The sequence below is a fragment of the Runella defluvii genome (genome assembly GCF_014195535.1).
In the GTDB taxonomy this organism is placed as follows: domain Bacteria; phylum Bacteroidota; class Bacteroidia; order Cytophagales; family Spirosomataceae; genus Runella; species Runella defluvii.
This window is the reverse complement of the sequence record NZ_JACIBY010000024.1, coordinates 1-57,671: the sequence shown is the minus strand read 5'-3', so window position 1 is coordinate 57,671 and position 57,671 is coordinate 1. Positions and strand designations below refer to the sequence as shown.

Here is a 57,671-nt window from a genome sequence, read left to right as displayed (position 1 = left end):
AGACTTCGGCTATTTTTGTAAAACCAAACGATTCACAGAGGCTTTCAAAAATAGTTACGGGTATCTTTCGTTCGGCCAACTTTATTTTGGGTTTATCCAAACTGAAAATCTCCGTTACATTGGTATCTACTTTTTGCTCTATGTCATAGCCGATAATCTTCTCAAACTCATACCAAATGAAGGGCAAATTTTCTTCGGGTATGAGTTGTATCGTTCCATAATCGTCTTCGTGGTAGAAAATCGAACTCATGTTGTTTTACTGCTTTTTGAGAAGTTATCCACTTCCTGCCCACTTAGAATGTGCCAGCCAAGGGCGGTAAGTTTTTCTACGGACAGGTTTTCTTGTCTAAACTCAGTCAGGTGAACATTCCCATACTTACAAACAAAAAACTGAACTTTTTCGTCGGTATCAAAGAACAAGAGATACTCAGCGGCACTGGGGTCGCAACGCGTAATCCAAAAAACAATTTCAATCATATCGGGCAAACTATCTAAATCAAAAACAATGGCCTCGTTATAGCTCTTATTATTGATGATTTTTTCGAATTTTTTATACGACTTGCCCAAGCGGCCTTTCCTTGTTTGCCTGTTTTTCAACAAATCAAGCTTTAAATGGGTGATTAGTAGAAGGTGCTGGACGTGAATATTTTCTAATAAATCTCGCAGTTTTTTTGCTAAAATGGGGATAAATGTCTCAATTTCATAGTGATTTAATGATAGCACTTTGTCAAATACAGGATACCCCAAAACCTCATTGTGGATACAATCAAACTGGTCTAAATAGAGTTGCTCTTCATTGTCGGCTTTGTAGCAGTCTAACATATCATTGTCAAAAAAAGCCTTTTGCAATTTGGCCAATTCCGAACCAATGATTCGTTTGGAACTCACTATTTCTTTTCTTGTTACTAATTTTATCATAGAGGTGTTACTTCTTTATCGGTATTTCAGGCAAAGTTACATCCAAACAAGCATCAGGACAGCGGCGAATGGGCTTGATGAATTGCAGGCAGTTGTATTTGCTGTCTTGATAAACGGATTTTAGAATAATGATATACTCCACCGTGCTTGTTCTGAACTTGCTTGCGGCAATTTCAAAAATACCTGCGGTGGCTATCGTTGTTATCAATTCTTGTTCTGTCAGCTTGTTGAAAGGAGCAATAGATACTTCATACCTCAGCGGACGGGGTGCGTTTCGCTCTCTAAAACGTTGATTGATTTGGCAGCGGAGTTTATCCCCTCCAAAACACCCATTTTCTATTTTTGTTAATAGTTTTACATCAAAACACTCTCCCTGTTTCTGCTCTTCTTCTTTCTTTTCCTCTTTGGGCGGGCGGGGCGTAGTGGGGACGGTTGCTACAACGGGTTTGGGCTTTTTGCCTCCCAACTGAATGGTAATGCCTACCGTAGGAACAAAACTGATGGGATTTGCCGTAGTTTGGGTGATTTGGGTGGTATTACAAAACTCCTCAAAGGTCATGGTTTTGCCTCCTGTACTGACATAACTTGCCCGATACATATTGGGAGCATATTGGGCTTTTAATGCCAATCGGATTCCGATATTTTTGGTGATGAAAAAGGTATTTTGTAACGAAAATTGCCCCATTACGGCATTCGACCTGCCACTATGACTATACAAGGTATCGGTTTGCCCCAAACGCAAGGGATTGCTGAACGTAAGGCTACTTTGGCTCATGGCTAAGGCCTGCAAACCACCGCCTACTCCGACTTCAAAAAGATTTTTACCATTTTTGCTGTATTTGTACCAATTGATACTCATGATACCGTTGAGTATCTGTGAAGGTTTGAACCGAAACAAAGCGGCTGGATCAACCTGCGTAATGCCTTGATAATGAGAAGTGATAAGCGAACGTACATCGAACTCTCGGTAGTGTCCTTCCAAACCCAAAGCAAGGTTTTTGCTCAACGGAAATTTTAAGCCTAAACCCGCTTCTTTGCCTTTGTTGAGTGCTTGCGAGCCATACATTTTTGAGTTGAGTGGCGTAAGCGGTAGCCCCCCTTCCAAATTGATTTGAAAGGGCATTTTTTGCTGGGCGTAAGTGCTTGTTGTCCAGACCAATAGTAGTAGTATAAAGCTATATTTTTTCATGCGGTTAGTCGTTTATCCATACCAAACCTTGGTAATTGATGGTGCTATTGACGGTTTCAACCGTGCCGTTGTCTAAATTCACGTTATAGAATCGGTTTCTGTCAAACAAAATATACTTGTTTTCGCAGCAATGAATGGTAGCTGACATCGTAAAAATATCAGCATCAGCCAGCGTGAGGGTGTTTGGTAGGGTAGCTACGGTGGTCATGGTGTTGTTGGTGTCATTCACCCTTTCTATGGTAAATGTCCGTTGGTCGTTTGCACCTACATCTAATTTCAAGAGGTAAACGTTATCATCATGGGCATTGTAACGAGCTAAAAAATAGATTTTACCAGTGCCCGTAATGCGGGTGAGTGTTCCTGTTTCTAAATTTAATTTTTGTACTTGACTCACTCTTGTCAAGTATAAAAAGGGTTGTTTACCATGAGCGGTACTGCTTGTTAGATGAAACAACGTAGGCTCTACAATAGTAAAATATCTTCTGCCTTTGATAATGCGTTTGGGCGAGGTATTTTCATTGACTGTATAAGTATAGACACTATCAAACTGCACGCCGTATGTTTGCTTGGTAACGGGACTATACGCCAAGCCTACCAATAGCTTTTGGGTATTCGTCGTGATAACATCTACCTGATTGGTAGCCAGGTTGACACGCCTTATTTCTGGAATTTTGACCTCTACATTGAAAACATTGTAGGGCGTAGGCACGGAATATGAGCCTTCGGGGTGGTACATGCCCTGATTGGCGAAGTTGTTCCAGTTAGTCAATACCGCCGAAGTAGTACTCACGGCTGTTTGGTGATTGACCACGCCAAAGTTTACCGAAGCACGGCGAGGATACGCCGCCACGCCATAGCCCAAAATCTTCCCCGTACGGGTTTGGGTACTGATGATTTCTTCTTGTACGCAACCACTCAGCACCAGTAAGCCGAAGAAAGCACACAGCTTTATATTTTTGAATTTTTTCATAGATTTTACGTTTATTTTACTAAATTGCCCAAAACAGATTTTTTATATGGATAATACCTTGCTTATCGAAATTACAAACCCAAAAGCGTTGGGGCTTTTACACGAATTGGAAGAGCTACATTTGATAAAGGTTTTGAAAAATAAACCTACCCAACCAAAACTCTCTGATAAGTACCGAGGCGTTTTTACCAAAGAAGATGCCCAAAGTTTTAATGACCATACGCAAGTAATGAGAAATGAATGGAAAAATATTTAATTGACAACAACACTATTTCCAGTTTTTTCTCAGCTTTGCTTAGTGAAACAGCTATGGCGTTTATAGCATCTGTTATTGACGAAACACCTATCTTATCTGTCATTACTGAAATTGAGGCTTTGTCGTGGATAAGCCACGATAAAACCAAAGAACAGACGATTAAAGAATTTGTGGCAGATGCTACTATCTTAGCTCTAAGCCCCGAAATAGTGGCTGAATGTGTACGCCTCAGACGAAGCCGCAAAATAAAAACACCCGATGCCATTATTGCGGCAACTGCCTTGGTACATGACTTAACCCTCATCAGCAACGACAAAGGATTTGAGAACATACCACGTTTAAAACTTATTGACCCATTTACTTTATAACTTTTTATTTGCTTCATTCATTTACTTCAATAATGCACCACCTCTGCTTCATCTCGGCGGCGTTGCCATTTGGGATTTTGGATGAGTTGGTTGAATACCTCTTCTGATTGCTCTCGTATGACTGGTACGGCGGTTGGGAAAGCGGCTTTGGTATCAAACTCTACGTATTTGGTTTCATTGGGTGCAATAGTAAACGCCCACGGTATGGGCTTAGAAAGTTTATCTGACATATCTAAGTAGGTACTAAACTGATGCTGACCAGCCGCTACCCGCAGTACCACCACTTTGTTTGACCGCACCCACATAAACAGGCTATCTGCCGAAGACCCTACCGCTATGGCAGATACGCCCGCACTAAATTTCAATTGACGATACACCACTACCGTAGCCGAATCTGTTTGGGCTTGGAGCTTACCAAATAGCATCATTACACTTAAAAATGTCAATATCCACTTTAATTTGCTTTTATTCATTTTTTATAAACTGCTTTAATCATCTTAATTTTCACTGCGGTCAAAGACCGCTTTTCACACGTACGAAGGTGGAACCTTCGCACAGCGAGGTGTTTACCTGTTTTGTTACTTACTACTCCAAGTAAATGACGTTCTTGTGTTACCTGCTGTTGGATTGGATCTACCAACTCTAATCCTTCCACGATTAATGCTATTATTTCCACTTGTTAAAAGGTTTATAATTTTCGTTTCTCTTTCTCTCAATAATTTTTGAGCATTAGGAGAGTTTGTCTCAAAATTTGCATTGACATTAATGATAATATCTGCATTACTTCCAGATTCATTATATAGATTTTTTATATTATTTATTTGATTATTAGCATCATTTTTATTGGTAAAATGTGAAGTATTTGGATCAAAAGCAACATTGACAGATGCTGTTTGAGGTGATGGGGAAACACCAGGTGGAGGTGAACTTATTGTTAAATCCATATCTATTTGATTTGTTTCTTCGGGTATTGTTGTTTTTATAACATTCAATGTAGGCAAAGGTGTTCTTTTGTAAAAATAAGTCCCTGTAAAGGCCTCTGAATGTATCCCCTTATCTTTCGATTCTTTGTAATTATAATCCTCATCGAATTTTCCAAAGAAATTTCCCGTTTTTTTTGAGGATCTTTTTGCTCTTTCAGCAAAGACATCCAAATCATCCACGCCTTCATATGAAAGTGCTTGAGTTTCATAAACTTTTGTAATTAGTAATACCTTTTTATCAGTTATTCTCTTTCCTTTCAACTTACCTTTATAATAAAGAATATTCATATCTTCTTCATTTTCGTGATAGTGAATAGTCGTTTTGTTTTCTCCATTTTTGTAAGTGACCCTTGTCACAATATAAGCCTCTAACCCATCCAAATCAATACTATTTATGGGCATATTACTTGCAAACTGATAAGGCGTTAATTCAGGATAATCTTTGGTTATTGGATCCTCACTTAAAAACCTCGCCACTGCTGGGTTATACAATCTAAATCCATAGTCTTGTATCAAGCCTGTTCCCCAATCGGTATCGTTTTCTTTGCCGTTGTAGCCGTACCTAAACAGCCCCAGCCCCCCTGGCCCCCCAGTAGGGGGTAAATTATAACTACGTTCTTTTATTTCCATACCAAAGGCGTAGTAGTCGGAGGTGGTGAGAACAGAAGCCCCAAGCCCCCCTTGCCCCCCAGTAGGGGGTAAAAGTCGGCTGTCGCTAATGGTTGCCAGCACATTACCTAAGTGGTTGGTGAGTTCGTATTGGGTGGTATTTCTGGTGTGGGTGTAGGGCAATACTACGCCACGGGTATCGTCACGGCTTAGTAAACCACTTGGCAAAGAGGCTATGGCAGGTATGGGCGGTATTTCCTTTTGTGGGCGGTACATTCCCAATCGTCCGCTACCGTAGAGGTGTTGCTCTGCCCAAATCAGTTTGTTATCGGCGGTTTTTTCATATACGGCAAGGGTGTTGCCTTGGGCATCACGTATGTAAACCCCCACCTGTCCTCCCCCAGTAGGGGAGGTAATATTTTTCTCTACTCTATTTCCTAAGGCATCGTAGGCGTAGGTTATGCGGGTGCCGTTGGTTTTGCGTACTTGGGTTACTTTGTTTTGGAGGTTCCAGTCTATTTGCTGTATGCCTTCGCTGGCATCGGCTATGAGGTTGCCAATAGCATCGTAGGTATAATTGTTAGTGGGCTGGTTGTCCAAATCGTGGGTATAGTTGGCGGTGGGTACGCCGTCTTTTACCTGTGCCAAGCGGTTGGTGGCTAAGGCAGAGCTTGGGTTGCCTGTATAAGTGCTGCCGTCGGTGTTGTAATACACGTATTTCAAATCGTCCATTTGAGGCACGGTAGTATTGCCATTGCGTAACAGGCTCTGTATGTTGCCGTTGGCATCGTAGGTCAGTGCCATGCGGTAGGCACCGTTGGGGCTTGGGGTGGCGGTAGTGCCAGCAAAATCCCAAGCGTTTTGGGTTTTTATACGGTTCAGTTGGTCATAGCGGTAGTGCATTCCCATGCCTCCTTTGGGTTTGAGGTAGGTGTACATTGAGCGTATGTTACCGTTGTATAATTCCGCAGGCGTACTGTGGTAGTTGCCCGAGGTCAAAGGCTGTAAAGGTTGCCCAATGGTTGGGGCAGTGCCAATGGCTTGGTAGTCGTTTTGGTAATAACTCAACCAATAGCTATACACATCGGGAGCGGTAGGGCGGTTGGCGTTTTGGTAGCCCTGCTCATCGCCACTTATGGGTCCTTGCTGGCTTGGGGCTATGCCGTCTCGTCCTGCATCTTGGGCAGGGGTGGCGGCAAAACCGTTTACGCCTTTTATCCAACCTTGCAGGTTATACACGTGGTCAATGCCCTGCACACGGTCGGTGCCTAATTCGGTGCGTGCCAAGGGTCCGTGGCGGTAGTATTTATAGCGGGCATCGTTTTCCCACACAATGCCTTCGGTGCTGGTATGTACTGCCGTGAGGCGGTTGTCGGCATCGTAGGTATTGCGGTGTATAAACTGGTCGGGGTAGCCGCTTTGATAGTGTACTTCGTTTACTTTGCCACTTACCAAGTCAAAACGGTAGGCAATGTGCTTGCTTTGGTTGCGTATGTTGCCCGCACCAAAAGGCGAGTTTTTGCCAAAATCCTGTAAAATATCACTTACATTGCCGCCAATATCATAGCGGTAGTGGGTGGCGTGGTCATAATCAAAGGCATTTTGGGTAACATTTGTGGCAAAATAGGCCACAGTACCAATGCGGTTGCGTAGGTTGGGTTGTCCGCCCAAAGCTGCCGCAATGGCTTGGCTGGCAGGGCGGTCGTAAAAGGTATGCGTTATTTCGCTGCGTACATGGGTAGGCAGGGTAATGAAAGTCTCAAAGTTTTGGTAATTGAACGCCATACGTTTGAGGTCTTCACCTGGTCTAAGAGCTGTTTTCCCTACTTCAATGTTCCGTCCTAAGCGGTCGTAAAGAGTGTATGCTGCTGAGCGTTCGGGGCGTTGTTTGGCATTTTGGCTTACTACAATGCGTCCGAGGCGGTCATAAAAAAACTCACTTACCCCTGCATCGGGCGTGGTTTGCCACACCACGCCATTGAGGGCATTATGGCGATACGTGGTGGTCAGTATATGGCTGGGAACTAAGCGGTTACGGTTGTTTCGGGCAGTTTGTACGGCTGCCAATTGGGTATTGGGCAAGGGCATAACCCCCGCAGGCGGTACGGTACGCACCAAATTGCCGCTTTGGTCGTAGTAATACAGCGTAAAGTGGTATTCAGCAATTTTGTAGTTCATCGTAAACGTTTCGGCAGCTTGCAGGCAGTGGGCGGTATAACCATTGAGCAAGGCATGAAACACCGAGTCACGGTATTGTTCGTAGCGGCGAGCGGCACGGTCACGGGCAATAGCCGCCATCAGGCTGTCGCAAGGCGTGTAGGCAAGGCTTGGCGAGGGCAACGGCATATCACACAGAGCATTACAACCACATACATTGGCAGGAATGTAGCGTACCACGGTTGAGTCTTTGCCCGATGTGGGTTTACGGCCGTTGCCGTCCTGTTTGCCACAAATCATTTGGAGGTTATCCAACGAAAATAGACGACGAACACTGTTGTCGGTTTTTACGAGTGTAACCACCGCTTGGGTAGCGTTGCCACTGTTCCAGTCGAAATAACGGTGCTGAATAATGCGGAGCTGTGCCACCGTAGGCGTTACAGTTCCCAGCACTTGTCCATTTACCAACACCTGAAACGTCATGGTGCCATTGGTAGATTGGGCGGCGGTATTCCAAACACCATAATCAAACGACAAGGTGTAGTTTGTATTGGGCTGAACGGTAGCGGTTTTACTGATAATGGTTTGAGTATTGGCAAGGGCATCGGCAATAAATCCACGAGAAGGCAACACAAAACCTTGTGCCACACCCGCAGGCGACCATTGATTGGCTACCACATGGTTTACGGTGCTTACATACCCGCCTGCTGTTTCAAAATTGAGGTTAAACGGATTCTGGCAAACGTTAGTTTGTTCACAAAGGGGTGTCCAGAACTCTTTGAAATCAGGGTATTTGCCAATGGGTACAAATTCAGCTCCTGTAAATTGGGCAATGTAACAAACGCCTTTGTAGTTTACGATGTCGCCCAATTGATAGCGTTGGGTATAGCTGTATTCCTTATCGCAGGTACAGGCATTCACCAAGGAATCTTGGGCGGGGCGACCTTCACAGTAAAACAGTTCACAAGAGGCATTGATATTCAAAATGGTTTTGTACGCACCATTAACGATGATATGCAGTTTGGCAGTTTTGTAATCAATAATTTCTAAACAAGTCGGAAAAATAGGTTTGCTCCAATCTACCGTTGTGTCGGGTTTCATGGTGAGGTTACAGTTTGCGGTTTTTATTTCAATACCGCTATTGGCAAATGGCGAAATCCGCACCTCTTTATTATCGCCCGAACCCCACATACGGGTACGCATCACGCTGTCCATTCCTGCAATATTATCGGCTCTTACGGTGGTGTTTTGCGTAGTCCAGCCTTTGTAATTGAGGTAATAAACCATGACTTTAAAGGCTTCCATTTCGGGGCAAGTGGGGCAGATGAGTCCGTTTTGTGGGTCATCTACATTCATAAAATCCCGTTGCTGCTCAGGCGTAAGGTCATAAATAGACGTTGTGAGCGAATCGGTATTCGGGAACTGCACGTCATTGATAGTCGGGAAACGCACGGCAGCATTAAGGTATAGTTCTCTTAGCGTTAAATTGCTCAAAGTGCCTCCTCCCGAAAGTATATCAATGGTACAATTTCGAGTAGCACAGCCTATGTAATTGTTCGTTACACACCCAGGTTTATTTCTCACATACGCCTCACGGGCTTTCTGGATAAATTCCTGTTTCAACGAAAAATACAGTCCTCTGAACATCTCCCATTCTTCGTTGTCGTTGATGCCATCGCCCCATGCTCCATTACAAACATTGATGTCTGTTCCAGATGGGCAATTACTCATAAATACGGCAATGTATTGAATGGATTTACCGTTTGAAAATTGGCTAAATTTGGCGGCAAATTGCTGTTTTAGAGTCCCTTGCAAGACCGTAGTATAAAAGGCATCTTGGTTCAAAAACAAATTTATATCGTTCAATAAGCCCGCCTGTTGAGCCTCCTGAAAAGTGAGCGTGCTTACTAATTTAGTGTCAAACTCGTTAGATTGCGTCATGGTATTGCAAAACTCCAAATAGCAATACTCTGGGTGCAAGGGTAGTAGTTTTTCTGCCAAACCATCGGGCCAATTGGCTATCAATTTTTTAAGACTATCGGCATTAGCAGTATAATAAGACAGCGGATGAGTTTGCCCTAAAACAGTAACCTGAATATTTTGTAAACCGCTATAATTAATGCGTTTGATGGCCGTGTTTACATCATTTGTATTAAATATTGAAATCGGAGACGCCGTCAAACTTACGTCTCCGTCGTTATTCAAATACTGAGCATATTGCCCCCCTGGATAAAGGTCGTTGATCATTGAAATACGAGCCACATCGCACAGCGTCGGCAATTGTGGCTTGCACCACAAGCTATCGCAGACTTGGCGAGCCTGTGCCAAAGCAGCGGCTTGTGTGATTTGAGCCGCTTCGGCTTCACAAGCCTCGCAGGCAGTCATACAGCGGGTACTATCGAGATTGGCTATTTCATCGTTTAGAAAATCCTGATAGGTTTCTAAGCATACATTGTTGGGGTCGTTCAGAATAGCATTGGCGTAGGTGATAGCGGCTTGTTGATTCACTACCAATTTACGACTTACGGTATAGCTTCCACGATTGAGATTGAGCGAAAAATTAAAAGCCGAAGAGGCATTGGCATCATTACAAAGTGTATTGAGGTTGGTCAATGTACCTACGGTGAAGGCAGTATCTTTCAGAGCAATGCCACATTCGTCGTTTACTACTTTTATCTTAATATCGTAGATACAATCCAAACAATAATTAGCACCGTTGCACGAAAGAGCGTCATACGTGCGTGGGTTTAATTCGTACCTAAATTGATGCACGGTATTGTCGTCTGGCACTAAAAAAGATTCGGAAGCCAACAACATTCCTTCACCAAAAGCAGGGGGGACAGAATTATCCAATAAATTGGTCGTTACCACATCCGAGCGATAAGAATCCAATCTATCCAGACTTTCGGGGTTTTTACCTGCCAAAGCAGAGGCGACGGTTTTTCCGTCTAAGTCCACGTAGCTTACGGCTGCTTGTCCGTTGGCATCTACCACCATGTTCATTTGGTAATGTTCCCGATAGCCTACGTCAGTTCCAAACAATCGGTCTAAACGTTCTTGGGTAGGCTTGCCGTAGTAGAACTTGGTATCGTGATTTTGAATGCCATTGGTGGTTTTCCCAGGCTGGAAAATTTCACCCACACCACCCTGACGAACTACACGAGTAGTATTATCGGGCGTATATTTGACAGTCGAGAAAGGATAACCGTAGGCTTCAGGAATGTAGGCGTTGAAGCCATTCCTAATGTCATTATTCTTTGAATAATAATTTCCTGACCCTTGATTATTAGGCTGTTTGAGCGGATTGATGATAGAAGGAGAACAAACATCTGCCCCTTTTATGTCAAAATCAAGATAGGAATAAGGTTGCCCCGCTTGGTTTTGGTTGAAATTGGCGTAGTATTTTATGGCGGAATAGGTAACAGGGGCGGGCAAAATATTGACTGCAGGCCGACCGTGTCTATCATAAATCGTTTCGGCAACTATGGCATTATGGTCAGTACTGATGCTTGTTACGATTTGACGTTCCCTCATCGTGCCATCCCTATACTTGGCTACGGTTTTACTTTTGCCCTCCTCGGCAAACGTAGTTACCGATTGCCAATTAATTTTGTCAGTAGTATGTGTTTGGGCATCTATTTTATATTTATGAGGGAAACTACCGACCGTAAAAATATGATTAGCGGGGAATCCACCTCCTGCGTCTAAATCAAAGTTACCAAAATACATTCGGTCAAAATTGCTTCCTGCCATTCCGTAGCCACGCACCCGAAATACCAAATAGCCATGTTCTTGCACCAAAGGCATGGTGTATTCGTTTTTTTCGAGTAAAATTCGGGTACTGTTATTTTTGAAGGAAAATCTTAGTTGGCTGGCTGGTAGATAATTGGTAATATCATCCGAATAGTCATCAACAAACGTGTATTCCAACTCATAACCTTCGGCATAGGGCAAGGCTTCCCAATTTAGGATTAATTCGTTGTTGTTGTTTTGATAATTTATCTGGACATTTTCAACCAACTGATTTACATTGCCTACCCCTGTTTGATAGATATTATTGAAATTATAGTACCGTTCAATCTCCGTAAATGCCTGTAATTCAATAAAATTACGGTGGTCGTTGGTGATAGAAATTGAGGTACTTGTACCGTTAAGTGTCTCAAGCGTAATGCTGTTTGCGGAGTATTCAACCTGCACTTTATAGGCATTCGGAATCAGTAATAAATCCAGATTTTTGTATTTTGCTCCTTCCGTTGGGTCAAATTCTATCGTTAGGATTTTGTTTTCTACAACAGGAGTCGAAAACGAATTATTGTTTAGAAAATACGTAATCCTCACAGGAACTTTTGCTCGAAACGCCGTAAGATTGGGTATATTTTCAGTTTTTAAGCGAAGCTGAATATAGCTTTTTACCTCTTTTGTTTTGTAAGCATCATTGTTAAAGGTAAAGTCTGCCACCTCGGCGGTTAGGGTTTTGTTTATTCCCCAATGAGAAAAAACTGCATTATTAAGCGAATACCCGGTAATGGTACTACTCTCAAATTTTTCTTTTTTGGCAAAAGCACTATTTGCTATCGCCATGATAGTAAGAATGAAAAGGGTTATTTTTTTCATGACGATTGATTATTTTTTAGCTGCTCCAAAATTTACTTCCTGCAAAGTGACCACCGATTTTTCGGTTTCTTTTTTCACTCGTTTGAGGTTTTTCTTGTTGTTGTACTCATAGAAAGTGGCAAAGTTGTTTTCATCGAGCGTTGCCATCAGCGAGTAGTCCCGTTCGTCGTACACATACGATTTCATGTTGGCATCGGCAGGATGAATCCTGACATCGTCGAAATAGGTATTGGGCGAGAAAATCAGTTTTATCTGAGTATTTGTTGCAGGTGTTGTAAAACGCTTTTCAATCCGCTGCCAACCATCCAGTATTTGTCCTTCGGGGCGAGCGGTAATGGAAATGGCAGGATTCCCCGAACCCATCGTTATTTTTACGTTGGCATTTTGATAATCTATGGTATTGCTCGAAGCATTGGCTTCCCGTACCCAAAGCGATAGGATGTATTCTTTGTTGGGTTGAAGTTGAAATTCAGGTTCACAGTCACACTTTTCACTTAGAGACGGAAAATCAAATTTTGAATAATCATCTTCTCTATTGTAAATGCGGTCAATTACTTCTACTACTTTTTCACATTCGTAGGCTACATTCGCATTTTTAATAATTTTGGTAAATTCAGTTGCCCCAGTTTTCATGGAATAATTACCTGTATGAGCCTGCTCATTGCTTCGGAAAGTAGGATACTGAGTCGAAAGGAGCGTATAATGATTATCGTCAGGGCAAGGCATATAATCTTCAAAGCCATCAAAGAGCATTTCGTGGTAGCGGGCATTGGCCGTGGTGGCATTGACCATGCCGTCAAAATTACTAAACGACACGCTTGAATAAATACCAATGGCGTTTTTGCTCTCCAAAGGCTGCGATTCGGCATCTACCATGGTTACTTTTTCGGGTGCTATCCAAAGGTTGTAATTACTTGCTCCCTGATTGGTAAAGCCCAGCCACCGACCACTATTGACACGGTTCCAGAACGGTACGAAGTTTTGGATAGCACCATCTGTACGCAATACGGGGTTGGTAGCGGTTTGTGTTCTATCATCCACAAATTTATAGGTAGCCACAGGTTGCCAAGCTCCTAAATTTTTGACGGTGCTTAAGACTTGCCTAAATGCAGGTTTGGGACCATAAGAACACGTATCACAAACAATATCCTTGGTTTTATTATCAAATACCACAGCATTGGCATCAATGATTTGTTTTTGAGCATTTATTTCCAAGCGATTATTTACGATAGGATTTTTCAGTAACACAAGGCTTCCAATAGCCGAGGTAGCTACATTTCGTTTTCCTGATTGAATGATTTTGAGTTTGCCATTAGCATATGCCCCGTTTATTGAAAAATTACTTCTATAAAGTGTGTGGAAGTTTAACTTTGTAGTATTATTCTGTAAACTGACACTTTCTATGACTAATTTAATGCCACCAGTACCACCTAGTTTTTCCATAAAAACTATATCTCCAACTTCAAAATAGCTATGGTCGCCTTGCAGTTGAATTTCATTAGACGTTATTTGTATTGGAGGATTTAACCAAACTTCCGTACCAACATTCTCACAAGCCATTCCCATTCCTTCATACGCCCAGTGAGCGGGGTAAGTGAAATTGTAGATAGGGTCTTTGAACTCATTGGTGGTTTGTGTCAATAAAACGGCTCCTGTTTTGGCATCCCAAAGCAGATTTTTGGTGGCAATGGTCGAGCCTTTATCGGTAACTACTACGCTATCCAAAATCCCCTGCTGACGGATGTGTTTGGTTAGGGTGAAGGAGGAGAAAGATTTTTTTTCAAACGAAAAATCAGGGACAAACGAAGGTACTACAACAAGTGTACTCCAATTTATGTCAAGATTACCTTTAAGGCTTCCAGAATAAGATTCCGTATCAAATCGGCGGGCATCTCCTGTCAGTAGGGTTTCAACACCCATTGTTTGATTAATAGATATATTTCTATTTTCATCAATAGATGGCACCTCATTTATTAGTACCCCATTGTTATTTGACTTGTAATAATATTTTTTTTGCGAAACAAGGTTATTACCCTCACCATAGATTGATTCTGACTTAGGTTTTCCATGCATATCATTGGAGACAATACTGTACCCCATGACTGTTGCCATATAGTCATTGGAAATTCCGAACATTGGAGTGAGTTTTAGCTTTGGTACTCTTTTCGTCTCTTTTTTTGTTTCTAATTCTTGAATAGGGAAATCACGAGCTGTATAAAATTCATAGATGGTATTCCCTGTTCCTTCTTCCGTCTGCTGATTTACAACAGGATTTTGAGTAACTTTTACATTACTATATACTATGCTGGCAGAAGGAAACAGAGATTTTCCAATCGGGCCAGTTAAAAATTTATTGTCATCGGGTTGTAGTACATTTTTTTCTTTAAAATGAATCGGCTGATACCAGGGGTTTTCATCTTCGCCTATCTCGGGTTCATAAGAAGCTACTCCCGAACTAATAATCTTGCCGTTTTCTGTTTTGGAGTAATCATAGACGATTGAATAAGCCGATTCAGTTGCAGGTGTGCCAGCCATTTCATTCCAATGGTCCGAAACTGTTATTTTCTGCACTCTTGCTCCGCTACCCCCTATTTTTCGATAAGATGGTTCATACAAACGAATGAATGATTTGGATAAATCAATTTTACTTGCAATTTTATCATTTCTAAGTTTGCGATAAGGTCCAAATTTAATAATCCCTTTGATTAAGTCAGACGTAGGCCCTGTATCAAATAATCCTGGCATATTTTCAAGATCTGTATTTTCACTTATCCCAACAGGATTATCAACACCAAACAAAACATGAGGATATGTATGCTTCACAAACTCCCATCCTATTTTTGATATTTGATTTGCATTATCATTATTCCCATCCGCAATTGGTGCCCCTTTTAGTTCTATCCAACCATAACTATATTGATTCCCATCTTTAATCACACCACACTCTTTAATATTGAGAAAAGCAGGAATTTCCTCGTACTTAGAAAAGCTTCTATCAACATTTAGGTAAAACTTCCCATAAAAGTTGGCATGAGGGTTATCTAAAATTGACCCATATTTGCTATCAGTAGGGTCTGTTAGGTATTCTACTTTTAGTTTTTCTTTTGCTTCAATTTCCGACAGCGTACCCACAAAAGGTGTTTTCAGTTTGAATATCAAATAATTATGCGGGCTGTTGTCAGTATATAATGTATTTTCTGTGATTTTGCTGGTTGGTTTTTCTTTTACTACACCTACGATTGGTGTCATGTACATTGCTCGTTTATTCTGTACATAGGCATAATCATGTGCTTCATAATTTATCGTTATTTCCCCCCCAAAAGGTAGTTTGATGGAATTTAACAACCAAGCTGCCGCTGATTGATTTGTTACAGTAGGGTTATCTTGTGGAACATAAGGGAATTTCTTATTATCTAATGAAATTGGAAAATTAGAGTTGGTTTTATAATTTCCCCATCTATCTACTGATAGTTCATCATACGGTTTGTTGAAGCCATAGCCAAATTCATAGGCACTATGTTTTCCTTTGTGGCTGCTACCCTCTTTAAAATAAACCTTATTCAAGGTTAGCTTTCCCAACGAGTTGTTATTGAAAATGCCTTTGCAAAGCGGATTTGTATCATCATATTGAAAATACACTTTTTTCAGTGGCATTGGAATAGGTTTATTCAATTCAGCCATTGAATAAATTAATACAGAATCCAGTTTTTGTAATTTTTTATTTGGGTCTTTTAAGTCATATGCATCCGCTCGGTTAGAATAGTAAAATCTGGCCACCTCATTTTTTGATTCGATGGAATGTATTAGCCATATTTCCTTTGTTCCCTCTGAGTAAAATGCTTTGGCATCCCTATCATCGGCTACATTTCCTTTGTCGGCTCCCACTTTTTCAAGACTGTTGTTACTCCGCCAATAAAAATTTGAGTCTAATAAACTGTAATTGAATTTTACATAATCCCCCAAATCGTTCACACTTGGGCCGTTGGCATCAACATCTATATAATTGGGCGATAGAACCGAACCAAGTAAAAAAGCATGAGCATAAGCTGGTGTGTGGGTCACTGAAAGATACCCATCTTTACCACCGTCGAAAGTAGCTGAAAACTGATTTACAACTCGATTTGTTTCATAGCTGTTATCAACCTCATTATCATTAATAGAATAGGAAAACTCTCGTTTTTCATTATTTATAGCAGGGATATTAAACACGTATTTTTGACCATCTGGTTTCAGGCAGATCATTTCAGAGAGCTGATTTTCTGACCTATTTTGAGCAATACGAGGTAGATAAGTAACTTGGCCATTTGAAAATTCGTTAAGTTTATAAGAAGAAATAAATTGTTGAAAGCCCTTTTCTTGGGTTTCTTTGGCATTTAAATAGTATATTACATCAAGTCTTTTATCACGGTTGGAATTAAGAAAGTTATCTCTTGTAATGCTAAGTTCATTATCCTCAACATTAATTTTGAACTCCTTGGTTTGGCCACCCCAATAGGGAATATGGCTTAGGATAGGGGCAATTGGTTTTATTCCTGAAAGTTGATATATCGGATTGGCATTAAACATCACATCCGATGGGTTTTTAAAATACACCTTCTCTGATAAGCTTCTAGTCAGATTATTAAAATCAACATTTGGAAGAAGTCTATTTGAGTTTCCATCCCATTTAGAAGAAGCATTTCTGGTATAGCCCCCACGTATTTCGGCTCCTATATGGCCATCGGTTGGGCCAAAACCTAAGTCAATTTCAGCACCTAAGGCATTATTGTTTGTCTTAACAAAAGGATCAAAAGCTACAAATACATTATTACGTTTCAATTCAAAAATCCCGCCTATGCCTTGCCCAGCCACCGAATAAATATCAGGGGTGTTAAAAGTAAATGGCAAATTAGGTTTATCTTCCAACATGACCCCATCTTGTTCTCGCACAAAATCCATCAATGCCGCTTCATTGTTTTTTCCAAAATCAGCATAAAGAGATCCAAAAGCTGGACTAACTACTTCATTTATAGAAAGTGTTTGAACTACTTTATTGAAATTTAGCTCTCCCCCGACATTTGCTAATGGGAAGGCATAGCCTGCTTTAACCTTATAATCATAATTCTTGGTTTCAAAAGGCAAGTCAACCTTTGGGGTGTAGGTCGAGGTCGAAAAATCGTATCCAGCACCTGAAGTTAAACTTTTAGTTTTAATTTTAGAAGGCCTAATACGCAACTTTTCGTTCACTATCTTACTCTGTCCGACTTCTACGCCTTTATTCTTAGTCCAGTCATAACTAAAGCCTACATAGGGATTAATATTTGTTCCATGCTGTGAATTGGAGGAAACTCCAATTCCTGCATTTGCTGCCCATCCTCCTATATGTCCACTAAACCCTGGTCTAATTTTGGCATCTATGCCCCATCCGCTTGTATTGTTGAAAAATACTCCAACACTGGCATTAAGACTTGCAGAATATTGTCTGTCTAATGAGTCACTATCTTTGCGGTTGATACCTAAAATTTCTAATGAAAATCCAATATCCTTACCAATCGTAATATTAGGCTTCATACTGACCTGCCGTTTCACCAAGTCACCCTTAAAATCATCGGGCAATCCTCTTACTTGTCGGGTAATGGCTCCTACGTTCAAATTCCAGCCGAGTCCTACCATAGAGGCTTCTTGCTCCATGGTAACTTGGCTGTTGTAATTGATATTGACAGGGTAGCCTCCAATAGAAAATAATTGGATTTGATGCCTAAATTCTCCCGTTGGAGGATCCACCATATCGGTCATGGTAACAGGTTGAAAACTTTGAACTTCAGGCTGGGATGGGCCAGAAGTTTGGGCAAAGGAAGTGAGTTGGATGAAGTAGATAAGAATAAAAATCAGTTTATTCTTCATTTGTATATTATTTTGGGATGTTTTCATTGGATTGGGCATGCCGTCTGCCATTAGCACTCTACTGGTAGAAATGTTGTTCATTGATAGAAAATGAAAGGGATTCTTGAGCCAGATTTCAAAACGTACTTTGTATCAATAAAATTAGGATTAGATAGAACTCTTGGAGCAATTCTCTTAATCAGCAATTCAAAATTTGATACTAACATAATTCTATATGTTTTCGTTTTTTACCTACTCTACAAGCTTTTCGGTATCCGCTCCCATGGTCTTTATGCCGCTAATAGGGGCCTTCTTGAACAAAGCCGTAGCTAGCCCCCATGATTTTTGAGGGAGAACACAACTTTGGATAATACTCTTTTATTAAAATTCTATGACCCTATTGAGCCACGAGACATTTCCACTCTGTTCCGTTATACAGCCTTAGACAATTATTGGTTGTATCGAAAATCAAGGCTCCTTTTGGAGGAGAGCTCAATGAAGAAATGGCACTTGAGGAGAGCTGAGGAATGACCATAAAATTGGAGGTGATCGTTGTGGCCTGTGTTGGTTGTGACGATTGGCCTATACACGTCCCCGTCAAAAGAAGCCCATTGCTCCAGTCGCAGGGTGGTGTCAAGTCCGTCCCTGCTTTTGTATAAAGAGGGGTAATAGTTGGTCCATTTGCCCCAATAAAAACCTTATCAAGTTTCCAAGTGCTATTGACTCGGTAGATTCGATGCTGAGTAAATGGGACAGGTGAAGACAATGACCAAGGGACATCAATATAAATAGTACTCCCCGCATCACTATTAAAAACTTGGGAGTTTGAGGGGGTTCCTACATTGTAAGAGGTGTTAGCACTTGAAATAGTCGCTCCTACCACCGAGATTTGAGCATAGACAGGAGCAAGAGCGAAACAGAAAACAATAAATGCAGCGTATTTTTTCATAGAATAACAGGTAAATTAAATAATTAAAACATTGATTAACTTCCAAACGGGTAAATCTTACCATCTCGAGGGATTATACCTGATGTTCATTGATTTGTAACCTATCCTTCATTTTTTTTTATTTTTATGTCTCATTAAGCTTTTAACCGTAACTTGTGTAGTTCAAGGCTCCCCTGTACAAAGGGCACTGTTTCGTATATGGCCAAGTTCGTGAGGTATTGTAGTCGGAATCTTATCAACGGTTGGAAGACCTCCCCACAAAAATTGGGCAAATCCGTTCAGTCGAATAAGCGGCGCGTTACTCTTTGCGTAAAATGTACCGTAGGGATTAAAATTCACAATCGGTAACTCAAAAAACTCTTTTGGCACTAACACTTAACCAGATGCATCCAATCCTCCGCCACCAGCAGCACCTGCGTAGGAATCAGTCTCTCCCAGCCAAAATAACGTGTAGGCAGATGATAATACTTTTTTTGATGTTCATTTTAACAAGGTATCAATTATCGTTCTATGGTATAAATACTCTGTACTTCCGCGTCAGTAAGGGCACGGTTGTAGATACGGATGTCATCTAATTTGCCTTTGAAATAACTCCCCCAAGCCTCGTGCCGACCTATGGCAACCGTACCCGAACCCGTATTGGGAATAGTTGCACTGTTGCCATTGATAGCAACTGCCGACAATAATACGCCGTTGACATATACTTTAAACTGATTCGCATTGAATGTGCTCGCGCCTCCCGACGACCAAACACCTACCACGTGTATCCACTCGGTAGTATTGGTTGATGGAGCTTGTACACCCGTGTATAGCGCATCGCCATCAATGGCAAAGCCCCACCGATTGGTACTGTATTGGTAATGTAACGTTAAGCTCCGCCCGCTGCCTGGCGTTGTGCCTCGATTTTGAAGAATAACGTACTCTTGACTGTTGGTAAAATTGGGCTTTACCCAAGCAGAAATGGTATAGCCTGATAGGTTGGACTGAACCAAAGGCGTATTGAGCCAAGCATTGCTGCCGTTGAAATCATAGGCCGCATTTGCGGTGCCCTTTCTATCGGTGGTAAGGGTTGCCCCGTTGTTAGTCGCATTCCTATTATTACCACTCGCATCGTTGGTATTGCCTGTAAATGGGTAGTAGGCTATTAAACCGTTTGTAGGGAGGGTAGATGTTGCACAGCCTCCAATCTGAGCCATAAAGGTTTTTCCTTTTGTTTCAAATCCAGGTGTAAGTTCAATGCTTTTTCCTGCGCGGAATAAAACGTCTTTATTTTGTGGAGTTTTAGAGTTTGCTTGAATTGTTGCCAGTGCTTTCTTCAAAATTGGATTGTCTGGGTCTAACTCTAATCCAGAAATGACCATTTGATAATCACATGGATATACATTTTGATAGGTCTTGGGATTACCAGCCAAATCAATAGCTAAAATGTAGAAATTGAAAATTCCGTTGGCATTTGTCGGTAAGTCACTGATATTAACCCTAAACGTATTTGTAAGTCCTTGACGTGTGTAGGGTACGGGTAAATCATTAGCTGCAAAAGTTACTTTTGCCCAATCAATCCCAGATTGAGTGTCGTTTAAAGTAACATCAATGTAATTGGGTGCAGTAAATGTACTTGGAAATGTGACATTAATGGTAGGTGGTGTATCGTCATTAGTAATCTTTACTGCCAACGCATAAGTGCCTAAGCGGTTAAAAGAAAAAGTTGTATTCAGAGTACCTATTTTCTCCCAAACGGTAGAGCCGTGTGGTAAAAATACCACTATAGGCACTAAATTGGTTGGTAATGATGCCAATTCTAAATCTGTTTGGCTAAAAACCGTTTGAATGTTAAAGTTTGCTCTTGGGGCATTGAGCAATTTCGTATTATTGAGGGTTGCCGAAATTGTAAAGACATCACTTATGATTCTCAATGTATCTGTTGTAGTGATGGCTTCAATCTCGTTGGCTGGATAATAGTAGTCGAAATCTAACTTGGTATTTGCATAAAATGCAGTTTTTGGAATAGTGAACGTAAATACACTGGGAGTATTAGCTGCGATTCTTGCTGATTGTGTAGAAAGGCTCTGTTTTGGGTCATAAATGGTTACACCCGCCGAATTTTTACGAGGCTTCCATAAATTGGTCCATAAGATATCTACCAGTTCATCTACAAAGGCAGACGTTCTTTCCATAAAATCATCTGATTCTGCAATTGTATTATCATCAATTCCTCCTAAAACCGAATTAATCGCATTTTCTATCATCAGTAATGGATGAGTGGTGGGTATTTCCAAATTATTTGTGATGTTGGGATAGTCAAGCGTAAGTAATGCCCGATTTAGTGATTTGACATACACCGCTTTTGATAAATTATGCTTATGGGTACTCCATGAACTTAAATTTACTCCTGCTAAATCGAGTTTAATCTTAAAAATATTGATTTTGTATTTTGACAAATCAGTTGAGGCTTCTTGCTTTTCAATCAATGAAATGTCTCTTGTGCTGGTTAAGTCAATTTCATTAAAGGGTGTATTATTTGGAGAAGTGGTGGTAACCCAATCATGTAAATCCAATGCTTGTTTGTAAACGCTCCTTGTATTATCGGCTGCTGTAAATGCACTCCAAACCAAACTATTCGTATTCATCGTAATAAATTTTGCCAGTGCATTATTTTGCAATACAGGTGTACTATAATAGTTGGCAAATATTCTTGAAGTTACTTGTGGGCCATATTTGTACTGGTTATTGATAATAACGTTGTATTTCTTGGTGGAATTTGTGGGGTCTAAGGTTAGTTCCGTAGAGCGAGTACCCAATGAAAAAAATGAACTCTTTGGCAATTCATCGAAGCCAACAGTACGACCCACTGTTAGGTTGTTATCAATCGAAGTATTGTACAGTTCAAAAGGCTGCGATTTGGCGGAAGGATTGTTTTTCCGGTTGCCTTTGGTAATGTTCACCATACTTTGAATAGATGAAACAGCACTAAAATCAACATCAATAGAGTTGATGGTATGATTTCCTACTCCCTTTTCTGATTCTAAAATATAGGTATCTAAAAAGCCACCTTTTGATTCAACCTTGTATTGAGGCTCTATCTCTGGAATATTACCATAGCCTGGTAAGTTAAAGCCCTTGGCTCGCACTTTGAATTTTAGTTCTGTATCTAAATCGAAATTATAGTTTGCACCATACGAAAACTCCCGTCTTGTGGTAAGGCTGTTATTGGTGAGTGGGGTTGTTGAATATTTGTTATAAAGATTCTCAAATATGAGAGAAATAGCTTTGGCAGTAGGACTTGCTACATGTAATGAGTAAACCAAATAACCCAATTTTAGTACGTCTGTACGGTTATTTAGGTCTATTCGATAGCCTTTTTCAAAACGAGTTCCACCTTCCAACTCCGTATCAAGAGAAGTGTTTGCTCCTGCTTTGATATTTTTATCACCAAAAGTAAATCCTGCTTCACCAGCTAAGTCTAACCCTACACCAAGGTTACCACTAAAATAAATATCCCAGGCTGAACCAGAAACGGGTTTGATTCTAATTTGCCGCCCTGTGCTCATACCAAGTTTTCCAGATATACTCGAACCAAAACTTAGTGTATAACTCCCTATTTTCTTTTTATAATCGTAGGGTAATTCAAACAATGGAGCACCTACTCGAAAACCAACACCTATGCCCATTTCTTTATCAAGCGGCGAAGCTTTATCTATCACATTGATTGTGAACGGATTGGTAGCAAAGTCATTTTGCCCAGATAAAGTAGCATTTGTAAGTCCAACGTACTGAATGGTACCGCTTCCCACACCCAGCCAATCATCTGCTGAACTTGTTGAGTCTGTTCCACCCACTTTCACGTTGAGGTCTATTAAACCATCGGCATCGCTGGGCAGAGAATTCCTAATAGTCGTTTGAGTGCCTATTTTATAATTTACGATCACATTCTGTACAGGCAAATTGGTACTACTATTTTTTGCCAAAAAGTAATGATGCACCGTAGCCTCCCGTGGCACTGTGTAGGTAGCTTGATTGATGGCTTCGGGCAGATTGGTGATAATTATTTTGGCTACTCCTCCCGCCTGCGTAACCACCAATTTAGCCGTAGTAGTACCCGATGTAAAGGTAATTGTACCCGTACGGGCAGTAGTGGTAGTGTTAGCATCACCCCCATAGCGTATCTGACTGAAAAACCCAAGCGTACCGCTTGTAGGTGAGATAGTTAGCCACGAAGCATCGGATTGGGCTGTCCAAGCGGCTGATGCTTCAAGCCCTAAGTTTTGAAAAAAAGCATCAGCCGTAGCAGAATAGGAAGTAGCTGAAAGTTTAAGCGTAGCTGGGGATGAAGTGAACGTAAACGTAGTAGAAGCCCAATCCGAAAATGTTTGATTAACAATATTCTCTACCCTTGCCCGAATGTAATAAGTGACATTATTTTGAAAGGGTTTGTTGAAAGAATCGCCATTCTGAAATATTACTGCTAAATCGCCCGTTGAGTTATACCCCCAGGTAGTGGCATCATCAAAAGTAGGCGTTGTAGAAATCAAAAACTTTTGCCGCCGCCCATCGCTTGGAACAGTAGTTGTTAAGTTCAATTGTAAGCAAAAATCTTTGCTGGGGCATTTTGTAACGGCTAAAGTGGGGGTTGGGAAGGTATAACTGTTGCCTCCTAATTTCACTATCCAATAATCTTCATAACCTTTATTAGCTTCTGTTTTATCACCTGATATTCCTGAGCCAGATTCTCCCGAAATAACAAAGCCACCATCGGATGTAGCTACAACTGAACATGCAAAATCATAATTACTTGTACCAATGGTTTTATCCCATGCTTTTTGTCCATTGCTGTTTAGTTTTATTATCCAATCGTCATTACCACCTTTACCTGCATCTGATTTATCACCTGATATGCCTGATGATGATGTTCCTGCAATAACAAAACCCCCATCACTTGTAGCTGTTATGGTGGGGGCCATATCATAATTAAGTATCTAAGCAAAATTAAGCGAGTATAAAGCTAATTCTATTTTAACCCCAGGCCTTTAGGCTGGGGATACAATGAGAGAGCTTCACGTGGGCTTTAGCCCTGATTTTTTGACAAAAAGGCGTAAAAATCAGGGCTAAAGCCCTACATTGTGCTCTTTCCCCCCCCCAGCCTAAAGGCGTGGGGTTAAAGGAGTTACATATCGTTGATAATATCCATTTTAATTTTGCACAATTACTTACTTCCCCCAATGGTTTTATCCCAGACTTTTTGTCCGTTACTATTAAGTTTAACAATCCAATAATCTTGATATCCCTTGCTTGCTTCTGTTTTATCACCCGATATGCTTGATGACGATGTTCCAACAACTACAAACCCTCCATCAGTTGTAGTAATGATTGAGGTAACATCATCTGCTCCACTTCCCCCAATAGTTTTATCCCAGACTTTTTGTCCATTACTATTTAGTTTTATTACCCAATAATCATCAGAACCCTTTCTTGCCTCTGATTTATCACCTGATATGTCTGATGATGATGTCCCAGCAATTACAAACCCTCCATCAGAAGTTGTAATTATGCTTTTGGCTACATCCACATTATGAATATCATATCTACTTCCCGCAAATGTTTTATCCCACAACTTTTGCCCACTTCCATTAAATCTTACAATCCAATAAGCATACTCATTCGCAGGACTACTTTCACTTTTGTCATACCCCATGCTGGAGTTTGAACTTCCCGCAACAGCAAACCCTCCATCATTTGTAGCAATGATTGCACTTACTATGTCGCTATAATTTCCTCCAATAGTTTTATCCCAAACTTTTTGTCCGTTGCTGTTGAGCTTAACCACCCAATAATCCCTCATACCTTTGTTCGCTTCCGATTTATCTCCTGATATGTTTGATGATGATGTTCCTGCAATAAAAAGCCCTCCATCACTTGTAGCGGTTATAGTGGGTGTCTCCTCCAAACCATTTCCACCAATGGTTTTATCCCAAACTTTTTGTCCGTTGCTGTTGAGCTTAACCACCCAATAATCATTTCCACCTTTGTTCGCTTCCGATTTATCTCCTGAAATATCTGAAGGTGATTGCCCTACAATTACAAAACCTCCATCACTTGTTGTTATCATGGTTGGTCTTAAATCTTGCCCATTCCCCCCAATAGTTTTATCCCAAATAATACTTGGGGCTTGTGCAAGAAGAAAGTGAGAGTAAAAAAAAGAGAAAAGCAGAAACAGGTATTTTTTCATAGGGTTCATGTTCATTAGTGGTTTTGTTGTTCAATTAGTTAACAGTAGGTACTTGCCAATTTGGTTTTGATTCTATTTTCTCTAAGGAATCGTCACCGCAGTAGAAACATAGTGCAGATTTAAGAATCTATCATATATATCCACATACACTGATGTGGGGGCGGGTATCCCAGTAACTCTTGAAAAAGCGAGACCGGTCATAGAGGCCGCGTTTGAAAGCGTACAGAAATAGCTCAACAGCTGCCCCGTAGTCGCATCATAGACATACACCCAAGTGCGGGCTGTATTGGTAGCCGTTCCGCAAAGCGGCAAAGTCGGTGCAGCGGCAAACAACGAATTAGGAAAAACGGAAAAATTGGAAACACTCAGGCCATAGGAGGTATAGTTTTGGCCATTGGCGGTAAAAGTCGATGTCCCAGTAAACTGCAACGCGGGGGCTTGGGTAGGGCAACCTTCTATATTGACCGTAAAAGGCTGCGTGCTGTTTACTTTAAACCCAGGTTGCAGCAATACTGACTGGCCTGCAAAATATTTCGTATTATTTACCACATTGGCTTGACTTGCAATAGTTTGCGATGCCTGATAGACTCCTGCGGAAAGTGTAGCAGTGCTGTGGGTAAGGGTAGAGGTACAAGGAGGGCTCGCGGTATCAATGGTTGAAAGTGTAGAAACCGAATAAGCACTTTCATTACCGATACTGCATATTGCCTTCACTTGCCATTCGTAGGTACGGCCTGTAGCAAGGTTGAGAAGTGTTGTTGATACCCCTCCTGTCAAGGTGCAGGGAATGATGGCTGTTTCTGTCCAAGCTGCACTCCCCTGAATTCGGTAACGTACTACATAATTATACCCTGCTATACCCTGCCAACGAGGTCGGAAGGATTGCGTGGTTCTATCGCTCCATTGCATACCCGTTGGCACGGCACAAGCCCCCGTCGAAACTGTTACGGTTCCACTGCCTCTGGTAGTGCTTTCACAGTTGTTTACGGTACAGCTTGCGTAGTAAGTAACGTTGGCAGTGAGGGCATTGGTGGTATAGGGGTTACCAGTAAAGAGCAATGTGCCGCCCGTTTGTTGGTCGTACCATTTTACACTACCCGTACAGTTACTTGCCGTCAGCGTAGCGGTTAGTCCGCTGTTGATGCTTACTGAGTTGACGGTGGGGGCAGCAGGTGGGGTGCAGTTGACCGTTACAGTACCGCTGCCTCTTGAAGTACTTTCGCAGTTGTTTACGATACAGCTTGCGTAGTAAGTAACGTTGGCAATGAGGGCATTGGTGGTGTAGGGGTTTCCTGTGTAGAGCAGCGTACCGCCCGTTTGTTGGTCGTACCATTTGACACTTCCCGTACAATTGCTTGCCGTCAGGGTAGCGGTTAGTCCGCTGTTGATGCTGACTGAATTGACGGTGGGCGCGGCAGGTGGGGTGCAGGTGGACGGGGTGATGGTCACCGCAAAATCTTCTGCTCTCCCAGATCCATATTGAGACAAACCGGGTAAAGAACAGGAAGTCATATTGAAAGGGTCAATCATTACCCTCATACGCAATCCCGTATTGACAGTTGTATTCGTTGGCACAACGATAGTTCCAGTGTGCGTAGCCAAATAATTACCATTGCTGTTATACACTAATTCGCCAATGTCATCGAAATTACCATTACTGTTATAGTCAATAAATATTTTAGCTATTACAGTATTTCCAAAAAGTGAGCTGATAGTAAAAGGGTAGGTATTTCCTGCTTGTACGGTGGTACTGACACTGCAACTTAAGTCGCTATAATTACTGCCAATAGCCAACGAAGACTGTCCGCCCGTACGAGCGATGGTACTAAACGAAAAGGAAGATATTCCAAAATAAGTGCTAAGGCCATTGGTGGCCGTTGGAATACAACTACTTGGCTGCGCAATAGCAGCAGGTTTTATGGTGATGGCAACGGGCGTTCGTCCGCTTTCGGGGCAACTGCTCCCCGTACAGGAAACATAATAAGTCGTATTCGCTGTCAGGTTTGGAGTGGTGTAAGTGGCAGAAGTACCTAACGAACTTCCTCCGCTTGCGGATGAATACCAATTGTAAGTCCCAGAACAAGCAGAAGCGGTAAGGGTTACTGTCCCAGACCCACAACGCTCCACGGCACTGGCTACGGGGGGCGAGGTGAGTCCCGTTAAAGCCTTGGAGGCAAGCCATTGGGAGCGAAAGCTCACCAATGAGTTGCGCATCCTTTCTATCTGCTTAGGGGTGAATCGGTCCCAGCAAGGGCCGTTGTACGACATAAAATTTCGTAATAATTTGCCAAACGCAACACCCGAACATTCGTTGATGCTCGTTTCTGATTTGGCAGCATCCAAACAAAAATCTCCCGTTTTGTGGGGGTCTGTATCGCTAATCAAATCCCCTTGATTTTCGGGGTCAGTATTGGGGGGGCATTGGCTTCCACCATTGTCTCCCTCAAACGTGTGGCGTAAGTTGAGGCAGTGCCCCATTTCGTGGGCAGTTAGTCCATACCAATAAGCTTGAGCATCTATTACTAAGTACCCACTTAAATACCCAGCGTATCCTGCTGCGCCGTTGAGTTTATGGACCAGTTCAATGGTAATGTATTCATCACGGTTGTTCCATGAGTGAAGCGCCCGTAAAGCTTGGAGCGTTGTGTTGTCACTGTTATTCAAGCCATTGGCCGCATATCCAGCTACACCACTTGCATTAACACGTACGATTCCCGAAGCAGAAGCACAATTTGCATCGTATTTGGCGAGTTCAAACTGGATTTTGGTGTCGTTCAGCCCTGCGAATGCCCCTCTAGCGCGAAACGCATCGTTGAGTTTGGCCAATTCGTCGTTGAGTTTGGCATCCGAAAGGTTAGAACCCGTACCTACGGATTCACCTAAATGATAGACCACAAATACCACAGGCAAGGTAAATACCGTGTTGGGGTCGGCGGCGGTAAGTTGAGTAGAAGCCATTTTTCTGGCATTTACCTCCAGTTTGGTCAATTCGTTTACTCCACAAATAGGAGAGTTTTGGGCTATAGCATTTAGACTCCCGATAAAGAGTGCTAGTACAAAGAATAAAATTCGGGTATTCATAGGTTGAATGTTTTATAAGCTTTGAATGATTTCTGGTTGGAGACCCGTTGCTTCAAATATGTGCAAAAATCCAATTCCCTGGGCTTTCATGGTACGGGCTAACATAGCTAGTTTTAGCTCTTTTTCTTGTTGTTCTAAAAATTGTCGTAAAAAGATATATTTATCCTTATTTTTTGCAATAGGAGTTGTTTCTTTTATCATCAGGCTATTTTTGTTTGTAGTACTGTATAAAAATCACTTTTTCGATTACGCTTTCGCCTCGAAATTCCCACGCACTCGTGGGTACACATAATAATTTCAGAGGCAGTATATTCCAAAACATAGTTAGTGTTAAGCAGGTAAGACTTATTAGGGCGTACAAAACCATGACGAGCCAGTAACTGTTCGTAGTATTTGAGCGTTTTGCTTAAAAGCAGTATTTGACCATCAGTAAGATGGCAAAAAGTATAATTTTTGCAGCCCCGTAAAAAAACGATTTGATGAATAGCTATGTGAAGGCGCCCTAACTGTAAGTGAATATCAGATGAAAGTGGTCGAGTGTCTGGCTGGGTAGTCATTTTGTATTGGTCAAATAGGAACAATGCCCTAAACATAAAACCAAAAAAGTGGCTATGTCAGTTTTGCTGGACAATTGGCAGATATTTCGGATAAACTGCATTTTTTAGGCGATTTTTTGTTTTGGGGTAAGTACTTTGAATAAGCTATTTTCTGCCAACCATGCGAAAAAAGAACCAAAATAAAGGGCATATTTTAGGATTGAATAAAAAATGTGTACTCTTGCCAAACAGAGATAAAGAAAAGATGAAATTTATCATTAATTTATTGTGTATGTTTTGGTTAGGTCTTACTTGGGTGGAGCAATGCCTTGCCCAAGATTTTCCTATCGTTAAGTACACTACTCAAGAAGGGTTATTGCAGAATCAAGTGTTGTGCCTATACAAGGACAGTAGAGGTTACGTATGGTGTGGTACCTGGTTTGGGCTGAGTAAGTTTAATGGCGAAACTTTTGAAAACTATACCGAAAAAGATGGTCTTTGGAATGGCCCCGTTTTTGATATAGATGAAGATGACAAAGGATACCTCTGGATAAGTGCGGGGAGCCACTTAGCTCGTTTTGACGGAAAAACGTTTAAAAAATGGCTTTTGCCTCCTTCGGCTGGGTTAGGAACGATTATTAAAGGCCCCAAAGGAGCGATACAGATGGTTGTTAACAACCAACTAATTCAAGTAGAAGGCGATACGTTACTCCCCGTTAAACTACCTAATTTACCAAAAGGACAATTACTAGGAGCTCTTTACCATTCTAAAAGTCAGCGTTATTTGCTTGATGTTGATAACGTTGTATATCAATATAGTAAAGGGAAATCTAATCCACTCATTCCTAGACTTGAAGTTTCTTCAGGCTTTGAATTATTACATAACCAAGCCTTCTTTATTAATGAATCCGCTGGTCAACAAACTCATAGTTACTGGGACAGTCAGCAAATTATTCCCTTTTTACAAATCGATTCCAGAGGAATTAACGTCCAAAACACGCTCCAATTCCCTTATTTTTTTACTCATCATGAAATCCTGTATTATATTCCAGCAAAGAGTAAGCAAGTACTTAGTATTGGCAAAAACCCACCGTTAGCCCATAATTTATCATTTCTTAATCAGAACAATACGTCTCCCTATTATTTGCCTACCGAGAAAGGATTGTGGAAATTAGTATCAATTAATGGCTTTAAGAGTTTTACAAATCAGCAGGTACCCAATGCTTGGAGTGTAGTGGAGGATGGTCAGAAAAACATGTTTTTTTTAAATTATGAATTAGGCATTCAAAAATATGATGGAAAAACACTGGTCAATCTTCCTTCTACTCCTTTGGTGAGTCTTATAGAACGACATCGGAAAACCCTTCCTAAACCTTACCAATATCTTTTCCATTTCAAAAATCAATGGTATTATCGGGCAATCAGGGATTCAAAGGGAGCTTTGTGGCTACCCGAAGGTAGTGGCGTATTTCGGTACGATGGAACGAAATGGTTATTTTTTCGTCCAAGCAGGCTCAATAGTCTTGCTTTTTGCCTTAGTGAGGATACAAAACGAGGAAAAATAATCGCAGCAAGTAACCAACATGTATATACGATAGAGACAACTCCCCCTTTTCGCACGGATTCGCTTAGAGGACAATCGCCCTTGTTTGACGACCTTGTGATGAGTTCAACGGTTTCTAACGATGGTGACTATTGGTTTTCTGGGCTAGGTGTCGAGCGTTATAACCCTGAAAAAAAACAGTGGAAAGCCTACACCAAAGACAACGAAAAACTCCCTGTAAAGGGCGGTGGGGTGTTGTACACGGATTGGCAAGGGACAGTTTGGTTAGGGGGGCGAGGTAAAGTTTGCCGTTATAATCCTCAAACCGATGCTTTTGAATTGGCGCTAGAAGGATATTTTTCCAAACTTATACAATGTATTGAACAAATTGATAATGACCACTTGATGATAGCCGATGCGTATAATTTATATGTATTGGATTTAAAACGATTTAACCAAGACGGAAAAGCCTTGATAAAATGCTTCAATCATCATAATGGATTTATGGGCTTAGAACCAGGTCAATTGGGCAGTTATCGCGATTCGGAAGGCCGTATTTGGATGACCTCAAGCTCGGTGTTATCGGTATTTGACCCAACAAAACTTGACTTTACTGTAAAACCCTTACGAACATTTATTACACATGTTAACAACGAAAGAGTCTCTTTTAATCAAAATAATGACCCCATCAAACTTGCCTTTGGTGAGAACGATGTAAAGGTAAAAGTAGAATCTATTGGGGAAGATAAACCCTTTCGCTCTCGATTTAGCTATCGTTTATTGGGGGAAAACGATATATGGTCACCTTGGACAGAAAATCACGAAATTAATTTAACAAACCTAGCTAATGGTACTCATACCTTACAAGTTCGTTCGTGTACAGGTACTTTAGAGTCAACTCAATCGAGCATCAGTAGCGTTCAGTTCACAACTTTGGTTTATTTTTGGAAATCCCCCAATTTTTATTGGTACGCTAGTTTGGCTGGACTTTGCCTGACGGCATTACTCGGAGTACTATGGTGGAAAGACACTCGAAAATCGAATCAACTTTTTATTAAACAAAAACAAATGGAAGAGCGAGAACGACAAATGCGATTGCTTCAAGCTCAGACGATTCAATCGCAGATGAATCCACACTTTACTTCAAATACGCTTGCAGCCATTCAAAAGTTGATTTTAAGCCATGATGCAGAAAAAGCGAGCGATAATTTGATAAAAATGGGGAGGCTTACACGTGCTTACCTCGAAGATTCTCTTTTCAAAGATGAAACAACTCCGTTTGCAAAAGAAATTTCGCTTTCACGCGAAATTGAATTGCTGAAAATGTATGTTGAACTAATGCAATTGCAGTACGAAGGACGTTTTGAAACTCGATTTGAAATAGAGGGTTCAGTCAATACAGATAATTATCGTTTGCCACCTTTTCTAATCCAGCCATATGTCGAAAATGCCATTGTGCATGGACTTTTGAACAGTTCAAAGTTGGGAATGTTAAAAGTTAATTTCTTTACTCTTCCTGATGAAACTATCGTTTGTAAAGTAGAAGATAATGGCATAGGCCGTCAAGCGGCGGCTGAACTTCAGAAGATTAAACCCCAACAAAAAAACTCTGTTTCTACTACACTGACTATGCAGCGGGCACATTTGTTGAATCTTTTGGGCTATCAGATTGAAATACATACCGAAGATGCAGTAAAAAATTCAGGAACAATTGTGACTATTCGTATAAATCATGTCTAAACAGCATCCACCCATGAATATAGAGTTACTATTAAATGAGTCACCTAATTCAGAAGAACTTCGTATGTTACGAACTGTCATTATTGAAGATAATTCTGCTGAACGAGAAAATGTTTTGTCGTTTTTAGCACAGTTATGTCCAAATGTAGAGGTTGTTGGAGTAGCTTCTGAGGTGAATGAAGCTGTTAGGGTAGTCGTTGAGACAAATCCAGATTTATTGCTGACAGATGTACAGATTACGGGAGGTTCATGTTATCAATTGTTGGAACAATTGCGTCATAAAAACCAACTAGATTCGCTTAGTATCATTTTTATGACTGGACATTATGACTTCAATAATGCCACTCAAGCCTTTAAATATGCTGCGGTTGATTTTTTAGTAAAACCCTTTAGCGCAAAAGAATTACAAGCAGCAGTGGTAAAAGTGGCAAAGCAGAAAGAGCCCATCCAAAGCTATGAACAGTTAAGTCTTTTAATAGATTTCCTCAACTCCCCCCAAAAAAACTCAGAGCGAATCGCAATTACGCTCATTGGGGGTAAGATTCAGATGATAGAGCTTTCAGATATACTTTATTTGGAAGCGAAAGCGAGTATGACCAACTTTTGGTTAGCATCAACTACTCATGCTGTAGTGGCAAACAGAAATCTAGGGCAGTACGTCGATATTCTTCACAACGATGCACGCTTTTTTTCAATCAGTAATAGCTTGTGTATCAATCTTGATTATTTACAAACGTATGACCATGGGGAGCAAACGGTAAAACTTAAAGAATGCACTCAAGCACTCTACGCCTCACGTCAAGGTGGACAGCGTTTAAGACAGTATTTGAATACACAAAATACTATTTCGAAAAGTAAATTCGATACATTGAAAGGTCTTTTAAGTAGATTTTGGGGAGTGTAAAAGGTTATTCCTTATTGTTTAGAAAAAACAACGACTTCACTATATTGAATCCCACAAGCATTGGAGGCATAGCCACGCAAGTAGTAGCGTGTTCCTGATTTTAATTCCCAAAGTGAGATGAGAAGCGATTTGCTGTCACTTCCATAGGCATTTCGTCCTTCTGTATTATCTATCGTAGGTGTAGGATTAGTACTCGACCAACAAACGCCGAGATTCGAGATAGGTGGAATATTGTCGAAATTGGTGATATTTATTTCGATGGTATGTGTTTTGTTGGCAGGGGCGAGGGTAGGAGGTCCTGCCTTAACGGCAGGTAGGCCACTTTCAGGGTAGAGTTGTTTCAATTCCTGTACATCTTCTTGACTCCACTGAACCGTATGCGTTGTTGGATTGAGCCATGGATACATGATGGATTTTTCGTTCGTACTTATTGGAAGTCCCATGATTTCACCCAACTGATTCATCACCACCGCTTTGAGTTGGGTGGTTGTCCAAGTATGTGCTTGATTGAGGTAAATTGTATAGCCTCTACTTACATTGCCTTCAATAGATGCTAAGGCGGGTTTGCGATAAGTCAGTACACCCTCCGTATTGTTTTTGCCTACTTGTTCGGGGGAGGCAAAGGCTACTTTGATATGAGGAGTATTGTTTTTGGTCAATGTGAAATACACCTTTATTTTATTGATTTCGCTCATGGCAGCTTCTATCGTTTGGGTTTGTTCGGGCGTGAAAGTACCTGCTGTGTTCCAGCCAACCGTACACGATGCCCAACGTTTTTTACCCACAATTAGCCCCGACCCGGCTGATATTTTGAGGCTTGCCCCAACCTGTTCTACATCCAGTTGAGTGCAGGAAACGGGTAATCTAAGCCAGCTGATAGTCAACAAAAAAAGCCAATAAACACGGTATTTATTTTTCACTGCTTCACTATTTTGGTGGTAAATGGATAAGAAGGGGTAACTATAAAGAGTATATACTGACCAACAGGCCAATTTTTGGTATCAATCTCCATTTGTGAGGTGCCGATTTGCGCGGCTTCGGTTATTTTTTTGCCAGTTAGATCTACCACTACCCATTTTAATTCCCCTACTATGCCCGCAGGAGGCAACACACTTAGTTTATCGCTGGTGGGATTGGGCCAAACGCGCCAGCGATTGGTTGGAAAACTTACTACTGAGGTAGGTACTTCTACTTTGACCACCACTGCTGCCGAAGTGCGGCTACATTCACCTCGAGACACTACTACCTCATAACTTCCCGACTGGTCGGCGGTATATGCCCCTCCGTTCGCTCCTACAATGTTGGTGTTGTCGCGCTTCCATTGGTACTGGTATTCTTTACCCAAAGTAGCCACCAGCAACACTTTTTCTGGGGCATAAACCGATAGTGGGCCTTGTGGCGTAATTTGGGCTATCAACTCGCCCCCTTTTTCTACCAAAGCAAACATGGGTGCTTCGGCAGTACAACCTTTAGCATCGTTAAGGAATAGCTTATAACTGCCCTCGGTAGCGGTGGTGAGTGTGGGGCTGTCTGTACCTGTACTCGTACCATTGAGTTGCCACTGGTGTTTGAAGGGCGGTGTGCCGCTGTTAATTTTGGCCAACAGAGTAGTATTGCTACTATAACAGTAAAAACTACTGCCTGTAATGCTTACGGCTGGCGTAGGATTTTCAGCAATAGCCAAGATATTGGAAGTCTTGCGGCAGCCTTTGTTGTCTTCAACAAAAACCGTGTAACTGCCTTTTTGATTGGTAGTCCACTCATTACTATCACGCTTGACTTCTTGGCTGTCGTTGTACCACACCAATTGTTTGAGAGGTAAATTGGCTTTCTCGATGGTGGCTTTGAGTGGGACACTTTTGCCCGAACAAAACTCGCTGGCTCCCGTCAGTGTTACGTTCAAATCGGGTGAAATGTAGCTGACAGTGCTTTGGGCAGTACCCACACAGCCTTTGGCATCGGTAACGCGTACCGTAACGGTGGTGTTTTCTACAAACGGCCCCAAGGTAGGCTGGGCTGTGGTAGCCTCTTGGATGACGACTGCAGGGTTGCTGCTCCATGCATACTGGTAACCGCCTGCGCCTCCAGTGGCCGTATTCACGCCCGTAAGTGCGTAAGTTTCGGCACAAGTAACGCTCTTGCCCATGCCGGCACTGGCCACGGGTAAGGGGTTTTGTACAACCGTAACCGCCGATGAAGTAGCTGAACAGCCGTTGGCATCGGTAATTTCGACGGTATAACTCCCTGCTGTACTTATCCGTAAACTATCGGCATTACTCCCACCTTGCCATTTATAACTGATGGGGGCTTTAGCGTTTTGGGTAGTAGTTTTGAGTAAAGTACTTCCTCCTGCACAAAATTCTAATTTACCCACGATTTGGACACTGGGGTTGCCTTTGGTGACCGTAACTGTACCTGATGTAGAGAGGCAGCCTTTTTTGTCCGTAATAATGACCGAATATCGCCCGCCCTCGATGACATCCAATATGGATGTATTTCCACCTACGGGACTATTGTCTTTGCGCCATTGGTAGGTGTAGCCATCGTTGCCATTTTGAACAGTAGCTGCCAAGGGTAGGCTACCTTTGCAAAAAAAGAAAGATTGTGACTGTATACCTGCGCTCAAAGTACAGGGTATATAAGTGAGAGGTGTGCGAACTTCTTCTGATTGGCAGCCTTTGCTATCTGCAACGCGCAGCTTGATAGTAGTGTTTTGGGTAAATGGGCCAAAGGTAGCATTCTCACCATTGCTATTGAAGTTGATGTTTGGATCTGCAGACCATGCGTAGCTGTACGGGGCTGTACCGCTTGATACCATCGCTTTAATTGCTTGGGTTTCGGTGCCTGTAAGATTCGCTAAAGTGGGTAAAATAGCGATAGGGCGCGGGTTTTCTTTGACAGTCACCTCAGTCGGGAACTGGGCGGTGCAGCCAATGCCGTCAGTAACGCGGGTGCGGAAGTTGCCTGATGTATTTACAGTGTAGCTGCTGCCCTCAGCTACTTTTTCGCCGTTGCGAAGCCACTCATATTTATACACTCCTACACCGCCCGTAGCTTCGGTAGTGAGCGTAAGACTACTACCTGCGCAAAACTCGGTACCGCCTTTGATATTACCGATTGTAGGTTGGGATTTTTGGACTTGAAAACTTGCCGAAGTGGCTGAACAACCGTTGACCGATACCTCTACTGTGTAATTACCTTCCTCACGCACATCAAGGTTACTCTGGTTTACATTCGTGTTTTGGTTATTACGTAGCCAACGAAACTGCTGATAACTGCCAGCGTTATTTACGGTAAGTTTCGTCGTTCCATTCTCACAAAAGGCATTATTGCCTGCAATGATGGGTTGAGGAGGCGTTGGTAGTACCGTGATAGTAACTGGATTACTTAGATACAAACCATCCGGGTTGCAAATATTTATACAAGTAGCTGTATAGGTGGTAGTGGTAGTAGGTTTTACAGTTATGCTATTGCCCATTTGTCCGTCTGACCATTTAACAATTTCACGACACTTATTGGCCAATAGTTCAACTGAATTGCCTGGGCAGATACCAGATGTGTTGGCGGTTGAAATGGTCATGCCCGTACAGATAGGTAGTGAAATTAAATTATTATTTCGACCGTAGATTTTTAATCCTGTTGGATTGCTTGGTAAACAAATGATCCTATCTTCGTCAACTCTTAAATATTGTAAGCCATTTGGTAGATTTAACAAACAATAGATTTGATTTTGATAGCAACTCAATTCTTGTAACCCATTCGGTAGTGTTGGCAGAGAGCTTAGTTGGTTATTGTGGCAATAAAGTTTTTGTAAACTATTGGGTAAGGTTGGCAGGGAAGTGAGTAGGTTTGTCCAACACCAAAATTCTTGTAAACTATTAGGTAAGTCAGGTAAAGATATGAGTTTATTGTTATAGAGTCTAAGCGTTCGTAATGTATTGGGAAGAGTAGGCAATGAGGTGAGTAAACTATTATTGCAGTCAATTATATCCAAACTATTAGGAAGGGAGGGCAAAGATGTGAGTGGATTGGCAGAGCAAGATAGCGATTGTAACCTATTGGGTAAAGTGGGTAATGAGGTTAGTTCGTTGGTAGAGCAGTCAAGAGTCTGTAAATTCATAAATCCCCCAATACCCGTTAAGTTAGTGATCTTTCTATCAACGACGCTGAGCGAAGTAAGTGTAGTAGCAGGTGCAAGTAGCCTGTTGTTTACATCAATGCAAGTAGGGCATGCAGCACGTATAGCAGCAGCAAAATTAGGATCAGGTATGATGGTTTGAGCTTTGAGTACTGGGGATGAAAATAACCATATTCCTAACATCCAAACTATACCTTGGATATTTACTATGTATTTGTATAATTGCTTCATTGTTACATGTGTATTTTTTTAAAATACTCTAAAAATTAGTTGAACACTGAGCCCCTGCAACAGCATTGAAGCGCGGGAACGATTGGTGGCGTTGTCTTTATAGTCAAGGTTGAGGAGGTTATCAGTCCGTTGGTATTGGAGCATGAGGCTTACCGAGCGGCGTTTGCTGAGGTATTTACTCATGCCAATGCCTCCGTAAAAGCCCAATGTTTGATTGTTGAGCATATTGAGGTCGGTATTGTTTATTTCCACGGCATAGTTGGTGTAGTTCAATTTTCGAGGGAGGTTGAAAGTAGCCCCCGCTTCAAAGTGTATGCTCAAATCTTGGTTGCTCATAGGGTATTTATACCGCAAGCCTACGGGAATTTGGAGGAGGTCAAAGGCAAAGCGTTCGAGGGGGATGGTTTTGGCGGCGGCGGCAGTTTGAAACCTCACGGGGGCATAATGAACGCCTACAATGGGCGAGAACTTGCCATCGGGTAAGACAATTAAATGCCCACCGCCATACCACTGCAAAGAAATGGGTGTTTTGATATTGCTACTCCCATTGTTGAGTATGGGAAAAGCTGCTGAAGCGCCTGCTGTTATGGCTACTCCCACCAACGTAGGCATTTCACGGCGAGGTTTTGGCTCTTTGGCAGGCTGAAGGTTTGGTTGTTTCTTGCCTTTTTGCTTGGCCACTTCTACCTGCTTCTTGGCGTTTTCCTGTCTTTTTGCCTTGATTTTGTTTTCTGTATCGGCTATTTTTTCATTCATTCCATTAGCCCCATACCTTGCCGCTTCTTGGTAATATCTCTTGGCATCGGCAAACAATTCTTTACTCAGCATTTCGTCGCCTACCTGCACGGCAGCTTTGGCGGCTTTAGGGCGTAGTGTGGCATCATCTGGACTCAATGAAAGAGCATCGCGGGCGTAGATGAGTTGTCCGCGTGGGTCGTTTTGGGTTTCCTCGAGGCGTTTGTTTATCTGCTGTAATCGAGTAATTCGCAAGCGTTGTTCGTCGGCATAGTGATCGTTTTCGTGGCCAGGAACTTGAGTAGCGGCACTATATTTACGACGAGCCAAGTCATAATTGCCGTTTTTAAGGGCTTCATCTGCAGACTTGATAATTTGGGCGTATTCGTCTAATTCTAATAATGAATTTGTATTATTCTGCGGGGTATTTTTTTTCTGTTTATAATTGGTATATGGCAAAGAGTTTCGTTGGTATTTTTCAACATATTTCATGTCGGCTTGCTCCAATTTGAAAGCTAATCCAACTACTGGTGTCATTTCGTAGGCATAGCCAAAGAGTTTCGTGGCTTGTTCTACATTGCCTTCTTTGAGGTATTTATCGGCTGTTTGTTCAATTTGTTGGGTAATTCGAGTTTTGAAAAACTTATCTTGAGGACTTATCGGTTGTAATTTTAAGAGATCTCGAAATGCAGGCATAATATCCTCTTCACCATTAAGGGCTTTTTGGTAATGCTGTTGGGCTGCGATAATTTTAGTGCAGTCATCGGCTTTTTGTTGCGCTTTGGTATCATTTTCATACTTGGGTAGTGTGAGGCATATCCGCCACAGTTTACGGGCTTTTTCGTAATCGCCTTCGGTCATACTGTATTCGGCCATTGTTTTATATTGCTGATACTCTTGGGCATCGGTCGTAACTTGCCCTTTCATGGGAAACCATCTTCCCAGTGCTACGAGCCAAAAGAGATATAACCACACTTTATGCATCAGTTTTTAAGCAGTTTTTTACAGACGTTTATTTTTTGTTTGATTTCTTCTGAATCTTTAAGGGATTCGGCTACTTCATACCAAGCCAAGGCTTTATCATAAATCTCGGCCTCGGCAATAATATCCCCTTTGTTCTTGTAAACTTGATATAATTGTTCAAAGCGGAGACTTGACAAGTGATAGTAATGGGACAAAAATTTGGCTTGGCTATAGTAGTCAATGGCTTCTTTTTTAGCATTTTTTTCTTTAATAATCTGTTCCCCAAGGCTTAACAGTTCATCTACCCGCAACGAATACTCTTTTTTTAGAGCCACTGCATTGAGCGAGTCTTCCACGATTTTGTTTCGTAGTTCGGTCGAAGAGTTTGCTGCTTTATCATTTTGAGATTTAGGGTCAAAAAATCCCATTCGTTTAATGAGCGTAGTCCATTGATTTTCGGATTTATCAGCTCTTATTTCGGCGACTCGCCACATTGGCAAAAACGAGCTACCGTTGCTATGTTTATTTTTATAGGTGATTTGAAAAAATACCTGTAAATACCAATGATCTTTGGCTTGCTTTAACTCTGAAACTAACATATTGCCAGTTTCCACTGAAGGAGAGTCACTTTTTTTGTAGTATAAATCAAAGTTTTTCAAGTATCGGTCTATGCTCAAATCCGCTACTTTGGTTTGTTCTTTGGGCATACCATTCAAATCATCTTCCACAATGGCCGCATCGTCAAAAAAGACTTGGTTTTGGTTGGGTAAATAGCTATTTTCTATGAGGGTTTTTCGCTCAAACTCTCCTAAATCAACAAACGAAAGCGTGTTCAGTAAATCAACCAAATCTGTTTCAATTTTTTTACGGGATAAGTACCTGATTTCGTTTTGGTCTTTAGAGGATAGTATTTTTTGACTCCAACTGTTTATCGTTGGAAAAACAAAAATCAGACATAGAAAAAGGCAATAGAGATTTCTCATTTAGTAGTCAAAATATTGGTATTTTTATCGGCAAATCGTAGTGTTACTCGACGGTTTTTTTTTCTATTTTCTTCGGTATCATTTGCTACTTGTGGGCGAGTTCCTCCGTATCCAATCAAAATGAGTTGTTCGTCTTTGATACCGAGGTTGAACAAAAACGTACTGACAGCTTTGGCGCGGTACTCAGACAAGGTTTGATTGAGTGCTGCATTCCCAATACTATCCGTATGGCCTTCGATATACAGTGCTTTTTCGGGTTGTTGTTTGAGGGTCTGGCCAACTCTTTGCAACAAAGTTTTACTGTCGGCCAATAGTTGAAAATCACTTTGTTCAAAATAAACCGTGTATTCTTCGTTGGGTACAACAAGAGAGAGAGGCGATATAAGTTCAGTTGGAGGCTTGGGAAGGTTTGATTCTGGTAGTTTTGTTGGATTGTCAAATGCAACGGCTGCCACATTTATTCCAGGCTGAATTGTAATCGTTTGTTGGGCGTATTGCTTTGAAAGGGTTTCGGTAATGAGGGTGTAATTTTGATTGGGGATAAGTTGTGCCATGTAATGATTGGATGCTAAATTGAGCAAAGCTTTTTTTTGCCCGTTAGCAGCTACTAACCAACATCCTTTTATGGCTTGTTTTGATTCTACCATCACACTCAATAAAGTAACTTCGCGCAGGAGGTAAAGAGGGTAGTCATCGGTTTGATTATTAAGGTTATCAATGATTAAATTACCGTTGTAATCTTGGTAACCCGTTGCCTTGGCTTGGAACGCTACTATATCTTTTTGGTTGAATACTACCTTGATTTTATTTGTTTGTTTATCGGTATCAACACATTCTGTTTTTTTTGTTTGTGTATAAGAAAAGCAAACAGCAGCTTTCCTTATCGTTTCTTTCGAGATAGCGTCAATGAGTTGAAAATGGAAGGATTTGTAGGCTTTTTGACTTAGAGAAGTATCTTTCAATGTAAAGTGTCTTTGCTCGGATTGCTGGTAAGGTTTATTGCTATTTTGTTTATCATTGGGTAGTAGATGGAATGAGGTTGCAAAAGTCACCTTGGTATTTGACTGTGTGAGGTGAGCTGGAATGGTCAAAGTACGATAGCCAGACATCTCAATGTTGAGTTGTCCTTTTTGGCAAGGCAATTCAGCTTCAAAAAAGCCTTTACTATCTGCTTGAAATAACATTTTCTTCCCACTTTCATCTTTCCAAATACCCTTTGCTGAGATCCCATTTTGGGTATTGAATTCATAGATATAACCGTTTATTTTGACAAAAGGAGGGGATTGAGCACTCGCTAAAGAGCACCCAATCCACCCCAGCATCACAAACAAAAAGTTTAGTTTATTTAACCGAAAGACCGATATTACCCAATAAAACATCCCAATTAAAGGCAGTTTGTCCATCTATTTGTTTCTCGTAAGATTGTAGTTTCACTTTTACGTTTTTTTTGCGTACATCGCTATACATTACCTCATTTTCTTTGCCATAGCCCATGAAAGTTTGCTGTCCACTGATGATCCCATAATAGTTGCCATCCCTTTCTTGGGTTAAATCTTTGATGTACTGTACTTCTGACCATTCAATTTTGGCGGTTGAATAGGGTAATAGTTGCAGCCTTTTCAAGTATTCGCGTACGGTATATTTTTTGATTTGGCCTGGATTTTTGTCAGAGTCCACTTCAATCATGGAGTTGGGCATGAAAAGGCGGGCAGCTGTTTCTACCGCTATGTCTTTTTCAGCTTTGGGGCGTTGTTTATCAACGATTACGTTGAGGTATCCATAAAAAGCATCTACTTTCTGTTTGGCTTTTTCGCGGTAGCCTTCTAATTCTCCTTCAGTTAAACTTGGAGTAGGTTTTGGTTGAATAACAGGTTCTGGCTTTACAATGGGCTGAGGTTTTGGAGAGGGCTCTGGTACAAGTACGGGTTCAGTTACTGGTATAGGCGTTGGTGGTGGCGTTGGTACAGGAGAGAGAGTAGGAGATGTGGGTACAATTACCTGATTTACCGACTGATCTACTGTATGTTTAACACTGCCTAAAAGCGATGCTGCCTCAACAAATTCTTTTAAAATATCATGGCTTCCGTCTTTTCGAATCACTGCGACTATCTCGTTTTTATTGATAGAGGCCGATTCTTTCGATTCGTTTACGTAGTTGATAATGTCATCATTTTCGGTAGAGATATTAGCCAAGATCACTTCGGTAGGGAGTGCTTTGATGATCAGGTCGGCTTTGGGAGCTATCACAGGTGCATTGAGAAAGTTGTTTACCTGCTGAGTGGCGTCGGCGTCTGATAAATTATTAAGAGAAGAAACGACTAAATAGGCTGCCCCTTTTATAATGAGTGCAATACCATCTCGGTGGCGAGTATTGGTGATGACACTTTCCCCTCGCTTGACTTGCATTTTAAACTTTCCTTCTTGATAGGACTCAATAGTCTGTGCCGTTATTTTATTGCCATTGATAAAATACACCGTAAATTGAGCATATGATGGCGAAGCCGAAATCAGAAGCCAGAATAGAATAAATCGTTTCATTTTGTGAGTATTAAGTGCTGACGCACGAGTGAAAATTTTGTTTGTTTTATTGGTGATTTAAGGTGTTTTTAGAGTCGAAATCGGTAGCCAAATATTAGCCCAAAGCCACGGTTAGTGGTCTGGTGGTATTCATCGGGTTTTGGGTCATACTTGGTAATATCGCTAAGTCCGTAATCATATCTTGATTCTAAAAATAGGTTGGAACGGCCTATGGCATAAGAAGCTCCAACGCCACCACAAGCGCCATATTCTATCCGATTGTCGGCAAGCCCTCTGTCCAAAAACTGATTGAATACGTAGGTTTTTCGGTATTTTTGTTGGTTTTGCATGGAAGTAGTCGTTGCACTAAGCCAGTATCCTCCAAACGCTCCAACGTTGGCATGGAGTCCAAACTTACCGAAAGCTACCTGACCTTGTAGCAGTAAAGGTACTTTGAGGTAATTGGCCATGAGCTGTTCGTAGTCATTTTCAAAGACTAATTTCATCCCCTGTTGGGCATAATTAGCCTCCAAGCGCAGGGCTAAATGTTTATGGATTTGCCATTCAGTTCCCAACATAGCACGATAACCCATGATGGGCTGCACCCAACTTTGGAGGGCATCGGGAAGTGTTTGGTGAGCCAAGTTGATGCCACCGCCCGCATAAATGCTAAGGCTACGCCCTGTACTATTGGTAGGAGAAGGGGTATTAGGGGCATTTGGTTGACCAAATGTTTCTGTTTCGCCATTGTTGTAAATGATTTGTGCTACCTGCGGTAAGCCAATTTTATTAATTATCGTTTGTCCTTTTTTACGATAACTAATATTCTTTTCATCTACTTCCACAATAGTACCCTCTATTTGTTGTCGGTTTTTTAGAACTATCTTATCTAATTTAGCCGAAAGAGGCTTTGGTTGAGTAGCTATATCGTTATAGGTTTCCACGTCGCCGTTGGCATACACGATTTTGCTAATGCTTTTTACAGGCAGTTGAAGTTTTTGGCCCTTCTTGTCGCCAAAGGTCTGATACACTATCTCCTGGTCAGTTACTTCAACGACTGTGGCTTTTATTACCGATTGGTCTAAGCGGTAGATGAGGTCGGGTTTGTTTGTGTTTTGGGAGAAACACTCGGATATTATCAATAAACAACTTACTAATAATCCAAACAGATATGGGCTTTTCATCTTAGGAGGGGGTTATTCTTTTATGATACGTTTGAACGATACGCCTTGGGCGGTTTCAACTCGTAGGGTATAAGACCCCGTAAAGCCACCCGGCAAAGCAATATCTAATTTTTGCTGGGCATTAAATACTGAAAGCTGATTGTCAGTGGCTTTGAATAGTACATTACCTATTACATCAACGACCACAACGGCTATGGCAGGCATTTGTGCGTCTTGACTCGTGAGGCTAAATCGCCCGTTGTTGGGGTTGGGGAATATTTCATAAAGAGCCTCGACTGTCTGAAGGGTTTCGGGTTGAGCCAGTGATTCTATGATTACGTCTTGACTGCCTGTCCTGTCTGACAATTCCACTTTTTCAACCAATATGCCCGTTCCTTTGATGGTGAAAGAGCCTGATTTTCCTTTTAATGATGTTGGAATTTTGATATAGGCCTTGGTGTCGTTTTTGGTAGGTACGACTTCAAGCGGCTGCCCTACAGCCGCAAAATCTCGATTGAGGAATTGGACAGAAAAGGTTTTTGTAGCAGTCTGTTTAGTATCAAATTTGATGTGAGCCATTACATAATTAAAGTTGGCTGGGTAGTACATCAAAGAATGAGTAATATTAATCTCGGGTTTGATACTTAAACCTGACCCTGAAACGATTACCTGTCCGTTTTTAGCTTGATTGTTAGATGCACTATTTCCTCCACCAAACCGCCAGCCGCTGTCATTGTTATATTCAAAGTTTCCATTCTGAATCCCCAGTTTCATACCACCATCAGTGTTGTTGAGGCGAGGGCGAGTTTGCAATTGGTTGTCCATTTCGTAGATATTCATTTTGTTGGTGGCGTCGGCCAACTGCGCATAGCCCCCGCCAATGCGACTGAAATAGTAGCCTGATTTCTCGCGAGCAGGCTTTGAGGCCAACAGCGCTCCGTTTGTTCCATACCATTGGTTGAGATAAAGAGGCTCTCCATCATAAGAAATAGGCTTTCCATCAGAACCTGTTAATCTTGTGTCAATGGTACCAAAATACCAACTCACAACTCCTGAATGTGCTCCACCAAAACCGCCTGTTTTGCCCTCAGATATTTTGGTATTGTCTAATTGGTAATTGACTCCTCCGATAGAGGGGACTCCATCGAATGCCACTAATAATCGTCTAAACCTATTTTGGTACTGAATTTGTAACCAAGGTGGAAGAAAATAGTTGGTGATAAAAATTACAGCATTGGCATATATTTCGGGATCCCCAAAGCGGCTTGCTAAGTTTTCTAAGGCTGAGTCGGAGTCTTCATAATCACCATCTTTTCGATAATAGACCTCGGCTTTTTGGACATTTTCGGGTATTCTGATTTTGATTTCTTCGGCTGTACCTACCGATGCCGACGAGCAGCCAATGGTGTTCGTACAACCATCGGCGTAGCCCGTTACGAGTGGAAGCGAAGCATAAGTATTTCGCTGTTTTCGTACTACATCGCCCATGTTGGTGGCAGGGTGTGGGTCGAGGGCAGTGTAGTGGTCAATTTTTACATTGGGAAACCACTTCGCCATGCGGTGCATGAGTTGTAATAATAAAATTGTGCCTCGACTGTGGCCAATAAAGTGTAAAGGTTTACCAGAGGTAAGCAAATTGTTAGGCAAAGTAGGTATTTGAGCGTCAGCCAACATAGCGAATAAAATATCAGCCGAACCTTCTAAATAACCTGAGTTAGACATATACAGCAGGTTGTTGAGTAAGGCATAAAGTTCTGTGTTGGAGGCATCTGCCCAGTTGTAAAACAAAATAATTTCCTTGGTTGGGTCACCATTTCCATTATTACTGACAGCCTCCCACCTTTTCCATTTTCTTGTATTTACATCATTGATATAGACCGTTGCGCCTGCACCTGCTTTTTCCCTAATGCTATTGGCAAATACCCCAAAACTCGCTGTGAAATCGTCCCTCAGTTTTTCAGGTGCTTCGGGACCTGCGGGGCTAAATCCGTGTGTTATCAAAGTAATACCCGCAGGGGGGGCATTGGTAGTGCCGCATACTGCTTCCATAAAATCAGATGCTCCCACTGCATTGACTGCTCGCACTCGGTAACAATACTGGGATTTTGAGGTTAGTTTTTGGTCTAAAACGGTGGTAGTGTTGGCAGGTAACGTGGCTATTTTCTTAAAATCGGAATTGGTAGGGCCAAGTAAAAGTCCATCGGCTCTTTCGAGTTCATACGAAGTCTCGTTAGTGGCATTGTCTTTCCAGCTAATGCGTAGTTCATACTCCGATGTAGCTGTAACGGTCAATTGGGTGGGGGCTTGGGGAGGTGTGGGTTTAGTACCCTCTTGGGTAACGGTAAATGTTTTGATCAATCCACTGGCTGAAAAAGTAATGACTCCTGTCCGTGTCGTCGTATTGGGATTGGCATCTATACCGTACCTAAAATTGTTGATAACGCCTGCTCCACCACTGGAAGGACTAAACGTGAGCCAAGTAGCATTGGAAGTAGCCGACCAAGGTACGTTTGAGGTAATACCCAACTGCCCCGCTTCGCCCGTGGCCGCAACGGTCTTACTCTCTGCCGAAAGACTCAATTCTGGAATTATGCCCGCTTGGGTGACGGTGAAAGTAGCCGTTTGTGTTCCTGCCATTACCGTAATTTTTCCAGTACGGCTATTCACTGAAGTATTGATAGCCACCGACCATGTCAACTCTATATTCGTCCCTGCATTGCCCGAAGTGGGGCCTATGGTGAGCCATTCAGCATCGCTGCTCGCTGTCCATGCCGTGTTTGTAGTAAGTTTGAGAATCCCAATACTAATCGAAGAAGCATTTACTTTTATACTTGTTTCCGAAAGCGACAAACTGGCGTTTACGCCTGCCTGCCGAATAGTTACGACGACATTGGCTACGCCCGCCACCGAAAACGTAAGCGTGGCCGAACGCTCCGCCGTGGTAGCATTGGCAGAGGCGGTAACAGATACGTTCTGATTGCCCATACCCGAAGCAGGTGAAACCGTAAGCCAATCTGAATTGGTAGATTTGGCAACTGACCAAGAAAGGTTTGACACAACCGATAACGCCACCGTACTACCCACCGCTGCGATGGTAGTGGGAGCCGTAGGGCTTACCACCAATGAGGGTGCAACTCCTGCTTGCGTGACGGTGAAAGTAGCCGTTTGTGTTCCTGCCGTAAAAGTGATGATACCTGTACGGGCTGCCGTTGCCGTATTGGCTTCGACGGTGTAGTTTACCGCAATGTTTGTGCCTGCATTACCGCTGGTAGGGCTTACTTTGAGCCAAGCAGCATTGCTGTTGGCAGTCCAGTTGGTGTTGGTAGAGATATTCAGGCCACCTTGCTCACCTGCCACCGGGGCATTGTGGGTGATAGTTGATAGGGCAAGCGTTGCAGCCTCGGCAGTTATTGTGATGCTCTTGGTGGTACTCGCTGCCGTAGCCCCTTGTTTGTTGATGGTGAGTTTGACGGTATAGTTTCCTGCTTTGTTGTACGTTTTAGTGGGGTTTTGTAGGGTTGAGGTAGTACCATCCCCAAAATCCCAAGCCCAACTCGTAGGGCTGCCTGTACTTTCGTCTTTAAACGTAATGCTTTGGTTAAGTTGTGGGGCAGTGGGGGTGTATGAGTAGTTTGCTGATAATGTTACAGCATTTACAGTAGGGGGTTCTATTTTTACTAATTTATTAGACCAAAATCCCCATAAACTTTCATCAAGAGCATTGGTCGTTATGTTTGTTAAATAATTGCTCTCAAGCTTAAAGGTACTTAAAGCATTATTTGAAAATGTGATACTGTTGCCTGTAAAGGTATAGTCTTTAAATGTTTGAATATCATAGGTATTAAAATCTAAATACCATTTTCTGTTACTTTCGTAATCTAAAATAAAATCATTACCATCATAACTACTTTTAACAGGGTAAGTGTACCATTTTTTGGAATCAAAAGTTGCAATCTGATAACCATCAAATACCCAAACCACACCCAATTTATCAATATAAATTTTACCCGTAGAATTGTTTATTTTGCTATTCAAAGCATATCCAAGCATTTTTGCACCTTCAACTTTCAGAGCAAATTGACCACCTGTACCACTTGCCGTCATCCAGATTTGGTCATTGCCCTTAACATCCATCGACAGGAATTTATATAATTTACCATCAGAAGGCACATTCACAACCCCATTCAAAAACTCAGAACTCACTTTGGTTAAATCAATAGATTTACTCCATTTGCTTCCATCAAAATTGTGAATGATACCACTATTATCGAAGACCCACAGTTTACTATTGTTATCATTGGCAAATAACAGAGGTATATCCATTGTTACTGATAATAGATTAGGTAATGTTTTTGACCTACGATTTAAATGGTCTGAATTATAATAATAGGCGTACCAGACACCTTGACTATCCATACGATAAATAGCCCCTTCTGCATTATGTTTTATCCAGATATTATTTTTTTTATCAATCGTAAAAAAGCTAAAATCTACACTTCGTGGGGATTGACTGTCTTTACTCGACATCAAATAAGGAATATCAATTGACGTTAGCTTGCCTTTATCAACTTTGATTATGCTGTAATCAACATAACCAAAATCAAGAGATTTTACCCCTATAAAATATTGAACTCCTGTAACATCGAAAACTGGTCCGACTTTCCAATCGCTATTAAAAGCAAGACTTGGGTAATTATTATAAGGTGATGAAGATACAGTATATATTGTTGTTTTTTGCCCCCAAGCCCATTGCCAAGAAACAAAAACAATCATAAATAAAACTAAACGAGATAATGGTTTCATACGAAAACGAGTTTTAAAATCAATTTTAGTTATCAGGATAACCACTAATGCCTGAATGATACACCTTACCGTCAGAAGTTACTACGCATGGGCTGGAATCATTGGATGAGCCTAAATTGCCAGTCCATTTTTTTACACCAGTTAAAGCATCAAAAGCTGATATCCAAACACCATGATGGATATAAACGACTCCCTCAGCAATCGTAGGCGAAGACTGATTAATAAAGGTAGGTGATGGAACTTCCCATTTTTTTGAACCATTTGAAGCATCTAAGGCATAGAACTTGTCTCTAAGACTACCTATATAGACAAGATTATTTTTTACTGAGGGAGAAGACGACCCAATTGAACCATTGGTTAAAAACTCCCATCTTTTGAGCCCTGTTACAGCATCAATAGCATATACTTTATTATTTTGACTTCCCACATAAATAATGTTGTTTACAACGGTTGGAGAGGAACTTATAGAGCCTATTGCCAAATCCCATTTTTTGATTCCTTTCAATCCATCAATGGCAAATATTTTTCCATCTTCACCTCTAATTCCACTTGCACCTATATATAATGTGCCATTGACTACCGTTGGAGAAGAATCGAGAAAACTTAAATCATCAGATAAAAACTCCCATTTTTTTAATCCTGTATTTACATCTAAGGCGTAAAGAGACCCACACCCAAAATAAACCATACCATTAGATACGGTTGGAGAAGATGTTATAGGTCGTCCTGTTACAAATTCCCATTTCTTTGTACCTGTGTTTGCGTCTAATGCATAAAATTTACGGTCGGTGTTTCCAAAATAAATAACATTATCAATAACTAGAGGTGAAGATATGATTTCTCCACCCGTCGAAAACTTCCATTTTATATTCCCATTTTGAGCATCAAGGGCAAATATTCTATCATTATTACCAAAATATACAATACCATTTGAAGCAGTTGGTGATGCAAAAGTTTCCGAAGGTGTATCAGTTTTAAATCGCCATTTTATGCTACCTGTATTAATATCAATAGCAAATAAAGCGGCATTACTAGCATAGTCACCTTGGTCAGTAGCTATATATAACGTCCCTCCTTGGCTTACTATACTTGCACCTGCCTGCGTAAGCGTATAAGTTTGCGTAAGTCCACCAGAAGCAAATGTTACAATACCCGTGCGAGAGTTGGTAGTTGTATTGGCATCAACAGTAAAATTAATAACTGTATTTGTACCAGCATTGCCACTAATAGGGCTGACTTTTAGCCATGTACTATTGCTACTGGCTGTCCAAGAATTGTTGGCAGTTAGTGTAATACTGGCAGTATTGGCAGTAGCCACTACATTTTGGGTATTCAATGACAGTGTTAATACAGATGCAGTTACTGTGATATTTTTTGTAGCAGATTGACTCGCTACACCTGTTTTAGAGACCGTCAGCTTTACAGTATAAGCTCCTAACTTTGCGTAGGACTTCGTGGGATTTTGTTGAGTGGAAGTTGTGCCATCCCCAAAGTCCCATGTCCAACTGGTAGGGTTCCCTTTGCTTTCATCTTTGAATGTGATAGTTTCATTGAGCTTAGGGTTAGCTTGCGATACGGTGAAAGAGGCAGTAAGTGCTTCCAACTGAGGGCTAACGACACTCTTATTAGAACTTGTACAGCCCACCAAAAAATATAAAAAAATAAAAATTTTGAATTGGCTTTTCTTTACCATGATAAAAAGTCTAAAAATTGATATTGAATACCCCCTCAGTGGTGGCTGTTTCACCTGATTTATCTTTAAGATTAAATTTTGTAGTTAGTCCTTTCTCAAAAAAGCCTGAACCCCAATGCTAAAATAAACACCGCCTTGAGAGCCGCCTTTTCCATTGATTCTGGAACCTACGTTGGCGTATTTTAGAAGTGCTTCTACAGCAAACGAACGATTGACGAAGTAACTCGCGCCCGGTCCAATAGAGAAATCGGTGAGAAAAGGCGAAGAATCAACCTTACTTATTTTGGTAGTGCCTACCTGTGCGGCAAGCTCTCCAAAGCCATACAGTTTTTGCTGGATAGGAAAATAATAACGTGCCATAGGCCCCGCCTTAATCGTAGTAGTACCTCCGACATTAGAGCCTTCATAATCAAGCGATAAGATGCCACCCACAATCATTTGATTGGATAGTGCTACGCCGAAGCGGGGTGCCAAACGCACAATAAAGGCCGACACTGTGCTACTTTGTGATTCAGAAACAGATTTCATTGACAAGCTTGCAGTGCCTCCCAAAAGGCGTGCGCCTTTATTAAATTGCGCTTGAACTTTTTGTATAGATATACCCACTACAAGGATAAATAGCGTTAGAGATATTTTCATGAGATTAAAAAAAGATTTGGATTCCACTAAAAAGACCTACTTCATTGGTTTTAAGTTGACCGCCAATACCCGTATGAGAATAGCGCAACATAGCCTCGATAGCTACATGTTTGTTTAAGAAAAAACTAACACCAGGGCCAATATGAAATTGAGAAGCTGAAAAACTATAGCTTTCATCATCTTCGGTGACTTTGTAGGAGCCAAATCCAAAGCCAAGTTCACCCCATACGTAAGTTTTTTCGTTGAGCGGCTGCATATAGCGCCCAAATGCACCTACTATGCGTGTACTTTCAGACCATACTCCACTGCCCCCCCAAGGCGATGATGAATCGGCATCTTTATCGGTCTTTACCGAGATAGAAGCTCCTACTAAGATGTTTGGCTTAAAAAAGTAACCTACCTTAGGATTGAGAGTCATCTGTGTCGTACTTGCTTTATCGACTACAAAATGACTTAAATCCATTGCTCCCGAAATCATCCATTTTAGAGCCGAGGTATTGGTTTGACTGTTTTTAATGTCGGCCTTTTGACTTATGTCCTTCTTCTGCTTGCCTTGAATTGTTGAAGCTTGAAGATTATAGTTTTCTACCTCCCCATTGGCATATACAATCTTTTGGATGTCTTTGGTGGAGAGCCGATAGATGGTGGCATCGTTAGGTTTACGATAGCGTACCATGTCGTCGGTTATTTCGAGTATTGTACCGCTGATGGTAGAGTTATCGGTGCGGTAGATGACATCGGTTTTGATGGTTTGGGCGTGAAGCTGCAAAATTGCCAGCCCAAATATAAAAGAGTAAAAAGCAATAGTTTTTTTCATTGATTATGGGGATTAAATTATTTTTTTGACTTGTACCAATGTTCACAAACTCCACGTAAAGCACCATCTTTGGAGTAAAATTTTTCAGATTCCTTGTCGCTCCAAAATCCATGCAGTATGTAAATCCATTCATTTTTATCATTGACTTTCAATGATAGTCTGTAACCAAAAAAAGAAGGGTCTTCATAGTACATGCAAGGACAATCAAGGTTTGTAAACCAACCTTCATCTACACTCCTGAGTTCTTTAAGGGCGCTGTTTACCTCTGACATACATTCTTTTACTTTTTTTTCTTCACTTTCAGCCTTTTCCTTCGCTTCTTCTGCTTTCTCACGAGCTTTTTCTTTCGCCTCTTCTTCCTGCTCTTTTTCTCGGTCACGGCGTCTATCGTCTGCACGGGCATTATTCCATTTATCAATGAGCGCACCTTCCCCCTTGCCCATGTCATCAAAGCTATACATCTCTTGGTAATAATCTTCCCGAATTAACCCCATCAAAGTGTACTTGTAAACGTGAAATTTTCCGTTAGGTGAGTGGTTTTTCCAAGGGCCAGTAAATCGTACCCCATTGGGATAACGTATTGTGCCATTTCCTTCAAATCTGCCATCTACAAACCCACCTTCGTACCAAGCTTCGCCATTTTCAAAGCTCAACTTTCCGTATCCATGGGCGTATCCATTGGCCATTTTCCCTGTGTAGTTACCTGACATTGATACTAAGCTGATTTCGGATAAACCGCCCGAAAATGAGCCAGAACCGTGCATTTCGTCATTGTAAAAATCTCCTGAATAGGTGTATTTATTGTAATAATTAAGCGCACCCTTACCACTCTTTTTGCCCATCAAATAGCCGCCTTCATAACTGTACTTTGATGCTTGTACTTTACAGTTAGGTCCATTCAATACCCCACCTACAAAAGTGCCCTGCCAGTACGAGCCGTCTGATTTATCATACATAATACCTTCCCCACTTGCGATGCCGCCAGCGTTAGGGGTTTTGCCCACGAAAAGTGTATTGTTCTTGGCGAGTAGGTATTTTGAGCTGGGGAAGTGATAGGCAAATAGAGAAATGGAAGTGGGGGTAGATAGAACCTGTTGCACGGCTCTACTTTCTACTTCATTTTTGAAAGTTGGTCCGAAACGACTTAGGGTTGCCTTTAAATCCGATATATTGTAAATTGAGGTGATGTATTGTTTTACCAAATCACGGTAACGGGAGTAATCTGGATACCAATCAATGAGTTTGTCTAATTGCTGTATGGAGCAATTTTTGTAAATATTGTCAATGATTTGATCGTCAAAACTCGTGGACGAGCCAATTCGTTTGCGGTAAAGTTCGAGTTGCTCAAATGCCTTAACACGCTTGGCCGCTTGTCCTGGTATTTCGGAGGTTTTGAGAATATTGTAAGTGTCTTGTCGAACTAAAAAGGTATTTAAGTCGGCTGCCGCGAGCGTATAGCGCCTTTTTAAGTCTTTTTCTTGGGTTGGATTCGGTTTGAGTTGGCTGAGTATTTCGACCAATACCTCTTCGGGAACAGAGGCGTTTGTCAGTGTGCGCTCAATAGCTCCCTCAGCGGGTTGGTTAGGATAGAGCATTTGGTACAGTCGTACGTCTTGTACATCTTGGAAACGGTACTCAGTCAGGGTTTTCGGGGTAGTTAGGTAAATATCATTACCTATGAAATAATAATTGACATAATTGTTACTGTTTTGCCGATTGTACTTTGAGAACCACTTTTGTTTTTTTGAATCACTATCAAGTTCAATAATTTTCCCTCCTTGTCGCCGTTCTTTAACTACATCATTGATTGAATAAGCGGTAGCTAAGGCCCCAAAGATTGCTCCAAACCCCATAGCTTCCCCCTCGGTTACAGGGCGTTTTATGGTTCCTGTTGAGGTGTTCTCTTCCATTTCCATTTGAGTACCCAGCAGTGTTGCCCCTGTAAACCACAAGCCTCCTATTACCAGGGGCTTAAAAAAAGTGGGCATTTTGGATAACTGCGGATTGGACAAACTCGTGGTATTGTTTTTAACCAGCGATGAAGACTGGTAAATGGGTTTTTGAATACTACAACCATAAAGCCCTATAACAAATAGGCAATAGTAAATGAAAGGTCGCATTTTTGCACAAAGAATAGTTTACTCAAAAAAATTTAACAAAAAAAATATCTCTCTGTCTCAAAGTGCCTGTTAGTTGCTATTTCTGGTTCAAATTTCAAACCATTGGTAGTTTTTACATAAATTACTGCAACCATTGATAAAAATCTAGCTTGAGAAATACTTTAACATAACACACATTTCCTTCCAAGAAATACCTTGTAACTGTTAACCAACACATTGAACTATATCCCATATGCTACGAGCAACCAATTATTAGCAATTGACCTGTTACATAGACAATGTCCTCTGGTTCAAAGAGGCCATTAACATTATAAAGCAATAGTAACTGTCCGCTTCTTTATTGTCTATTCCGAGCTTATTCTGTTGTGCACTGAGTTTGGATTGGTTCACGATGACAACGAACTTATGAGGGGCTAATTTATAACTGATAGGTAGTGAATAGCTTGGTATAGGTACCGTTGATGAAAGTGCGCTTCTTGTCGTCCCGATAAAAAACTAGACACAAGTTAAGGGAAAACCTAACTTGTAGTCAATATGAGCAAACATCGTAAAAGTTGGAGTGAAACTGAGATAGAAAACATCCTACAACACTATCAACAGCACGGTATCACAGCGACGGTACGCCTCTTTAACGTCGCATCTTCAATGATTTATAGGTGGCACTGGCACTCTATGAGAGGTGAACCTAAAACAGAGGTACAAAGTGGTATCAGTCAAGCGGAATACCATCATCTTTTACGCGAGAACCAACTTTTGAAAGAATTGGTCGCCGAGAAAGAGCTTGAAATACGAGTCAAGGATGCTCTCCTAAAAACCTGTCTATCAAAACAAGAGCGGTTAATAATAGCTCAAGAATTCATTGATTTTCCCTTTCCCATGTGCAAGGTTTTGGCTTGGTGTTCTGTGGCTCGGAGCTGTTTTTACTATTGCTCCAGCATTGGCTTGAGAGGACGTAAACTTTATGCTGTTGCCAAAGATGGAAAAGTTATTGATAATGAGTTTATTATGAAAATTATAGAACAACTCGACAGAATTCACTGAGGTATTGTCCTGCTGAATTCTTGAAGTCAAGAGGCCTTGTGTCGAAGCGGTCAGCACACTTTTCATACCCTTTATTCCTCCCCTCTGTTCTTTTTCACTTGGGTAGGAAGTTCCCTCCTACCCTTTCTTTAAGCAGCTTGTAAAAATGGTTGTTTTGATTCTGTCCTTTGCCAACTACTGGGTGTAAAACCAACTTCTTGCCATGCTTCCAAAAGACATTCATATTTATTTCTCCCTTCTGCTATAAACTCCCGACTCGGTTCATAGATAAACAAATCGTACGGATGTATTTTCTGAATACCGACAAAAACAAATCGCTTCCCTCCTACTCCATCCAGATAATACGCAGCTTGGCGGTCGTAATCGTATGTATGGCAACTTTTTACAAAAGCGGCGTATGTCCGCTGGCTGGTTGTTTTTAAATCAACTACCAAACTTTTCTTATACACCAAATCTAGCTTTGATTTGCAAGGTAAGCCTGTCGCTGGATTGGTAAATAGGCAGACACTTTCTTTTCTTGCAAACTGCCTAAGCCAACTGCAAAAACGATTTTTCAGCACTTTTTCTTTTAAAATATTTAGTAAATCCGCATCCATATCTTCGGGAATAACCGTCTGTTTCTTAGGCTCTAAAATCAGTTCATGCAATGTGCTTCCAAAAGCAAAGGCTTTTTCAGGTTTGAAACTCTTTAAACCAAACAGGTGGTCACGAAATTCACTTAAGTCCGAATTGGCTATGCGGGGAAGTTGGCGGTACTGGGTATCACTTAGGAATGGTACAATGTTCATTTTTGATTAAATTTAGTGGTTTATAAAGGTATAAATTGGGTGTTTTGCTTAGCCTCCAAAGTTTGCTTCATTTTTAGGCCATTTCAAGGCAAAACCGAAAAGCGTCTTCATTCATGCGGGCTAAACTACCTACCGCATTGCCAAACACTGCTTCTTTGGGCTTTTTAATGTGCGTAGTGTAGTGGGTTATTCCATTTAATAACCCAAATAGATTGTCTCCCAGATCTGCACACTCTCGTTCTATTGAGTAGTTCATGGCATTTATGACATTGGTTTTGCGGGTTGAAAGTTCTGTCTTCCCCAATTTTTCCTCTTGCGTCATACGCGTTAGTCGTTCGGTTAAAGCAGACTTAATACTTTCATCAATTTGGACATTACCCAAGCGTTCAAATTGATGAAACAGTTTTGTACGCTCCTCCATAAATGTTTCAAAATAGCGTAGTAACTGGTTTATTTTAGTGTCGTGGTTCTTGGTGTGATGAACTTTTAATTGACGGAATACCTTTGAAAACCGATTTTTACAACGAATCATCATATTTGAATTTCCCATAAAAAAACCAGTACTGCTATCATGGCTGTTGCCAATCATTAAGTAGTCTTCAAAACTATGTCCTCCTACTTGAATCGGTTCGGTGCATTGTAAAAAAGCCAATACTTTCTTACCCCCGTCAAATTCATCAAAACACTTGATAGGAAACCCCGTTATGTCATTCATTCTTTGGACTACCTCCATAAATCGTTCGTTGGAAGTAGGGGTATATGAATCTTTACAGACGTTAAGTAAGTGGTTATTATCACTTCTAAAAATGGCCTTGTAGCCATTAACTACTTGATTGTTAGAATATATAGGCTTTTCTACAACATCCCAACTTGGCTGAAATATTACGGGCATTTTCATGTTCTTATGGTAATTAAAAAGATATAGGAGGTTTGAAAATGAGAGGGTTGTACTTTACCCCCTCACTTATATTTATCTATGCTGCTTGTTTGAACTCTTCGATAATAGGTTCTTCTTTTTCTTGCTCGGCCAAAGCATTATAGAAACAATCTGCGACAAAATGGTAAATAGCACCGTTGGTTAGGGTATCTAATCGGTAAATACGATTACAGTCTGCATATTGCCCAAAAGCTTCAATGCGCTCAGGCATGGCATCTTCCATTTTAAACTTAGCAATAAAATAGGTGGCTTTGGGCTTGATTTTGGTATTTTCATGCGATTCAGGCGTCATGGTCAACACTACTTCTGATAGTTTTTTGCGCTTATAGAAAAGCGGTTGTATCAGTTTTTGAAGCTCTTTTACCGAACTGTTATTGAACATAATCACTGACAGACAATTTTCACTATCCACGAAAAAAATTTCTGCCCAAGTTTCTTCCCTTTCCCTGCCAAATAGGGTATCCGTAAAAATACGCCACGCCAATGGCTGAAAAGTAAACGATTTCAATGGTTGGCCATTATGGTCTGTTAAAATCTCTTCTTCCCCTAATTTAAACGTACCGTTACGGGCATCAAAGCGATAATCACGGGGTTGTCCTTCAATGTAAAGAATTTCATCGCCGAAATCAGGGTTTAAAATTTGGACATGAGAAGTCTGGGCAGCCAATTCGGCTACATTTTTTGATTTGGAAAACATAATAAGTGAGTTTTAAAAGAAAAGATTTGCCCGAACTAAAACGACTGTCGGGTATGAGTCCCTCAAATTTGGTGTTTGCTCCTCCTTGTTTGATAATATAAAGGTACAACAAAAATAGACACAAGTCAATACAAAACTCTCATTATCAGATACTTAAAAAACTTTACATAACCCATTATGTTTACTTGTGGAGAGGTATAAGCTCAGGGGATATATTTCACTCTGTTAAGTGGGATGAAGAAGCTGATTGGTTCCGATTAGCAACACATCGGAGTACGCAAAGACAGAAGACTTACAAATTTGAAGCCATAACCTTCGGCCTGTCCAATGAAGGCAAGACAAAGGTTATGAAAGGTTTAATGAGGCTCACTCACAGGTGTCACTCTTATTTCTCTATTTTGACATCCTCCCCCGCCTAAAGGCTGGGGGATTCCTTTAATTAGCGTTAGATGCCCCTAACGGAGAATTGTAGTATGTTTTTAGCCGCGTTGACATCTCTTAAAT

The 57,671-nt window shown here is 41.3% G+C and carries 33 protein-coding genes (1 of these 33 running past the window's edge); 5 read left to right on the top strand and 28 right to left on the bottom strand.

All coding sequences use genetic code 11. From position 1 onward, the window contains the following. The 4 genes in view from FHS57_RS29685 to FHS57_RS29670 are tightly spaced (at most 7 nt apart) and all read right to left on the bottom strand, a layout consistent with a single transcriptional unit that may run on beyond the window. Nucleotides 1-250: the start of a hypothetical protein gene (locus FHS57_RS29685; RefSeq protein WP_183980111.1), read on the bottom strand. Its footprint begins 275 nt before the window's first position; 250 of the gene's 525 nt are visible here — the first part of the coding sequence; it begins with the start codon at nucleotides 248-250; its stop codon lies beyond the left edge, outside the window. Then, the gene (locus FHS57_RS29680; protein WP_183980110.1) at nucleotides 247-918 is read right to left on the bottom strand and encodes a DNA polymerase III subunit delta; all 672 of its coding nucleotides are present in this window, start codon (nucleotides 916-918) and stop codon (nucleotides 247-249) included. Before FHS57_RS29680 ends, FHS57_RS29685 begins: the two co-directional genes overlap by 4 nt. Before the next feature lie 7 nt (nucleotides 919-925). After that, nucleotides 926-2,107 carry a hypothetical protein gene (locus tag FHS57_RS29675; protein WP_183980108.1) on the bottom strand — a complete coding sequence of 394 codons (1,182 nt, stop codon included), beginning with the start codon at nucleotides 2,105-2,107 and terminating at the stop codon, nucleotides 926-928. 4 nt (nucleotides 2,108-2,111) lie between these two features. Continuing rightward, nucleotides 2,112-3,077, bottom strand: a complete 966-nt coding sequence (locus tag FHS57_RS29670; protein ID WP_183980106.1) for a hypothetical protein — start codon at nucleotides 3,075-3,077, stop codon at nucleotides 2,112-2,114. Nucleotides 3,078-3,123: 46 nt separating this feature from the next. Between FHS57_RS29670 and FHS57_RS29665 the strand changes: the two genes are divergently transcribed. Both FHS57_RS29665 and FHS57_RS29660 read left to right on the top strand, forming a co-directional pair. After that, complete coding sequence (locus tag FHS57_RS29665) at nucleotides 3,124-3,333, top strand: hypothetical protein (protein WP_183980104.1); 210 nt, start codon at nucleotides 3,124-3,126, stop codon at nucleotides 3,331-3,333. Then, entirely contained in the window at nucleotides 3,318-3,701 is a 384-nt protein-coding gene (locus FHS57_RS29660; protein WP_183980102.1) for a type II toxin-antitoxin system VapC family toxin, read from the top strand. Before FHS57_RS29665 ends, FHS57_RS29660 begins: the two co-directional genes overlap by 16 nt. 26 nt (nucleotides 3,702-3,727) lie before the next feature. Here the strand turns inward: FHS57_RS29660 and FHS57_RS29655 are convergent, their stop codons facing one another. The 9 genes from FHS57_RS29655 to FHS57_RS32230 all read right to left on the bottom strand — a co-directional run bounded on the left by FHS57_RS29655 (nucleotide 3,728) and on the right by FHS57_RS32230 (nucleotide 28,736). After that, nucleotides 3,728-4,174 (bottom strand): hypothetical protein, encoded by a 447-nt coding sequence (locus FHS57_RS29655; RefSeq protein ID WP_183980101.1) that lies wholly within the window; start codon nucleotides 4,172-4,174, stop codon nucleotides 3,728-3,730. A gap of 105 nt (nucleotides 4,175-4,279) precedes the next feature. Beyond that, nucleotides 4,280-12,064: an RHS repeat domain-containing protein gene (locus FHS57_RS29650; protein WP_183980099.1), complete on the bottom strand. Its 7,785-nt coding sequence runs from the start codon at nucleotides 12,062-12,064 to the stop codon at nucleotides 4,280-4,282. Nucleotides 12,065-12,073: 9 nt separating this feature from the next. Further along, on the bottom strand, nucleotides 12,074-17,998 hold the full coding sequence (locus FHS57_RS29645; RefSeq protein ID WP_221225767.1) for a carbohydrate binding domain-containing protein: 5,925 nt from the start codon (nucleotides 17,996-17,998) through the stop codon (nucleotides 12,074-12,076). 325 nt (nucleotides 17,999-18,323) lie between these two features. Next, nucleotides 18,324-18,875, bottom strand: a complete 552-nt coding sequence (locus tag FHS57_RS29640; protein ID WP_183980095.1) for a phage tail-like protein — start codon at nucleotides 18,873-18,875, stop codon at nucleotides 18,324-18,326. 500 nt (nucleotides 18,876-19,375) lie between these two features. Then, nucleotides 19,376-23,833: a LamG-like jellyroll fold domain-containing protein gene (locus FHS57_RS29635; protein WP_183980093.1), complete on the bottom strand. Its 4,458-nt coding sequence runs from the start codon at nucleotides 23,831-23,833 to the stop codon at nucleotides 19,376-19,378. A gap of 242 nt (nucleotides 23,834-24,075) precedes the next feature. Next, nucleotides 24,076-25,107 carry a hypothetical protein gene (locus FHS57_RS29630; protein WP_221225766.1) on the bottom strand — a complete coding sequence of 344 codons (1,032 nt, stop codon included), beginning with the start codon at nucleotides 25,105-25,107 and terminating at the stop codon, nucleotides 24,076-24,078. A 72-nt stretch (nucleotides 25,108-25,179) separates the two neighbouring features. Then, nucleotides 25,180-28,179 (bottom strand): Ig-like domain-containing protein, encoded by a 3,000-nt coding sequence (locus FHS57_RS29625; RefSeq protein ID WP_183980088.1) that lies wholly within the window; start codon nucleotides 28,177-28,179, stop codon nucleotides 25,180-25,182. Between the two features lie 12 nt (nucleotides 28,180-28,191). After that, complete coding sequence (locus FHS57_RS29620; RefSeq protein WP_183980086.1) at nucleotides 28,192-28,380, bottom strand: hypothetical protein; 189 nt, start codon at nucleotides 28,378-28,380, stop codon at nucleotides 28,192-28,194. Then, the gene (locus FHS57_RS32230; protein WP_183980084.1) at nucleotides 28,380-28,736 is read right to left on the bottom strand and encodes a LytR/AlgR family response regulator transcription factor; all 357 of its coding nucleotides are present in this window, start codon (nucleotides 28,734-28,736) and stop codon (nucleotides 28,380-28,382) included. Before FHS57_RS32230 ends, FHS57_RS29620 begins: the two co-directional genes overlap by 1 nt. Nucleotides 28,737-28,896: 160 nt before the next feature. Between FHS57_RS32230 and FHS57_RS29610 the strand changes: the two genes are divergently transcribed. Together FHS57_RS29610 and FHS57_RS29605 are read left to right on the top strand one after the other, a co-directional pair. Further along, nucleotides 28,897-31,998 (top strand): sensor histidine kinase, encoded by a 3,102-nt coding sequence (locus tag FHS57_RS29610; RefSeq protein ID WP_183980082.1) that lies wholly within the window; start codon nucleotides 28,897-28,899, stop codon nucleotides 31,996-31,998. Nucleotides 31,999-32,011: 13 nt separating this feature from the next. After that, a complete protein-coding gene (locus FHS57_RS29605; RefSeq protein ID WP_183980080.1) occupies nucleotides 32,012-32,902 on the top strand; it encodes a LytR/AlgR family response regulator transcription factor in 891 nt (296 codons plus the stop codon). A gap of 11 nt (nucleotides 32,903-32,913) precedes the next feature. Here FHS57_RS29605 and FHS57_RS29600 read toward each other — a convergent pair whose 3' ends face one another. From FHS57_RS29600 to FHS57_RS29545, 12 genes are all read right to left on the bottom strand, one after another. After that, on the bottom strand, nucleotides 32,914-33,822 hold the full coding sequence (locus tag FHS57_RS29600; protein ID WP_183980078.1) for a matrixin family metalloprotease: 909 nt from the start codon (nucleotides 33,820-33,822) through the stop codon (nucleotides 32,914-32,916). Beyond that, on the bottom strand, nucleotides 33,819-36,482 hold the full coding sequence (locus FHS57_RS29595) for a T9SS type A sorting domain-containing protein (RefSeq protein WP_183980076.1): 2,664 nt from the start codon (nucleotides 36,480-36,482) through the stop codon (nucleotides 33,819-33,821). The genes FHS57_RS29600 and FHS57_RS29595 overlap by 4 nt, the downstream gene beginning before the upstream one ends. 807 nt (nucleotides 36,483-37,289) lie before the next feature. Beyond that, entirely contained in the window at nucleotides 37,290-38,933 is a 1,644-nt protein-coding gene (locus tag FHS57_RS29590; protein ID WP_183980074.1) for a putative outer membrane beta-barrel protein, read from the bottom strand. A 56-nt stretch (nucleotides 38,934-38,989) separates the two neighbouring features. Beyond that, on the bottom strand, nucleotides 38,990-39,817 hold the full coding sequence (locus FHS57_RS29585; protein WP_183980072.1) for a hypothetical protein: 828 nt from the start codon (nucleotides 39,815-39,817) through the stop codon (nucleotides 38,990-38,992). A 131-nt stretch (nucleotides 39,818-39,948) separates the two neighbouring features. Next, nucleotides 39,949-41,136, bottom strand: coding sequence for an OmpA family protein (locus tag FHS57_RS29580; protein WP_183980070.1), 1,188 nt, complete (start codon nucleotides 41,134-41,136; stop codon nucleotides 39,949-39,951). A 157-nt stretch (nucleotides 41,137-41,293) separates the two neighbouring features. Continuing rightward, on the bottom strand, nucleotides 41,294-42,490 hold the full coding sequence (locus tag FHS57_RS29575; protein ID WP_183980068.1) for a hypothetical protein: 1,197 nt from the start codon (nucleotides 42,488-42,490) through the stop codon (nucleotides 41,294-41,296). Between the two features lie 68 nt (nucleotides 42,491-42,558). Next, nucleotides 42,559-43,653, bottom strand: coding sequence for a porin family protein (locus FHS57_RS29570; RefSeq protein ID WP_183980066.1), 1,095 nt, complete (start codon nucleotides 43,651-43,653; stop codon nucleotides 42,559-42,561). Nucleotides 43,654-43,665: 12 nt separating this feature from the next. Next, complete coding sequence (locus FHS57_RS29565; protein WP_183980064.1) at nucleotides 43,666-48,435, bottom strand: BACON domain-containing protein; 4,770 nt, start codon at nucleotides 48,433-48,435, stop codon at nucleotides 43,666-43,668. A gap of 25 nt (nucleotides 48,436-48,460) precedes the next feature. Then, nucleotides 48,461-50,182, bottom strand: a complete 1,722-nt coding sequence (locus tag FHS57_RS29560) for an outer membrane protein assembly factor BamB family protein (protein WP_183980063.1) — start codon at nucleotides 50,180-50,182, stop codon at nucleotides 48,461-48,463. Nucleotides 50,183-50,212: 30 nt separating this feature from the next. Further along, nucleotides 50,213-50,767: an outer membrane beta-barrel protein gene (locus FHS57_RS29555; RefSeq protein WP_183980061.1), complete on the bottom strand. Its 555-nt coding sequence runs from the start codon at nucleotides 50,765-50,767 to the stop codon at nucleotides 50,213-50,215. 4 nt (nucleotides 50,768-50,771) lie between these two features. Further along, complete coding sequence (locus tag FHS57_RS29550) at nucleotides 50,772-51,584, bottom strand: outer membrane beta-barrel protein (RefSeq protein WP_183980059.1); 813 nt, start codon at nucleotides 51,582-51,584, stop codon at nucleotides 50,772-50,774. Between the two features lie 17 nt (nucleotides 51,585-51,601). After that, on the bottom strand, nucleotides 51,602-53,704 hold the full coding sequence (locus FHS57_RS29545) for an MORN repeat-containing protein (RefSeq protein ID WP_183980057.1): 2,103 nt from the start codon (nucleotides 53,702-53,704) through the stop codon (nucleotides 51,602-51,604). 534 nt (nucleotides 53,705-54,238) lie between these two features. Between FHS57_RS29545 and FHS57_RS29540 the strand changes: the two genes are divergently transcribed. Beyond that, nucleotides 54,239-54,745, top strand: coding sequence for a hypothetical protein (locus tag FHS57_RS29540; RefSeq protein WP_183980055.1), 507 nt, complete (start codon nucleotides 54,239-54,241; stop codon nucleotides 54,743-54,745). A 128-nt stretch (nucleotides 54,746-54,873) separates the two neighbouring features. Here FHS57_RS29540 and FHS57_RS29535 read toward each other — a convergent pair whose 3' ends face one another. From FHS57_RS29535 to FHS57_RS29525, 3 genes are all read right to left on the bottom strand, one after another. After that, nucleotides 54,874-55,533 carry a PD-(D/E)XK nuclease-like domain-containing protein gene (locus FHS57_RS29535; protein ID WP_183980053.1) on the bottom strand — a complete coding sequence of 220 codons (660 nt, stop codon included), beginning with the start codon at nucleotides 55,531-55,533 and terminating at the stop codon, nucleotides 54,874-54,876. A gap of 73 nt (nucleotides 55,534-55,606) precedes the next feature. Then, the gene (locus tag FHS57_RS29530) at nucleotides 55,607-56,425 is read right to left on the bottom strand and encodes a DUF932 domain-containing protein (RefSeq protein WP_183980051.1); all 819 of its coding nucleotides are present in this window, start codon (nucleotides 56,423-56,425) and stop codon (nucleotides 55,607-55,609) included. Nucleotides 56,426-56,507: 82 nt separating this feature from the next. Next, complete coding sequence (locus tag FHS57_RS29525; protein WP_183980050.1) at nucleotides 56,508-57,167, bottom strand: hypothetical protein; 660 nt, start codon at nucleotides 57,165-57,167, stop codon at nucleotides 56,508-56,510. Between the last annotated feature and the right edge of the window lie 504 nt (nucleotides 57,168-57,671).

Coding starts and splice junctions, on each gene's coding strand:
- FHS57_RS29655 (WP_183980101.1), bottom strand. CDS start 4,174: ATGAATAAAAGCAAATTAAAGTGGATATTGACATTTTTAAGTGTAATG.
- FHS57_RS32230 (WP_183980084.1), bottom strand. CDS start 28,736: ATGACTACCCAGCCAGACACTCGACCACTTTCATCTGATATTCACTTA.
- FHS57_RS29625 (WP_183980088.1), bottom strand. CDS start 28,179: ATGAATACCCGAATTTTATTCTTTGTACTAGCACTCTTTATCGGGAGT.
- FHS57_RS29640 (WP_183980095.1), bottom strand. CDS start 18,875: ATGAAAAAATACGCTGCATTTATTGTTTTCTGTTTCGCTCTTGCTCCT.
- FHS57_RS29650 (WP_183980099.1), bottom strand. CDS start 12,064: ATGAAAAAAATAACCCTTTTCATTCTTACTATCATGGCGATAGCAAAT.
- FHS57_RS29620 (WP_183980086.1), bottom strand. CDS start 28,380: ATGATAAAAGAAACAACTCCTATTGCAAAAAATAAGGATAAATATATC.
- FHS57_RS29635 (WP_183980093.1), bottom strand. CDS start 23,833: ATGGCCCCCACCATAACAGCTACAAGTGATGGGGGTTTTGTTATTGCA.
- FHS57_RS29665 (WP_183980104.1), top strand. CDS start 3,124: ATGGATAATACCTTGCTTATCGAAATTACAAACCCAAAAGCGTTGGGG.
- FHS57_RS29630 (WP_221225766.1), bottom strand. CDS start 25,107: ATGAACCCTATGAAAAAATACCTGTTTCTGCTTTTCTCTTTTTTTTAC.
- FHS57_RS29670 (WP_183980106.1), bottom strand. CDS start 3,077: ATGAAAAAATTCAAAAATATAAAGCTGTGTGCTTTCTTCGGCTTACTG.
- FHS57_RS29565 (WP_183980064.1), bottom strand. CDS start 48,435: ATGAAACCATTATCTCGTTTAGTTTTATTTATGATTGTTTTTGTTTCT.
- FHS57_RS29530 (WP_183980051.1), bottom strand. CDS start 56,425: ATGCCCGTAATATTTCAGCCAAGTTGGGATGTTGTAGAAAAGCCTATA.
- FHS57_RS29525 (WP_183980050.1), bottom strand. CDS start 57,167: ATGTTTTCCAAATCAAAAAATGTAGCCGAATTGGCTGCCCAGACTTCT.
- FHS57_RS29590 (WP_183980074.1), bottom strand. CDS start 38,933: ATGAAAGGGCAAGTTACGACCGATGCCCAAGAGTATCAGCAATATAAA.
- FHS57_RS29610 (WP_183980082.1), top strand. CDS start 28,897: ATGCGAAAAAAGAACCAAAATAAAGGGCATATTTTAGGATTGAATAAA.
- FHS57_RS29540 (WP_183980055.1), top strand. CDS start 54,239: ATGAGCAAACATCGTAAAAGTTGGAGTGAAACTGAGATAGAAAACATC.
- FHS57_RS29675 (WP_183980108.1), bottom strand. CDS start 2,107: ATGAAAAAATATAGCTTTATACTACTACTATTGGTCTGGACAACAAGC.
- FHS57_RS29595 (WP_183980076.1), bottom strand. CDS start 36,482: ATGACCATTTCAACCGCCAACACATCTGGTATCTGCCCAGGCAATTCA.
- FHS57_RS29645 (WP_221225767.1), bottom strand. CDS start 17,998: ATGGCAGACGGCATGCCCAATCCAATGAAAACATCCCAAAATAATATA.
- FHS57_RS29545 (WP_183980057.1), bottom strand. CDS start 53,704: ATGCGACCTTTCATTTACTATTGCCTATTTGTTATAGGGCTTTATGGT.
- FHS57_RS29535 (WP_183980053.1), bottom strand. CDS start 55,533: ATGAACATTGTACCATTCCTAAGTGATACCCAGTACCGCCAACTTCCC.
- FHS57_RS29605 (WP_183980080.1), top strand. CDS start 32,012: ATGAATATAGAGTTACTATTAAATGAGTCACCTAATTCAGAAGAACTT.
- FHS57_RS29680 (WP_183980110.1), bottom strand. CDS start 918: ATGATAAAATTAGTAACAAGAAAAGAAATAGTGAGTTCCAAACGAATC.
- FHS57_RS29575 (WP_183980068.1), bottom strand. CDS start 42,490: ATGAAACGATTTATTCTATTCTGGCTTCTGATTTCGGCTTCGCCATCA.
- FHS57_RS29555 (WP_183980061.1), bottom strand. CDS start 50,767: ATGAAAATATCTCTAACGCTATTTATCCTTGTAGTGGGTATATCTATA.
- FHS57_RS29660 (WP_183980102.1), top strand. CDS start 3,318: ATGGAAAAATATTTAATTGACAACAACACTATTTCCAGTTTTTTCTCA.
- FHS57_RS29580 (WP_183980070.1), bottom strand. CDS start 41,136: ATGTTATTTCAAGCAGATAGTAAAGGCTTTTTTGAAGCTGAATTGCCT.
- FHS57_RS29550 (WP_183980059.1), bottom strand. CDS start 51,584: ATGAAAAAAACTATTGCTTTTTACTCTTTTATATTTGGGCTGGCAATT.
- FHS57_RS29570 (WP_183980066.1), bottom strand. CDS start 43,653: ATGAAAAGCCCATATCTGTTTGGATTATTAGTAAGTTGTTTATTGATA.